Here is a 57,671-nt window from a genome sequence, read left to right as displayed (position 1 = left end):
AGTCATGATCTCTGAAATTTTACGCTCAGACCAGCTGTCGTTGTTGCTCTTATAATGCGATGACAGTAATCGATTTGCATGTGCACGGACAAAGTATTGCTCAAAGGCTTTATATTCTCGGCGTAAATAATCAAAATGCGTTTGGTCGAGCATATACACTATGCCCTCTTTTTGTACTTCTAAACTGTTTTGAATTGCATCTCCCGTTAGTAAAGAGGGGTAACCAAAGTAATCACCTTGAGTTAAACGCGTTACCGTATCGCCTTTGGCATCGACTAAATCGTATAACCCAGAGCGGATTAAAAATAACTTAGGCTGTTCACTGTTAAGCCATTGCGTTTGGTTTTCTCGGGTCAAATAAATACTATCCAGATGGTTTACAAAATAACTGCAGGCGCTGTCTTGTAACATTGAAAATGGCGCTTGCTTGTTAATAAACTGCGCGACTTCCTGTTGCTCATTACTCATAAATCATCCTCAATAAAAAAGCGACTTAACCTGAAATATGGTTATTTAATATAGCGATTATTTAATGTAGTCATTATTTAAACAAATAAAAAGCCCGACTTAAGTCGGGCTTTGATGCGTTATATCATTAGATATATGGATTAGTGAGCATGCGCTTCACTAGACCCTTTAGGATTACGAATGCCTTCCACCATTTCTTGGATTTCAATTGGTGTTGGTTGAGTCATTTTCATTACAACTGCCGCTACTGCAAAGTTAATGATCATACCTACTAAACCAATCCCTTCAGGTGAAATACCTAAGAACCAATTTTCTGGGCTATTAAGCTCAGGGCTCACAAACTTGAAGTAGATGATGTATGCAGCAGTAAAGGTGATACCCGTTACCATGCCTGCAATTGCACCATGTTTATTCATTGATTTAGAGAAAATACCCATAATAATTGCAGGGAAGAAGCTCGCTGCCGCTAAGCCGAAGGCAAAGGCAACAACCGAGGCCACAAATCCTGGCGGATTAATCCCAAAGTAGGCGGATATTACAATAGCAATCATCGCTGCTAACCTCGCTGCAAGTAATTCTTGCTTGTCGGTTATATCCGGTTTGAGTGTCCGTTTTAGCAAATCGTGCGATACTGAGGTTGAAATAACCAATAGTAAGCCCGCTGTAGTCGATAGTGCCGCGGCAATACCACCAGCAGCAACGAGTGCAATAACCCATGCTGGTAAGTCGGCAATTTCAGGGTTCGCTAGTACCATAATATCGCGGTCAACGTTTACTTCGTTCGCGCTATTAGGGTCAGTGATTTTACCTGATGTGTAAAACATTTTGCCGTCACCATTTTTATCATTAAAGGTAATTAGGCCTGTACGTTCCCAGTTTTTAATCCAAGCTGGTGCATCTGCATACGCTGTGCCGCTACCGTCTTTACCATTAATGGTGTCAATCATGTTTACACGGGCAAACGAAGCTACTGCGGGTGCTGTTGTGTAAACAATAGCAATAAATACCAGTGTCCACGCCGCTGAAATACGTGTGTCCTTTACGCGAGGTACAGTGAAAAAGCGAACAATTACATGTGGTAAACCAGCAGTACCGACCATAAGAGCACCTGTGATTGCAAATACATCAATCATGCTCTTCGAGCCTTCAGTGTATTGACCAAAGCCCAACTCAGCACTTAAACCATCTAATTTATCCAATACATACATGCCTGAACCATCACTTAGCGTGGCACCAAACCCTGTTTGTGGGAAAAAGTGACCGGTTGCCATCATCGAGATGAAAATAGCCGGTACCAAATAAGCAAATACCAGTACACAGTACTGCGCAACTTGCGTGTAAGTAATGCCTTTCATGCCACCAAGTACAGCATAAAAGAAAACAATAATCATGCCGATGTAAACGCCGGTTTCAATTTCAACTTCTAAGAAACGAGAGAACACCACACCCACACCACGCATTTGACCCGCAATGTAAGTAAAACAAATAAAGATGGCACATAAAATAGCCACTAAACGCGCAGTACGTGAGTAGTAACGATCCCCGATAAAGTCTGGTACAGTAAACTTGCCGAATTTACGTAAGTAAGGCGCTAAACACATGGCCAGTAGTACATAACCACCCGTCCACCCCATTAAGTAAACACTACCGTCATAGCCAGCAAACGAAATAATACCTGCCATTGAAATAAATGACGCAGCACTCATCCAATCCGCAGCAGTTGCCATACCATTGGCTAGTGGAGGTACACCACCACCGGCAACATAGAATTCATTTGTTGACCCTGCACGAGCCCAGATTGCAATGCCGATATAAAGCGCAAAGCTTAAACCGACGATTATAAAAGTGAGTATTTGAACATCCATTGCTTAGCTCCTATTCGTCTACGCCATATTTTTTATCTAACGTATTCATTTTGAAAACGTACACAAAAATCAAAGCTACAAAGGTATAAATCGCGCCTTGCTGGGCGAACCAGAAGCCAAGTTTAAACCCAAAAAAACGTACTTCATTTAGTACATCTACAAGTAATATGCCAAAGCCAAAAGAGACCACAAACCATACCGCTAATAACTTAAACAGTAATGAAATGTTTTCTGCCCAATAAGCTTTTGCTTGTTCTTCATTTTTAAAAGCCATTTTTATTTTCCCCTTTAAACATCGCAAGATTACGATGGGTGGTTTTTTATATTCGTTAATCAATTTAGCAACGCTACTCAAATATTGAATTGCGACAATGGTCGTAACAATGTGTTAACGTTTTTGCAAACTGCAGGCGTTTAATTAGTAAACAATAAGTGAACTACTTTAATTTCAGTAAGTTAATTAATTTTTTTGCGAGATGTTTACGCCAATTTTTGAGTAAAGCGTGGGAATAAGACATTAGTCTAACCAAACAACCAATTTAAAATAAAACTTTAAAAATCAAATGGTTATTTTATTTATAGATAATATAAATAAAATGTATCCCCCTAACTTAATCCACTGCCAGGTATTGTAAATAACCAAACGGCCTCAAATGCCAACTGACGCTCGCATCTTGAAATAGTTTGGGTATAGTTATGGCAAATTATAAAAATATTCTACAAGGTTAAATAAACATGACGGCTGTACTACTCATTGTTGCCTTTGGCTACATAGGCGTGCTGTTTTGGCTGGCTAATTGGGGGGATAAAACCACGCCACTTGCCAAGCGTATTAGTCATCACCCGTTTGTGTATTCATTTGCACTAGGTATTTATTGCACTTCATGGACTTACTACGGCTCAGTAGGCACAGCAGCGACCAGTAGCTGGAGTTTTTTACCTATATTGTTAGGCCCCGCTTTATTGTTTTTTTTCGGTCAAGGCTTTTTACGTAAACTGGTACTGGTGAGTAAAAAACAAAATATCACCACTATTGCCGACTTTATTTCAGCCCGCTATGGTAAGCGTCAAACCACCGCCATTATGGTGACAATAATCGCCTTATTGGCCACCATTCCGTACATTGCATTGCAATTAAAAGCACTCAGCTCTAGCTTTTTACTCCTACAAAACAGCAATCAGATATCAGGGGATATTTTGGCGCTATCGGCCACGTTAATGATGGCGTTATTTGCTATATTTTTTGGTACGCGCAAAGTTGATGTAACCGAATACCGTTCAGGTTTAATGCTCGCTGTAGCGTTTGAATCTTTAGTTAAACTGTTTGCCTTAGCCGCCGTTGCTGGGCTTGCGATATACAGCTTATTTAATTTACCTACAGAGAGCTCTAGCCAAGTCGCCGAGTCTATTTGGATGTATTGGACACACTTTGACTTTTTTAGTTTTAATTTTATCGGCCAGTCACTTATGGCAGCAGCGGCTATTATTTGTTTGCCACGCCAATTTCATGTAACCGTGGTCGATAACCAAGATAAGCGCCATTTATTCACTGCGCGTTGGGCCTTTCCGCTGTATTTGCTATTAACAGCAGCAATGATTTTACCTATTGCCACCGCTGCGATTCACCCCGAAATAGGCCGCAGCTTATCACCAGACAGCTTTGTACTGGCACTGCCTATGTTGCACGATAATGCTTTTTTAACTACGTTTGTGTTTATTGGAGGGCTTTCAGCAGCTACAGCCATGATTGTTGTAGCCACATTAACGTTAAGTACCATGATCTCAAATGATGTGGTACTGCCGTTAATGTTACGTCGTAAATTTAAACGTAACTTAATTACCAGCAGCTATAAGTCTCGTATTTTACTGGTGCGTCGATTTACCATTGCTGGGGTGCTTATTTTAGCTTACTTCTATCAGCAATGGTTTGGAAATGGCAGTGCACTGGCTAGTATGGGATTGGTTGCTTTTTCATTGGTATCGCAACTATTGCCTGCCATTGTAGGTGGTTTATATTGGCGAAAAGGCCATGCCTATGGTGTCTATGCCGGGCTACTCGCTGGGGTTATTTGTTGGGTATTGTTTTTAATGTTGCCTATTTTAGATGCCCCCAACCCACTAGACAGTGAGTTACAACAAACCCTAATTACACGCGGTACACTTATCGCGTTGTTCGCCAATATTGGCTGTTACATTAGTTTTTCGCTAGGGGCTGAAGAGCGCTTAATCGATAAAATTCAAGCGGCTGCTTTTGTTAATCCAAAAGATCAGGCTATTTTATCGCGCCGATTAAATAAAAATGTAAAAGCCACGGTATACGACTTCAAAATACTGCTACAGACCTTTTTAGGCATTCAACGTAGCCAGCAAGTATTATCACACTATGCGCTTCATCACGACTTAAACGACAACAATGCTCACCCTCGCGCTGACTTTATTGCTTACTGCGAACGTGCACTTACTGGGGTATTAGGTGCCTCGTCGGCGCAAGCGCTTATTCATACCGTATCGTCGGGCAAACGCATGGCGTTTGAAGAGGTGGTAAACTTTTTTGATGAAACCACACAAGCACTGCAGTTTAATCAAAACTTGCTGTTTACCTCGTTAGAGAACTTAAGCCATGGCCTATCCGTTGTAGATAAAGACCTTAACCTCGTGGCTTGGAATAAGCGCTACAGTGAAATGTTTAACTACCCCGAGGGCTTTTTACAAGTTGGCCAACCTATTGAGGAAATAATCCGGTATAACGCAGAGCGCGGTGAATGTGGCCCAGGTGAAATTGACCGTCATGTTGATAAGCGAGTTCAGCATTTAAAAAATGGTAGTTCACATCACTTTATTCGCCATCGTCGAAACGGCCAAGTGTATGAAATGATTGGTAACCCACTTCCTGATGGCGGATTTGTAACCAGTTTTTCTGATATTACTACTCACATTAGTACTCAAAATGCGCTAGAAGAAATTAATATGGACTTAGAAAACCGTATTGAAGCCCGCACCCAAGAAGTACAAACGATTAATAGTAATCTACAAGCACAAATAGATAGCCGCGTACAAACAGAGCAAGCACTTACTTTAGCCAAGCGCGAGGCAGAACAGGCTAATGATAGTAAAACTCGCTTTTTAGCATTGGCCAGTCACGATATTTTACAGCCATTAAATGCTGCACGTTTATACCTTGCCGCGATTGATGAAACACAACTAGACACCACGAATAAAAATAATTTTAATAAGCTTGGCGACAGTTTAGATTCAACTGTGCATTTAATGTCGGCCTTACTCGAAATTGCAAAATTAGAACAAGGCGCAATGACCCCAAGCCCACGTCACTTTTGTATTGACGATATTTTAGACCCTCTCAAAAGTGAATATGCCATTTTATCAAGCGATAAAGGACTGTCATTTACAGTGCGCTCAAATAAGCAAATAGTGCATAGTGACATTACCTACTTGCGCCGAATACTACAAAACTTGCTGTCTAATGCGATTAAATACACCGAAAATGGCCAAGTGCTAATTGCCTGCAGAAATCGTAAACACAGTTTACGCATAGAAGTATGGGATACAGGCCCAGGCATTAGCGATATTGAACAGGCAAAAATATTTAACGACTTTTACCGAATTGAAGCGGGCGACAATAAAGGCGTAGGCCTTGGTCTAGGGGTAGTTAAACGTATGGCTGATTTACTGAGCCTGCCGATTGATGTGGTTTCTTTACCTAATAAAGGCAGTCGATTTAGTATAGAAGTGCCTTATGGTGATGCGCAATTAGTGCAACAAAAACAAACAAATCAAAATATCGTAGACAACCGCGCTGCGATTAATATTATTGCCGTTGATGACGATCCTGAAAACTTAGCCGCGATGGCCAGCTTATTGAAAAAATGGCGGGCAAATTACACCTTATTCGACAAAGTTGATGCTGTGTTAGCGTATGCTAAAGCGCATGCAGCGCCCGATGTTATTTTAATGGATTATCAATTAGGTAATGATTGGGATGGCATTACTTTAATTAAAACACTGCGAGAGACTTGGCAAAGCGACATTCCGGCAATTTTAATTACCGCGGTGCGTGACACTGAGCTAAAACAAACAACCAAAGCTGAAAATATTCATTACCTAAGTAAACCAGTAAAACCAGGTAAACTTAAGGCCTTGCTTAATCATAGTACTTAACCACCAATAAACGCTTAAGCCCAGTAAAGTACTGGGCTTAAAGCTATGCTTAATTGCTATAATTACGCTTTCTTAGTTTTTGGAACAACCAACTAAGCCCGACTAACGAAAGCCCTAAGCCAATAAACGATAATGCCTTTAAAAGCCCAGTTAAATTAGCCATATCAATTAAAAATACTTTAACAATTACTGCACCAAGAACCCCCAAACCAACATTTTGTAATAATCGCAGCTGTTTTAAATGTCCGGCGATCACCACCAATGCGCCAAGTAATAACCAAATAACCGAATAGCTATATAGCTCGGCGTCACTGGTTGCCTTATCAAGGTAAATAAAGCCGCCTTGCCAATATTGGCGGATCAAGGTGTTGATAGCTAACAGGGCTAATAAACCAGACACACCGAGTGTAATTTGACTCAATTTAGCATTTAACGATTTAACTAAACTCGCTAACCATAACGCCAGCAGGCTCGGGACGAACCAGATTAAAAGCAGCCAGTTAAATATTAGCGTTTCACCAACATAAAGACGCATTAATAACGGATTATCATCCAACGTTGTATTGATTAATAATAAGCCAGCTAACGCTGATAAAATCAAACCTGCAGTGCGGTATAACTTACCCAGCTGCCCTGCACTTTGCGCGCGATATAAATAAACGCAGCCTAAAGCAAGCAAGTTACAGCTGAGCAAAACTTGCTCATAAAAACTTAAAGAAAAAAGCTGTGGGTAGTGCCCTACCAGTTGATAACTGGTTTCGGTTGTCACAAATAACGCTAAACAATGCAGTGCCGCCCCCTCTAACCATATTTTTAGTTGTGAGGTATTAAAACATTTAGCCGCTGCAAAAAATAACCCAATACACAGCGGGTAAACAACTAAGCTCCAATGCAAATCAAAGATAGTTAGATCATCATAACTAGGCGTCCACGGCGATAAGGTAAGGCGTAAAAGTAATGCCGCCACAAGGGCTTTTATTGGCCAGTGTGGCATAGCCACACTGTATTTTTTTATTAATAAGCTCAGCAGTAATACTTGAATAGCCAGTGCAATAGTAAGGCCGCTATCGCTGAGTAACATAGTAATTGCTAAAGTGATATTGGCGTTTGCTCCCACCCAATAACTAAAACGCTGCCATAAGGTTGTATTATTTTGCGTAAATTTAATTAACACCGCACTCATTAAACATAACAATACCGCCCAAAGTGGATAAGCGGTTGCTAAAGCCGTATTTGGGATCATCGCATACAAAGTGCCAACTAATGCAAACACGCTTAATGAAGCAAGCAAATGAAAAGCTAATCGTTTTGGGTATTTATTACCAAAATAGAGTCCATAGCCACTTAACCCCAGAGCAAGTAATAAGCCAAGCCCGTATTCGTTTTTAAAAATAAATAACGCATCATCAAAGGTATAAGTTTGTTTAGCACTGATCACTAATAACAGCGCAATCATTAAAGAGACTCCTTGCCATGCATCCCAACGACTATTTTTTAGCACTAAAAATAGAAGTAAAGCGATGCTTAACAATGCCACTACTTGCCACTGTAAATTAAACACACTCAACAACATGGCAATCATTAAAGGCGCCATAAAGGCCAGTAATAACCCGTGATCTGGAAATAAATTCACTAATCGTTTAAAGCTGTGCGGGCGTGCTTCAAGGGTGTTGAAGGTTAATCCTAAGCGTGCAATAGCGATTAACCCTAAAATACTTAATAACGCAAAAGCACCTATTAACCACACTGTGTCGTAGTTAAATAAAGTGAGTCCAACCAAGTACCAACCAATATGCCCTGCCCATAATAAAAACCACAGCCAAACGCGCTTTACTTTATGTGCCACTACTGTCGCAGCAACACTCACAAGGGCAACATAAATAAGCAAAGAAAATAACTGCCCGCTGCCCGTATTCACCCAAACAGGGACACTGTATGCGCCTATAATGCCAATTACAGCAAGTAAAGGACCTAACTTAATCGCCATTGCACTGGCGCACAAAGCAATCACTGCTAAGCCAATAAATGCCCACTCAGCACTTAGCATGCTAAAGCTGTTATAGGCCAAAAACATTAAGGCAAAGCAAGTCATAAAGCCGCCACTAGCCAGGGCTGCAGGAATGTAATTATTAAAGCCTTCAAAAACGATACGTTTATAATGTAAATAATACGCTGCGGCGATTAAGCCAATGCCAAATAATCCACCGGCACTGAGCCTCATTGCAGGTGAAAGTAGCCCAGCCTCTAAACTGTATTTTGCTAAAAATACGCCACCTAAAGCCAAAGCAATAGCACCAATCCAGGTCATCCAATTTTGCTCAAAGCCTGCACCTAACTGCTTAAAGAGCAGTTCAATACTCGATGGTTTTTTAGTTATAGTTTTACGAGCTGATGTAGCTTTAATGCTGGTTGGCTTATAAATAGCGGCTGGAATATCTGAGCTGTGTAGAGGTTTTACATTATCTATTTGAGGATCAGCGGGAGATTTTTCATTTATTGCTGCATTTGCGTTTAACTCAAACTGAAATAGTTTTAGTTTTAATGCGGCAACCTCTTGTTTAAGGGAGTTCAATTGCACTAAGGCTACTAACCCACATATGGCCCCTGCAACAATAACAATAGATATAATAATTGCTAATCCGATTAACTCATCCATACAATTCCTTTTTATCTCGCAACAAGAGTTCCCAAAAATAGCACAAGCGAAGTCTATTTCATAAAATTACGATGTTTAAGCAAACTCAAGGCGATCACGGCCTGCTTTTTTAGCGCGGTATAATGCTTGATCAGCACGTTTCATTACATTATCAAAGGTCTGGTCGCTTGTACGATGTGCAATACCGATACTGACCGTTAAAGAACGCTGATTCTGTACTGTAATAGTGCGAGCAGTCTCTAGGATAGTCTGCGAGAAGTTAAGTACTTCATCAAGCTCATAACTAGGCAGGTAAGCGGCGAATTCCTCCCCCCCTATGCGAGCAAAAATATTTTCATCTTTAAAAAGACGATTCACTTTATCAGCAAACTGTTTAAGCACCTTATCGCCCACATCGTGGCCATAATCATCATTAATACGTTTAAAGTGGTCGAGATCTATAATTAAAACAGTGTAAGGATTATTAACAACCCCCTTCACATGCTGATAAAAGCAGCGACGGTTATACACTTTGGTTAAATCATCTATGATAAATTCTTGCGCCAAGCGGGTATGCATTCGCTGCATAAAGTGCATGGTTTTAAATAAACCATAAGCGGTAATTAGCATACCTAATGTGCGACATAAGTCTTCTACGTAATTACTTATCCAAAAAGGCTGACGTATCACTTCATCGAGCACATCGGCAGTAGAGCCTACAATCCATAGCATTAAACCGATACTGACATATAAATACGCTTTTTTAGCTAACCGTGAACATTGCACTACAAAAAAAATAGCAAAAATCACCACTAAATTAATAAAATCAGTGGTAAAGCCATAGAGGTTTTGGGTTATGTCTAATGGGGGAAAGTACATCAACGAAAAAATTGAGAAAGCAATAATAAACGCCAGCGTCATCAAAATTAACAGCTTATTTAATCTGGTAATTTTAACAAAATGGCTTAACTTTAAACTCACTTTTTCCGGATTCAGCATAAGCTATATCTACATTAGATTTATAATTATTACTAAAAACTATAACATAAATTATAAAACGGATTAATTTATATTAATGTGCTAATGATCCAGCCAACGGCAACTAAAATAGTTAACCCAATCATAGTTTTAGTTTTATGTTTACTGATAAGTCGCTCAGCTTGATTGCCTGCATAATATACCACTAACGCTAACCCAAAATAGCGTATAGAGCGGGCAATCGCAGATGCCACTAAAAACAGTGCCAGCGAATACTTAGTTGCACCAGCGGCTAGCATCGCAATTTGAAACGGAATAGGCACAATACCTAAGCTTAATACAAACCAAAAACCTTGTGTCTGCATTTTTTGCTTAACGTTTTCAAACTGTTCAGGACTAGAAAAGGTATTAATGATCCAATCGCCCACTACATCAAATAAATAATAACCCAACGCATAACCAAACAACGCCCCAATAACACAGCCGATTGTGGCCATAAGGGCAATTTGCCAAAGCTTTTCCCGCCTTGCTTGCATTAGCGGTACCAGCACCGCCTCGAGTGGAATGGGCACTATGGTGGATTCTAAAAATGAGGCGATAGTAATACCACCCAGCATGTTTTTAGACTCAATAAACTGACGTGTTTTTTTCTTGAGCTTTTTTTGTATAGCCATAAACGTCCTGTTAGCAATTATGTAAGTGATTAAATCATCTCATAATAAGGTTAATGCTGCCTGAAGAAATACAGTCAACATAGTAATCAGTAAAAGACTGCTTTATTATCTTTACATATCATTATACTTTTAAAATTTTCACCATATGCAAACTGCTCGCTACATTCCCTTTAGAAAACACGACATCATTACAATGTGCGTCAAAGAGCTTGCTAAAGACCAACAAACTTCTTTTAAGCAGCTTTGTGAACTTTTAGCTAGCTTAATTCACTTTCAGTACCATGGCACACTTGAGTCATTAAAAAATAATTACGCGCCTTTTGATCCAAATAGCGATACTCGTTTGATAAACAGCGTGACTGATGAACAAAAAGCCCAGTGCCAACGCGATTTTGCTAAAGATTTCGCCAACGTATTAAACGCGGCTAATTTTGAAGTGATCACCCATCAAGACCTACAAGATGCACTCAACGAAGAATCGCTTTTTAAAGTTCGCCTTGAGGTAGAGTTTGAGGATTTTGAAGAAGTGGTTTTTTATCGCAGAGGCGAATCGCAACTCACCGAAACCATAACCAGTTTTTGGGGGTTACGTAAAAAGCCACTGCATTTTACCAACTACGATCGCGTAGCAGTATTTATCCGTTTTAAAGATAAAGCCTATTTTGAATCAAAAAATAAACTACCTATGGGGTTTGAGCCCAGCTCAACCATAGTAAAACTATTTCAAAATGTGCCAAAAGCTGACTTAGAAATGCTGTTTCCGAATAGCGAAGTGCGCATGCGCCCTATTGATAAAGTGATTATTGGCTCATCTGCACTTATTGGCGGTGCGGTAGTATTAGTTACCAAACTGGGCGCCTCATTACTTTTACTGTTTGCTTTGTTTGCATTTTGGGGAGGGTTTAGAGATGAAGCCGTTACCATGACTCAGCAGCACTTTATTACGTTAGCCATTGGTATGGGAGTATTTGGCAGTTTTGTGTTTAAAGAGTGGAGTAAATTTAAAAACCGTAAAATTAAATTTATGAAAGCACTGAGCGATAATCTTTACTTTAAAAACCTTGATAACAACGCCGGTGTTTTTCATACACTAATAGACGCCGCCGAAGAAGAAGACATTAAAGAAGCTCTGCTTGCTTATACGTTTTTACTAAAATCAGAAAAAGGTCTAAGCGCACAAATGCTTGATGAGCAAATAGAGACGTGGTTTAAAACAAAGTATAAATGCGAACTCGACTTTGAAATTAGCGATGCGCTTGAAAAGCTCACTCGGATGCGTTTAGTAACCCGCACTAACTATGTGTATAGTGCAATAAATTTAGATCATGCAAAAACTATTTTGGATGAGCGCTGGGATAACCTATTTCAATATAATTAATGTGCAAAGTTTACTCAACAACAAAAAAGCAGCTGTCATTACAGCTGCTTTTTACGTTACTTAACAAGATGCAATTAGCTAAGCAGCTTGATGCCTAGTAAACTTTGCATGCACTAACTTATAAAGTGCCGGCAAAATTAATAGCGTTAGTAAGGTAGATGACATAATTCCGCCAACCACAACCGTTGCCAGCGGCCTTTGTAGCTCAGCGCCGGTACCGGTATTTAGCGCCATAGGAATAAACCCTAAACTCGCCACTAAAGCAGTCATTAGTACTGGGCGCAGGCGCGAAAGCGCACCTGTTTGTATTGCATCTATTAAACTAAGTCCATCAGCTCTTAATTGTTTAATAAACGACAGCATAACCACACCATTTAATACCGCTACACCACTCAACGCGATAAACCCCACACCCGCTGAAATAGAAAGCGGCATATCTCGCAGCAATAATGCTAATACCCCACCGGTTAGTGCCAGTGGTACACCACTGAATATAATCAGTGAATCACGCAGCGAGCCAAAGGCACTATAAAGTAAGCCAAAAATAAGCAATAAAGTCACAGGCACAACCAGCGATAGCCGTTTACTTGCCGATTCTAGCTGCTCAAACGTACCGCCGTATTCAAGCCAATAACCGCTAGGTAAGTTAAGTTTTGCATTCATACTCGCTTGGGCATCGCTTACAAAGCTGGCTAAATCACGCCCTGTCACATTGGCCGTTACTACCACATTACGCTTGCCGCTTTCGCGATTTATTTGATTCGGGCCCTTTTCAATGCTAATTGTAGCCACTTCTCCAAGCGGTACAAATGCAAGCTCAGGGTTACTACTTTGAGGTAATGCGACAGGTAAACGCGCAAGCGCAGAGACATCAGCAGACCAACGCTTATCTAAGCGTACTAATAACGAAAAGCGCTTATCACCCTCATAAATGAGGCCTGTTTGCACCCCGCCAACGGCAGCGGCAAGCGTTTGTTGAATGTCGTTTACAGTTAATCCTAGTAGCGCCATATGATCTCGCATTGGAGTAACAGAAAGTGTAGGCAAGCCCTCCATTTGCTCTAAACGAACATCGGTAGCACCGGTAATATTTCGTATTAAGCCGGTGGCTTTTTCGCCAAATTGCTTAAGTATGGCTAAATCGTCACCGTAAATACGCAGCGCTACATCGGCACGCACACCAGCAATTAACTCGTTAAAGCGCATTTCTATAGGCTGAGTAAATTCATAGTTATTACCCGGTACCTCATTCACACGATGACGAATTTTTGCACTAACGCGTCTTTACTTAGTGATGGATCAGGCCATTGCTTTTGTGGTTTGAGCATTAAAAAGGTGTCGGCAACATTAGGCGGCATAGGATCGCTGGCTACATCCGCAGTACCAATCTTCGAAAATACGTTCGCAATTTCGGGTTGCGCTAATAAAGCCTGCTCCAACTGCTTTTGCATTTGCACCGATTGTTCAATACCGGTGCCAGTAATACGCAGCGCATGCATTGCAATGTCACCTTCATCAAGCTGAGGTAAAAATTCGGCGCCCATATTTTTCACTTTAAAGCCAAGTGTAATTACAAGCACAGCAGCAATGCTCACCATCAGCCACGGTAATTTAAGCGATAAGCCAAGTAGCGGTTTATAACCTTTTTTAATACCGCGCATAACCGCATTTTCGCTCTCACTCACTTTACCGTGTACAAATACCGCAATAGCGGCAGGCACAAAGGTAACGGCAAAAATAAGTGCGCCAACTAATGCAGCAACCACTGTAAACGCCATGGGCTGAAACATTTTCCCTTCAACCCCGCTTAGTGCAAACAGCGGTAAATACACCAGCATAATAATTAAAATACCAAATACGGCGGGGCTAAACACTTCTTTGGTGGCTGAAGTTACAACCTCTAAACGCTCACTGAGTGTAAGTAAGCGCCCATGTTTATGTTGAGCCATCCCTAATTGACGAAGGCAGTTTTCAACCACAATCACCGCGCCATCTACAATTAATCCAAAGTCGATTGCACCTAAGCTCATTAAGTTACCCGAGACTCGATTACCCACCATGCCTGTAATAGCAAATAGCATGCTCAACGGAATAACCATGGCGGTAATAAGCGCACCTGTGATGTTCCCGAGCAATAACAGTAAAATGACGATAACTAATACCGCACCTTCGAACAGGTTAGTTTTTACGGTTTCTATGGTTTTATCAACAAGGGTCGTTCTGTCGTACACTGCCTCAACTACTACACCTTCAGGTAAGCTTTTTTGTACCTCTATCAACTTGTCAGCCATGGCTTTGGCAACCACACGGCTGTTTTCACCTATTAGCATCATTGCCGTGCCTAGTACGGTTTCTTCGCCATTATAGGTAGCCGCGCCGGTTCTAAGTTCTTTTCCTAAATACACATTGGCCACGTCTTTAATTCGCACAGGAGCATCATCACGCTTGGCGATAACGGTGTTTGCTATATCGGCTAAGGTTTTTAATTGCCCAGGCGAGCGCACTAAATATTGGCCGTCAAAGCGCTCTATGAACCCTGCGCCACGGTTGCTGTTATTAAGCTCAAGTGCACTAATAACATCCTTGATTGTCAGCTTATAAGCAATGAGCTTTTCTGGCATGGGCGCAACCTGGTATTGGCGCTCAAAGCCACCTTGGCTGTTTATTTCGGTTACGCCTTTTACTTTTAAAAGCTGCGGACGAATAACCCAGTCTTGCAAAGTACGCAAGTCTTCGGCGTTATACGCCGTACCATCACTTTTTAACGCATTGGGCTTTACATGCACGCTATAGGTAAATATTTCACCTAAACCACTGGCAATAGGTCCAAGGTTTGGCTCAATATTATTAGGTAAATCGGCGCGAATACTTTGAATGCGCTCTGATATTTGCTGGCGCGCCCAGTAAATATCGGTACCTTCGTTAAAAATAACGGTAACTTGCGAAAGCCCATAACGCGAAATTGAGCGGGTGTAATCAAGCTTAGGAATACCCGCCATCGCCGTTTCGACTAAGTAAGTGATACGCTGCTCAACTTCAAGCGGTGTAAAACCAGGCGCTTTAGTATTTATTTGTACTTGCACGTTGGTAATATCGGGGACAGCATCTACCGCTAAGTTTTGGATGTTATACACACCAAACCCAGCAAATAAAAATGTTAGCGCAAGCACCATCATGCGGCGTTTAACCGCAAAAGAAACAATCCAGTTAATCATGGTACCTCCTAGTGAGCGTGACTTGCGCCGCTTTTTAAAATATCGGCTTTGATCACATAGCTATTGGCAGTGACGTACTCACTACCGGGGCTTAAACCTGCGATGACTTCAACCCACTCGCTACTTTTTGCGCCTAAAGTAACCGGGCGTACTTCAAACACATTATTTTTACGCACAAACACACTCGCCATGCCGTTAAACTCTTGAATAGCCTCAGGCTTTACACGCACGCGAGCATTAACCTTATCGATACTGACATCAGTATTAACATGCATACCCGGACGCCAATGACCATCAGGGTTATTAAGCTCAATACGGGCACGTGCAATATGCCCGCCAGTCATCATAGGTGCTATAAAAAACACCTTACCTTGGGCATTTAAATGATGATGTAAATCGTACACGATGGCGCTTTGACCAATGGCTAGATTTTCGATGTTTTCAGGAAAGGCTGAGAGCTCAACCCATACTTTATCAAGGTTCACGACCTGCATTAACGCACGAGTACTTGCCAGTTCGCCACGCTTTAAATATTGCTCGGTTACCACACCGCTAATGGGGCTTTTAATACTGTAGTTTTGCAATGTTTCACGGTTGGTGACACTGGCCAGTACCTCACCTTTTTGAACCGTTTGACCAATGCTGACAAAAATATCGCTGATCAATCCGGTATATGGCGCCATCACTTCTACTGTGCCGTGCTGTGTCGGTGCAATAACACCAAACAGCGTGTCAGAAATATCAACTTCGCCACTTTGTGCTATCTGCGTTTTAATACCCGCACCTTTAATCGCTCGCTCACTAAGCATAGTGCGACCTTCGTATTGGGTGTACTCAAAACTAACGTGTTCACCTTTATAATTGGCAGTAATGAAAAGCGCAAACGAATGTGGCTCATTTATGGGTTGCGTGCTAACAAGGTACTCATTCTCAAGCGTAAATTGTATTTTTTGAGGCGCTTCTACTAATCGTTTTAAGTTCATTTCGATGCTTAAATCGTTTATATCTACTGGCTGATTTTGCTCATAACCATATACGCGCAGCTCAACTTTACCTGCCAATTCTCGCAGCTTTAACTCAAGAGTGAGCTTTGCGTTGGTTAATAAAAAGCCGCCATGGGCACCTTGTTTTTGGGTTTGCTCTGTTTGCCCATGCTCTGATGAGGCAAATACATGTGTGCTTGTTAAGCTAGCTACAAACGAGAGAAATACTAATAATGCGATAAAAGTGTTGTTCATGATTGAAAAGTCTCAGTTAAAGATTGGCCAGTTAAACGCTCAAGAGTAAGGTGCGTTTGATATAGCGCTGCATAGGTATTGATAAGTGCGCGTTTAGAGTCAAATAGAGCTTGTTGGGCATCGAGCAATTGCAACACCGAAATTTGTCCGCGTTGATAGCTTTTTAAACTTTGCTCAATAAGTGTTTGGGCTTGTGGAATAACCTGCTCAGATAACAACTGCGCCTGTAACGTTTTGCCTTGGTAATAGGTGTACAAGGTACGAACTTGTTGGCGTAACTGAACCCGTAATTGCCCTTGCTGCTCACGTAACAATGCCAACTGACTGTTAGCCGCTTCAATATTACCGCTATTTGGGTTACTCAATTGCAATGGCATAGAAAACGAAAACAGCAACGAACTGGTATCGCTTTGCTGATTGTAGCGCAGGCCCGCACCTACATTAATGTCGCTTTGCCCGTTGGCTTTTTGCAGCGTTAAGTTGGCCGCTTGCTGTAAGTATTGTTGCTGCAACATGGCAAACTCAGGCGCTTGGTTAACTGCATTGAGTAACGCTTGCTCAGATTTAAGCGGTATTAAGGTAGCCATATTCCCTGCGAAATTCGTGTAGTTATGTTGCTCATTCCACAGCTCATTGAGCGATAAACGCGCTCGCTCAAATTCGCTATTTAGCTTAGCTGTCTCAAGCTCAACTTGGCTTAGTGCATAACGCATACGGGTTACATCGGCTTGCGATACAGCGCCGGCGTTAGCCCGTTGCTTTATTGCTTTGAGAGCTTGGCTCACCACGTGATGTCGTTCGCTGTTAAGCGTAAGTAAGGTTTGAAATTTAAGCGCCTCGTAATATCGCTCACCAGTGGTTGCTAATAAAGCTAACCGAGTATTTTGATATTGTATTGCTTGGGCTTTAATGTTCGCCGTTGCGTAATTTATGCGGCTTTGGCGTTTATCTCCAAGCTCTATAAGCTGGCTAAATGCCAAGGTTATTTCAGCGTCTTGCACACCACGCGCACCGTTTGTCCCTAATAAGTTTTCAGCTTCTATATTTAAAATAGGGTTAGGCGAAAGTGCCGCTTGAGATTTAAGTGCGCTGAGTATTTTTTGATGATAAGGGTAGCGTTTTAATAGCGGATTTTGTTGCTCGGTATTTATCAACGCTTGTTTTAGAGTTAGTGTTTTAACATTTGCAAACGCACTAAAAACAGGCAGCGCACAGCATCACCACCAACATAATTGATTTTTTATTCATATAGCTTGTCCGTTTTTTAATAAACAGAGTTCACTTGCAAACCATTCTCAACCTTCGCAAAAAAATAGCGACAGTGTAAAATAGTAGCAATTTAAACATGCCATAACAGCCCATAAAACGCTTACGCGCAGGCAGCTAAAAGCACAATAATTAATTGAAATTAAATTAAAAACTAGCTAAATGAATTCGGTGGGGGTACATCAGGTGGATAATTTAAACTATGGTAATACACAAGTACTGAGGGTTTACTTTGTTGAGGAATAATAGCGTGACTAAGTGTGCTGTAATAGCCACAGTGACAATGTTGGTGTGCATGAATCTCAACCGGTGACTGATTATCGCTTTGTCCATGGTCATTATCAGCGATTATAGTGTTTTGTGATAATGCGTTACTTACATGCTCAACGTCTTCTTGTAAATGGTATGCAGCGCCATCACAACTTATAAAGCTGTGCACAAGCACGAGTAACATGACCATTAACAAACGATTTGAGCGCATAATTTAGCTATCTTCTCAGCCTAAAATTGACTTAAATAAACCTAACCAATTAAAGCCACATAGTATATTAGCGGCAAACGACAATAAAGGGCTTTTTATCAATTAATAGCGCCAATTGCGTTTACTGAGGTTAACTATAAAACAAAAAACCACCGGCTTTAATAGCCAGTGGTTTTTTAAAATTAACGCTTAAGCAACCGCATGTTCTAAAATTTCACGGCTTTCTTTTAGCGTAATCGCTTGGTTTTCACCAAGGGCAACCATGCCATGTGCTTCTAGTTTGCCAATAATATTATCAATAGCAGCCGCTTTATCATCACCATGTTCAGTTAGCTGTGTTGCAACCTCAAGGCTGTGGTAAAACGCTTCAATCGCTTGAATTGTTTGCTCTGCTAAATCATCTGTTTGCTCAAGGCCAAATACGTTTTTACCCATTTGCTCTAGTTTCGCTTTTTTAACTGCAAATTGATTGCGCAATAAAGAAGGCTGAACAATAGCAAGCGAACGCGCATGGTCAACACCATAGGCAGCAGTAAGCTCATGACCAATCATGTGGGTTGCCCAATCTTGCGATACGCCTGAACCAATTAAGCCATTAAGTGCTTGGTTAGCTGCCCACATAAGGTTTGCACGCCATGCATCGTCTTGGTTTTCAAAGTTATCGCCCAGTGTTTTGAGCGTTTTTAATAGTGCCTCTGCGTATCCTTCTTGTACCAATGCGCCTTCAGGGAACGTAAGGTACTGCTCACACGTATGCACCCACGCATCAACTAAGCCATTTACAAGCTGGCGCTGTGGTAATGTTTTCATTACATCAGGATCCATAATCGCAAATTTAGGCAGTACTTCTGGTGAAGCAAACGGCAATTTTTGCTTAGTCGCTTCTTTGCTTACTACTGAGTTTTGGTTAGATTCAGAACCTGTAGCTGGTAGCGTTAATACGGCACCAATTGGTAATGCGCTAGTAATTGTATGCTTACCAGTAGGAATGTCCCAACCTTCGCCGTCGTATACTGCAGAAGCGGCAATGTATTTAACGCCGTCTATTACAGAGCCGCCGCCGACACCTAATACAAAGTCGATATCTTGTTCTTTACAAATTTTAACCGCTTGGTCAAGTACTTCAATTGTTGGGTTAGCACCCACACCCGAGAATTCGACCCAATCAAAACCTTCAAGTGCAGCAGCAACTTGGTCATACACGCCGTTCTTTTTAATTGAGCCGCCGCCATAAACAACCAATACTTTTTGATCTTTTGCGATCAAGTCGCTAAGTGCGGCAATTTGCTGTTGGCCAAATTGGATGAGAGTGGGATTTACGTAGCTAAATTTCATTATTTTGCTCCTAGGTGACGGTTAATTTTATAATGCTTTACTTAGTTACATATCAAGTAAAGCTTTGATGGATGCATATTAGTGGCAAAGTTAATATATAAAAAGCCCAATAACTGCCAGAAGCTTGCCTAAAACTACCAGCACTGTTATTTTACGCAAAATATTTTAATTACAGATACTTTTATGCCCATCATAGCCAAAATGTTGCAACAATACGCCGAGCACAATAATTTACTAAGCTTTGAGGGCACCATGGAAACAATTATTCCTGGGGTGTATTTTCATCGCGCTACCAAAAGCTCACCACGCCAACCGCTTATTTATAATTCAGGCATAATCGTGGTTGGCCAAGGCCATAAAATAATTCATTTCCCAGAACATCAAATAAAATACGGCGAAGGTGATTACTTGGTACTAGGTGTACCTGTCCCATTAGAGTGTGAAGCGTTTACTGATAATGACTTACCGGTTATGGGCATTGCTATAGATATAAATCCTGCCATGTTGCACAAGCTGGTTAATCAGATGATGCAGCACCAGCCTTTATCAGTCTCCAGCGCGCACATTGGTGCAGTACAATCCGCCAAGCTAGACTGCGCAATGGAGCAAGTGACGTATAGGTTATTAACAGTTTTAAATAATCCACTTGAAGCTGAGATATTCGGCGAAGATATAGTAAAAGAGCTTGTGTATCGTGTTCTTTGCGGCCCCCAAGGGAATACTTTAATAGGCCTAGCTATGCATGATGGCCATTATGCGCGTATAGCTCGCACACTAGCAACGATGCATCAGGACTATGCAAACCCTATTACTGTTGAAGGTTTAGCAGAAGAGGTCAATATGAGCGTATCCTCTTTTCATCGTGCATTTAGACAGGTAACGTTTGAATCTCCCTTACAATACTTAAAAAAAGTACGTTTAGCTAAAGCAAAAGAGCTAATTACCACAGCGGGAAGCAAAGCAAATGAAGCTGCTTTTAAGGTAGGTTACACCAGTGCATCACAGTTTAGCCGTGAGTTTAAACGCCACTTTAATAAAACTCCGAGTGAAATACAGTTATAAAATAAGATTTACCCATTCATGCGCTATATCAAACTTTATCATTAACTTTTACTAGCAAAGATAACACGCTTTGTTAATATAGAGTAACAGCCATTTTTTTAACCCTACTATGCTCAATAACACCGTAACAATAAGGAAGCACTTACATATAACCACCTCCTTATGTATTAAATTTTGCGGTGCTTTATTTGTCATTTTTATTTTTCTTATCTGCAATACAGCTATTGCAAAAGATAGCTGCAATTTAAAATCTATCGCAAACAGTGTATCCACTCCCTTATCGCAAGGTATTGCTGCAGACATAAAACTAGAAAAAGGCATTAACCAATTTGAGTTGGTATGTACGCTAAACCAAAGCGGTGTTTTTACGTTTACTCGCCCTGCACTTGAACGTTTTTCGTGGCAACAAAATAACCAATTAAAAGCCCCTTTAAAAACAAATCAAATGGCTATTTTAATGGAACAAGGCAGCTTTAATGCAAAGCTAACTTTAACCACTACTGCCAGCTATACCCCCCGGTTTACTTGGCTAGACTCACAGCAATTTATTGAAAAGGTGCAGTTGTACAATTTAATATTTGGGGTGTTTTATGGATTATGCGCAACGCTTATTTTTTATGCTTTAATAATAGGTTATGGCATTAAAGACGCTATTTTTAAACTGTATGGCATCTATCTTTTTTGTATCGCTAGCTTTATTTTTTTACAAGAAGGGCAACCCTATTTATTTACCAATGGCTACTTTTCTGCATATATCAGCCACCTTTATACATTAAGCATTGGTTTAACTATAGTCAGTGCTACTTGGTTTATGAGCGCACTATTAGAGCTACCTGAGTATTGGCGCAAATTAAGTTATGCATTAAAAATTACCGCGTTATGTGTATTGACTTTGTGCTTACAAAAAATAGCTTTAGATTTGCCCGCTATTACTAATATCACCACAATCGTTACTGGCTATTTGTCACTACTAATTGTGATGACCATTTTTATACTCTCAGCCGTGCAAGCTAAACAAGGCGTTAACGAAGCCAGCTTAGTATTTATTGCCTTAAGCTGTGTGTTTATCAGCATGATATTTAGAGTGTTACTAACCGAATACAGTCCTTTTATACAGCGTTATGGGTTTGTGATTGCTTTTGCGATTGAATCTCTGCTTCTTGCTATTGCAGTTGGTAGGCGAATTCAACGACTCAGTTATGCTAAAAAACAGGCTGAACGGCACGCTAATTACGATCATCTTTGTCATATTTATAACCGCCGAGGCTGGAGTTTAAAAGCCAATGAGTTATTAAAAAAACACGCTCAACGTGGTGGCGTGTTGTGTTTTTTATATATCGATTTAGACCGATTCAAAGCAATAAATGATACCTACGGCCATGATGTTGGCGATAAAGTACTCTGCATAGTGGCTGAGTCAATTAGTCAGCATATGCGCAGTGAAGACGCAGTTGGCCGCTTAGGCGGAGATGAGTTTGTGGCTATGGCATTATTTACCAGCAAAGATAAAATTAACCGGCGAGTTGCGACCCTTGAACAAAAATTAAATGCGCTTAGCTTAGAGCACCAAGGTAACACCATCGCTATTTACGCAAGCGTAGGGCAAATAAACTATAGCGAAGCGCCTAAAAATTTAGATGAGGTTTTAAAAGCCGGTGATAAAGCAATGTATCAAAAAAAGTCATTACGAAAAGCGCAGGCTAAGCAAACCTTCACAAGAGAAAACGCCTAAAGTCATCGTTTAGGCGCATAATCATTACTCGTCTTTTTTGAATAAGACTTCTGGGTTTACCATAGTTTTCATTTCTAAAACGTTACCATTTGGATCTTCAATAAAAAACGTTTCTTGCTCAAATTCATCACCTACAAAACGGCGGTAAGGCTTATCTAAATATTCAAGGCCCGCGTGTGCAATACGTTTTTTTAATGCCTGAAATTCATCTTCAGATAAATGAATGCCAAAATGCGGTACAGCTACTGCGCCCATATCAACATCATGACGCACTGTTGGTAAGCGCTCTGTGCTTTGATGAAGCGTTAACTCGTTACCCCAAAAATCAATGTCTACCCATCGCCCAGCTTCACTATTACCCGTTTTACAACCAAGCACGTCACAATAAAACGCTTTCGCTTTTTCAAGATCACCAGCTGGAATAGCCAAATGCAAACAGTTAGACATAAATTACCTTAGGTTATAACTTTTAATATATGAAATATGCTGCATTATACATAATTTGTAATTTATAGAACATTAACGGCATTATTTTTAGTCATTCATTGCGTACATTTAATTTAAAGCCACGGTTATTTGCTCTTTTGGGAGCCATATATCGCTTTTAGTCTTAAATTGTCGATTTTAACTATTTAAGCTAAAACTGAACCTTTATGATGTGCGCCTTATGACTAAATTCATACTTTTAAAATTCATCACCTTTTTTATCGGCTGCTTGTCGTGCTTTATATTGCATACCACATTGGCATTACCTATTGTTGTGTCTGCTGCTTTAACAGGCCTCATCGGCTCATTTATTCCGTTTCCTGCACGTTATCAAAACCACCCTTATGCCTCCATTTATGCAGGTAGTTTTGCCGGTATGTGTTCCACCAACTTAATTAGCAACTATTGGGAAATCGCTATTATTTCTGCCATTGGCGCTGTTTTATATACACTAACACTTAATGTATTTGCAGGATTTGGCGGACGATTAGGCAGTATTGCATTTGCCAGTGTAGCCCTGTTTGTTTTAGCTAAAGGATTGCTGATATGACTATTACATACCCAGTATTAGCCTTGGCTGGTGCTTTTTTTACCTTTTATTTAGCAAAGCATAACCGCTTTGATGCTATAAGAGCCTCAGCTGCACTTTCAATTATTGCCTATTTGATTTTTGCACAGCTGAGCCTCAACGCAGAACTCTATAGTATCGTTTTTTTTGGCGGCACCTTTATTGGCATGAGCGCCCCTCACCGCTTTGGTGTTTATACGCTTGCCAGTTCAGCAATTATATTTTCATTGTTTTTTGCCTATTTGGTTCCCATTCTTGATGGCTTTGGTGGCGCTTTGGGAATTAGTGCATTTTTATCAGTGTGTATTTGCCACCTTTTTATTTTACTGGGTGCGCCAAGAAGTAAAAAGCAAAGTTCTTAAAGCTAGCTAAAACCAGTAAGTAACGTGTTTATTTTATTAATTAAAGTAAGCGCAACATGAAAAAATTCATAGCTTGTTATGTTCCTTTTTTCTACAACTCTGTTAAAATCCTCCGCGCTCTTTGTTTACCCTAAATAAAGACTAATCAAATATGGATTTATGGATATGAAAAAAATAATCGCAGTAGCAGCACTTTCTTTACTTCCTTTCTCTAATGCTATGGCTGACCAAGATATTGGTTGTGGCCTAGGCTCTATGTTATTTGCTGGTCAGCAAGGTAAAGGCGTTAAAATTTTAGGCGCTACAACTAATGGTACTTCTGGTAACCAAACTTTCGGTATTACTTTTGGTACTTTAGGTTGTGACGGTACTGGTACTGTTACTTCTTCTGAAAAAATCGCATTATTCATCGATGGCAACATGGAGCAACTTGCTCGTGATATGTCTCAAGGTGAAGGCGAAACTTTAGCAACACTTGCTGAGGTTTGGGGCGTTGCAGACCAAGATAAAGCAGCATTCAACAAACTTGCTCAAGCACAATTTTCTTCAGTATTTACTTCTGAGAACGTAACTTCACAAACAGTGTTAGAAAACCTAAACGCTGTTGTAGCAAGCGACGCACAACTAGCTTCTTATACGCTGTCTTAATCAGCTAAATTAGCCGGTTTTATATTTATAAATAAAGCCGCTAGAGTATCCTCTAGCGGCTTTTTTATGATTTAGCGATTATGAAAAAAATATTATTTACCTTGCTAGCCATACTTTTTAGTATGCAATCAAATGCTAAAAGTATTGAAAAAAGTACCTTAGCCACACACCCTTACTGGCTTAAACTGGGCCACTACCGCAATACAACCTTCAGAAGCTGGAAAAGCGAGGTGGATAGCGCCGAGTTTTTTTTATCCCCTACAGGTAAAACCAGCCCAGTAGATGAGTTAAATGCCACCATTAGAGCATTTAATGCCAGTAAAAGCAGTCAACAAAAATACAGCTGTCAATTTCCAGCTCGCTACACATGGCTAAAATCAAAAATTAAAAACAATTGGCCTGCTCTTGATTGCGCTGAGCTTAAAACCTGGCAACAAGTCATTAATCCTAAAGGGGTTACGCTTGTATTCCCTACCGCATTTATGAACAGCCCTTCATCAATGTTTGGGCACACTTTACTGCGCATCGACGCTAAAGATCAAACCCGTAGTAAAGAACTGATTGCCTTTGCTGTAAACTTTGCGGCAGAACCTGATGACTCAGATAACGCTGCCATGTATGCACTGAAAGGCCTTGTTGGTAGCTATCCGGGTAAGTTTTCGTTGATGCCGTATTACAAAAAAGTACGTGAATATAACGACTTAGAATCACGCGACATTTGGGAATACAAACTCAATTTAACTGAGCAACAAGTTGAGCGGGTATTACTGCATTTATGGGAGTTACAACGCGCCACTTTTGATTACTTTTTTATAGACGAAAACTGCTCATATCAGTTACTGGGGCTATTACAATTAGCTAAAGACGACCTTAATTTAACCTCGCAATTTAACATGCAGGCTATTCCTTCAGACACAGTTGCCGCACTTAGAGACAACAACTTACTGCAAACTCCTAATTACCGCCCTGCTTTTGGTACTAAGCTACATCACTATTCAACACAGTTAAGTGATCAACAACTTAGTGATGCGAGGGAGCTTATGCAAGGCAAGCCATTAAATACCCGTAATTACTCACAAAAAGAGCTAGTAGCCATACTAGAGATGGCGTACGAATGGCTAAATTTTGAATTTTACGATAAAGCCCTTAACCGTGAAGAAATAGCCCCTCGTCTTACTAAGTTATTATTAATGCGCAGTAAGTATGCTGTCCCTTCTCCTTTAGCTAAGCCCTATAAACCTAAAGCTTCGCCAGAGCAAGGCCATGGTTCTTCAAGGCTAACAGCTAAAAGAGTGCAAAATAATAACCAGCAAAACACCACCAATTTAGCTTATCGCCTTGCTTATCATGATTTACTAGACAGACCTGCAGGCTTTATACCCGGTGCTCAAATTAGCTTTTTTGACTTAGCAGCTAACCTATCAGATAGCGGTAATAGCCAGATTGAGCATTTTTACTTACTTGATGCTATGTCGCTTGCCCCCGATAATCGTGTATTTGATAGCTGGTCGTGGAATATAAAAATGGGCTTTGATAGGCAACCAAGCCCAAACAAACGCTCTGGCCGATTTTTTACTAAAGGTGGATATGGTAAGTCTTATGGCAACCCGAACAGTGTGCATGGCTATATTTTGGGACAGTTTGAGCTAAATACTGGTGATATTTCTAACCAGCTAAGTATAGGGCTAGGTAGTGAGGCTGGCATTATTTGGCAAGTAAATAACAATCACAAACTTGCGCTAACGGGTAATATGTTTTGGCTAAACGATAATACCGCTAATAACCACAGTGAAGCTGCGCTAACCTGGAGCTATGCGCTGTCACTTAACATAGCGCTTCGCAGCCAAATAAAGCACGAAACATGGCACAACCATAATACTGCGGCTAGTTTAGCCCTACAGTTTTACTTTTAAGTCTATTATTTAATTTTAATGCTACTGGTTGGGTAGCCAAATAGCACTTCGCATTTCGCTTTTAACCCTTTCGCCGTATAGGTACTTTTTAATAAATGAGCCCACTGATGAAACGTTATTATTAGTGGGTTATTGCTATTTAGCTGGCCTACGATGCCATATTTACAGGGCTGATTTTTGTCCTCCTCTATAAAAGTACCAAACAGCTTATCCCAAATAATAAGGACGCCGGCAAAGTTTTTATCGAGGTAGCTTTTATTAATTGCATGATGAACCCTGTGGTGCGATGGCGTATTAAATACCCTTTCCAACCAACCTAACTTGCCTACGATTTGCGTATGCACAAAAAATTGGTACGCTAAATTAAGTGCCACCACACTAAATACTGTAAGCGGGTCAAAACCTATGAGAATCATGGGCAGCCAAAATACCCACATGCCGGCTACTGGGTACATTATGCTTTGCCTAAACGCAGTGGTAAAATTCATTTTAGTAGAACTATGATGCACTACATGAGCGGCCCATAACCAATGAATATGGTGTGATGCACGATGAAACCAATAGTATAAAAAGTCTTGCAGTAAAAAAGCGCCTAAAACAGTAAATACTGTCAATTCAATATCAAATAGTCGAAACTGATACAACCAATAAAAAAACGGCATTAATAATAATAACGCAATGGCATCAGCGCCTTGATGTAATAAAGCAAGTAACGCGTTGGCTAAGCTGTCTTTTATATCGTAGTAACGTCTAAATTTTATAAACTCAACCCCTACAAACAGCAAAAAAATAGGGCTCAGTGCCAATAAAATAATTTCAATGCTCATGACGTTTCTCCTGAAAATAGCTGGCTATTTTTTTAAGTGCTTGGCTAACATCTTTTTTTATAAAAAAAGCCAGTATAAAGTCGGGTAACCACAAAGGCGCAATACAACGAATATGGTAGCTGATCTCGGTGAGTGATGGCTGAGTATTATTGGCTTTTAAGTAAATATCACCACGGTGCTGTGCAACGGGTTTATCCCCTAAAATGCGGTAACAAATGTGGCTATTATCGGCCGTTATTATTTGCTCCTTAAATGTTGTACCTTGCATTTTTATTTGTCTAATGGTGCCTTTTCCACCACTTATTTCACCCGAGTCTTGCGGTGTTAACACTTCAAACTGCGCATTAAAAAAGCGCCCCAAATCAGCATGCGCTAATAATAAGGTGCATAATTGTTCAGGCGTTGCTGCCACACTATGTTTAACGTTTATCTCAATCATTGTGTGCCCCATATTATTTTTATAGATCTCTAGCATATAAAAATATTGCATGGCAAACTTGCGATTAGATGACTATTTTTTAGCTTTAGGCGACAAATGAAAACCTTAGCCGATCATTACTTTTCTAGCTGTTTGGATTATCTTCAAAGCACAGGATTAGATAGCCAAGAGATACTAACTGCCATTGAATTTGATGAATATACAAATAAGCAAACACAACAATTAGCGCCTCGTATTAGCTTAAAAAGCTATAATGCGCTGCTTAGTTATGCACAGCAAACGCTAAATGACTCCTTATTCGGGTTTGAATTAGGAAAACAAATACGTACCGCTGATTTTGGTGTACTTGGGTATTTAATTGAATCAAGTACTAATCTAGCCAGTGCCATTACTGCATTACTGAGCTACGACAGTTTAGTGGCTAACATAGGGCGTGCTGAGTTTGAACAGCAACAAACACTTTGCAAGGTAACCTGGTTAGCAGACCCACAGTGCAGTCCACAGGCCGTATTACGAAATATGACCGCGTGGGTAAGTGTTATACGCCAACTGCTTAATCCTCAGCTTTCGCCTAGTTGCGTTTATTTTACAGCACATTTTTCAGACAGTGAGTTACAACAATTAGCGCAATGGTTTAATTGCCCAGTAAAAGCTGGCGCTAACTTCAATCAAGTAGAGTTTCCAAGTAGTTACTTAACCCTTCCTTTTAAAACCGATAACTCCCAGATTAACGCTGTGCTAAAGCAAATGTCAGAGCAACAGCTATCTCAGTTTAAAAGTCAGCAATTATTAACAGAAAAAATTAATCATATTTTAATGGCTAAATACGATTTGCAGGACTGTTCACTGATCAGAACGGCTAGTGCTTTAAATATGACCCCGCGCACAGTGCAACGTCATCTAAAGCAAGAAAACACCAATTTTGCTGCTCTTCTTGAGCAAGAGCAAAAACGCCGTTTGTTAACTTATATTCCTCATTATCCGCTAAGCAGTATTGCAACTATGTTGGGGTTTAATGATCAAAGCTCTTTTAATCGCGCCTTTAAGCGCTGGTATCAATGCTCACCTCGTCAATTTATAAAAAACAATAATTAAACAATTTGATTACCTAAAAAACACATTACCGTGTACCTTTTTATTAATTTTATTTACACTAGCCTCATGTATTGCTTTAAAGACAATTATTTATGCGTTTGCGTATGATGTTAACTGTTTTTGTAGTGGTTTTTTATAGTGCGGTCTGTCACGCAAACCCGGTCACCTTCATCGCTGAAGATTTGCCCCCTTATCATTTTAAAAACCCTCAAGGTGAAGCGCAGGGTGCCTTAGTTGATATCGCTAAAGCAGTATTAAAAGGCACGGCTTTAACAGCAACGTTTGAAATAATGCCGATGGCGCGTATGTTTCAACAACAAGTCAATCCTAATGCCATCATGCTGTCACTGTTAAAAACACCAAACAGAAACAGCCAGTTTAAGTGGCTGGGAAAAGTGTATTTTGCAGATGCATACCTAGTAAGTTTACGCAGTCATAACGATGAAGTGATTCACTTAAACTTTGCCAAAGAATACAAAGTAGCCACTATTCGCGGTTATTCTGCACAAGCTTATTTAGAAGCTCAAGGCTTTACTGAAAGTGAGAATCTAGTCTTAGTGAGTTACTACCAGCAGCTATGGAGAATGCTGTATAAAAATCGTATCGATTTTGTGGTAACTAACACCCTCACACTTGAAAACGAGCTAAAGCGTACAGGGCTCGACCCAAGCTTAATTACTAAGCGTATACATTTAGATGAGCTACCTTCCTCTCTTCACTTTGCAGCAAGTAAGCAGCTTAACCCGCAAACAGCGAAAATTATTACTGCTAGATTAAACGCGATAAAAGAAAGCGGTGAATACCAACAAATTTTAAATAAATGGCAACTCCCTATTCCAACGCGCCTTTAGTCTTGAGTGGGTAAAACGCCTTGTGTTAAGTAATTTTTTAATGAAGTAAATAAAGGTGAAGGTAAGTTATTAATATCGCACCAACGCCACTGTAAACATTTGTTAGGCTCTTTATTTACAGGCTCGCCACCTTCATACTTTGCCTGCACATATAAAGTAATATAATGCTTGTTCTCGGCGCTAAAAATATCGTTGGTAAAATCGAGTTTACGAATATTAGTAACAGTAAGCCCTGTCTCTTCTGCTACTTCGCGCACTGCACATTGCTCAACCGTTTCACCAAATTCTAAATGCCCCCCAGGGGTTGCCCAGGTATTTGCACCATGTGCGCCTATTCGATCACCGAGTAAAATTTTATTATCATGCATTACTATCACTGCAACGCCTACTCTGACAACTTGACTCATTATTACCACATTAAATAGTTCATCATTTTTATATGTTACCTCATTTAAATCATCAAACTAGTTGTTAGTTCGTTATAAACCATAGCGTTAGCTAAAAACCACACAACCCGTTCATTATTCAACCGACCATAGTCGAATATCACTCCTGATAAAAAGCGCTTAGTTTTAAATAAAGTTATATTAAATTTTGCTCAGGAGCCTTTATGTCAGGTGAATACAAACAACATTACAACGAGTTTAAACAAAACCCGGCAGCGTTTTGGTTATCGCAAAGTAAACGCCTCCCTTGGTACCAGGCTCCCGAAACAGCTTACACACAAGATGAAAACGGTTTATATCACTGGTATGCCGATGGCCAACTTAATAGCTGCTTTTTAGCCGTAGATCAGCATGTTATTGCCGGCCATGGTGATGAAACAGCGTTAATTTATGACTCACCCGTAACCAATACCGCGCGCAGCTACAGTTACTTTGAACTACAACAAGAAGTCGCTAAATTCGCAGGAGTAATGCAGTCTTTAGGCGTAACAAAAGGCGACCGCGTGGTTATTTATATGCCCATGATCCCCGAGGCTGTAATTGGCATGTTAGCCTGCGCCCGCATCGGCGCTATTCATTCGGTCGTTTTTGGCGGGTTTGCAGCACATGAGCTTGCCGTAAGAATTGATGACGCCAAGCCTAAGTTAGTACTCAGTGCTTCTTGCGGTGTAGAAGTGAATACCGTAATTGAATACAAAGAGTTACTTGATAACGCCCTCGAATCAGCCTCGTATAAAGTAGAACATTGTATTATTTATCAGCGTGAACAAGTAACTGCACCACTTATGCCTGAGCGTGATATTGACTGGGCTGTTGCAATGCAAACAGCTACTGGCGTTGATCCTGTTCCGGTAAGTGGCGATCACCCGCTTTATATTTTATACACGTCAGGCACAACGGGTACTCCCAAGGGGGTTGTTCGTGAAAATGGCGGCCATGCCGTGGCCATGCATTACAGCATGGAAACCGTATACGGAATGAAACCTGGTGACGTGTTTTGGGCCGCTTCAGATATTGGTTGGGTTGTAGGCCATTCGTACATAGTGTATGCCCCACTTATATACCGCTGCGCCACTATTTTATTTGAAGGTAAACCGGTTAGAACCCCAGATGCCAGTGCATTTTGGCGAGTGGTTGAACAGTATAAAGTAACGGCTTTATTTAGCGCACCGACAGCCTTTAGAGCGATAAAAAAAGAAGATCCCAATGCCGATGGGTTTAAACAATACGATACTTCAAGTCTGAAACGCTTGTTTTTAGCAGGCGAGCGCTTAGATCCTCCCACCTACGATTGGCTCAAAGAAAAAACAGGCCTACCTGTGCTTGATCATTGGTGGCAAACAGAAACTGGTTGGGCGATAGCCTGTAATCCTGTCGGCATTGAGCATCTACCTACAAAAGCAGGTAGTTCAACGGTTGCGACTCCTGGGTTTGACGTACGTATTTTAGATATGAATGGTGACGAATGCGCCCCCAATGAACAAGGTGCAGTCGTTATTAAACTGCCTTTACCGCCAGGATGTTTACCCACTATTTGGCAAAATACCGAACGCTTTAAAGCCGGTTATTTAAGTGAATATGAAGGCTATTATCTCTCTGGCGACGGCGGTTATATTGATGATGATGGCTACCTATTTATTATGGGCCGCATCGATGATGTGATTAATGTTGCGGGACATCGTTTATCAACCGGTGAAATGGAAGAAATTGTAGCCGCTCATCCCGCGGTTGCTGAATGTGCCGTATTTGGTGTTAATGATGCGCTCAAGGGTCAAAACCCCATGGCCATGGTAGTGTTAAAAAATGATTTTCATGGATCGCATAAAGAAGTAGAGCAGCAATTGGTGCAAACCGTGCGTAATCAAATCGGCGCTATTGCGTGTCTTAAAAATATTATGTGTGTAGAGCGCTTACCAAAAACACGCTCAGGTAAAATTTTACGCAAAAACTTACGTCAACTTATTGATGGTGAAGAACTGCAAATTCCATCAACCATTGACGATCCGAGTATTTTTGAGGAGTTAACTCTGCAACTTGCTGAAAATAAAATATAAATATTATTTTTAAAACGTCTATTTAAGCGCGGCTTAAATAGACTTTTCTCGCCCCATCTGCTTAACTAGATCTCATTAAATAGATGAAACTCACGCAAATAAATCTCTTGGGAATATAAATGACTGAAATACGATCGCAGCTGCGAGAATTTTTACTGCAATGGTTTAGTCTTTATTTTCCTGGGAGTGCGCATTTATGGTACAACATATTAGTACTGTGCTGGGTTGGCTTATTTGCGCTCATATTGCACCTCATCTTAAGGTCAGTTTCAAAACGACTACTTAAAGGCCGCTTTAGTGATAAAGTTGTTCAAACCGATACCCACACGCCTGCCGACTTAGCGCTTAAATTAACACGTAATATTTCCTTTGTTTTACAAGGTGCTGTGGTTGTTATACAAGCTAGGCTCTGGGTTCCAGAAGGAACGGCTTTTTTACATATCATTGAGATGTTTACTGATCAGTGGATCATTTTATTTGCACTGCTCTCGCTGTTCTCTTTGCTCAATATTTTTCAAGCAATATCTGACAGGCAACCCATTGCAGCTCACTTTCCATTACGTGGTTTTTTACAAACAATTAAACTGATCGCCAGCGTATTAGCCGGTATTTTAGCGATTTCATTATTAATGAATAAATCCCCGTTAATATTACTCAGTGGTTTAGGTGCGCTATCGGCTGTACTGCTACTGGTGTTTAAAGACGCTATTTTAGGGCTGGTGGCCGGTATTCAGCTTTCAGCAAACAATATGCTTGCGGTTGGTGATTGGTTAGAAATGCCCAAATACGGCGCAGATGGCGATGTGATTGATATAGCCTTGACCACAGTTAAAGTAAGAAATTGGGATAAAACCATTACCACTATCCCAACCTATGCGCTAATTTCTGACTCATTTAAAAATTGGCGCGGTATGTCAGAATCCGGTGGACGGCGCATAAAACGGAGTATCCATATAGAAATGAGCAGTGTGCGCTTTTTAGATGAGCAAGAGATCACCGCGCTGAAAAAAGCAGATTTATTAAGTCACTACCTCGAAATTACCCTACCGGCTATTAACGAGCAAAATACCACGAAAAAAATAGATATGAGCTGTACGTTAAATGGTCGTCGGCTCACTAATGTTGGCACATTTCGTCATTATTTAGTCGCGTTATTAAAACATCACCCACATATTCATCAGGGAATGACACTGATGGTAAGGCAGCTAGAGCCAACTAAAAATGGCTTACCCATTGAAATTTATGCATTTACCAATACAACTAATTGGGGTGAGTATGAAAATATTCAGTCAGATATATTTGACCATATATTAGCGATATTACCCGCCTTTTCGTTGCGTGCCCATGAGGCACCAACAGGGAACGATATTCGTCAACTAATTAAATAGTCACTAAATCCGTTTTAATTGCGCTATTAACCACTGGTGAATATCGCTGTTATTTGAACGTGGATGCCACGCTGCAATCACCTTAAATGGCGGTGGTAATAATTCAACTTCAAGCTGTTTCACTTTGGCGTTTGGCAGTAAACGCGATGGGTAAAAAGCAATTAGGTCAGTACTGCAAAGCAAATCGGGGACAAATGAAAAGCCAGGCACTGACATAACTATATTGCGCGCATAGCCCTTATCAGCAAACCACTGGTCGTGAGAGCCTCTTAAGTTAGCACGTGACGCTGAAATCACTAATTGAGGGTGTGCCGCCACTTCAGCAAGGCTCAACGTCGATGAAGAAAACACTGTGTCTTTGCCCGCAATACAAATATGTTGTTCTTCAAATAATGTGTCATAGATTAAGTTTGTTGGGATAAATTCAGGAAAACTAATTAATAAATCCAGCTCTCCTGCACTTATTAATTGATTAACATTATCAGAGGCAAAGTCACGAATAATCAGCTTTAATCCTGGCGCTTCTCGTCTTGTTATTTCTAATAATTGTGGCAAAAGAGCTGCTATAGCGTAATCAGTCGCACTTATTGTAAATACGCCCTTGTAACTACTTGGGGTAAATTGTTTAGGTATTAATAACGCTTCTACCTGAGTTAATATTTGATTAATGGGCTTCTCTAGTGCGATAGCCTTAGGTGTTGCAACCATTGTATTGCCTTGGCGAATAAAAAGCCGATCGTCAAATAAGTCACGCAATTTTCGCAGCTGCTCGCTAATAGCCTGCTGGGTTAAGCCCATTTTTCGCGCCACATCCGACACATTTTTTAGTTTAAGTAATGCACTCAATATTCGTAATTGTTTTATATCAAGCCGAGATATACCATTCATAATTGTATCTTAAACAAAAAAGCATTGTTTCAAATTGTACCCTTTAATCCCTATGATCACCAGCATTGTAATTGGCGCTAAACAGCATTATTAATTTAAAAGGTATTAAAATGAGTCAACCAAGTAAAAATATCGACAGTCTATTTTCATCAATCAATTTAGGCCCATACACGCTTAAAAACCGTATTGTAATGCCGCCACTTACACGCTCACGCAGCACAGTTCCTGGCAATATCCCCAACGAGGTGATGGCCACATATTATGCACAGCGTGCTAGTGCTGGTTTTATGGTTACCGAAGGCACTCAAATTGAACCAAGAGGACAAGGGTATGCCTGGACACCGGGCATTCATTCTAATCAACAAATAGCTGGTTGGAAAAAAGTAACTGATGCAGTACATGCAGAAGGTGGAATTATTTTTGCCCAGCTTTGGCACGTTGGCCGCGTTTCACATACTAGCTTACAGCCTAATGAAGCCAAACCTATTGCCCCCTCAGCTCTAACAGCTGATAGCGTTAAAGTCTTTATTGAAACAGGACCGGCTCAAGGCGCTTTAGCCAACCCAAGTGAACCACAAGCTTTAACAACCGATGAAGTAAAAGAGCTTGTTGGCATGTATGCACAAGCTGCCCGTAATGCGCTAGAAGCGGGGTTTGATGGCGTAGAACTGCATTGTGCTAATGGGTATTTAGTAAATCAGTTTATTTCTGAGCACACCAATAAACGAGATGATGAATACGGCGGCTCTCTTACTAATCGCCTGCGCTTTTTAAAAGAAATTGTCGCGGCAGTAAGTGACGTAGTAGGCCCTGAGCGCTTAGGGGTTAGATTTGCGCCCTTATTTAGCAGTACTGATGAAACCCGTGTTTATTTAGGATTAGTAGAATCAAACCCGCATCATACCTACATTGAAGCAATTAAAGTACTTGAGCAAGCTGGTATTGCCTACCTTTCAATTGCAGAAGCTGATTGGGACAATGCCCCTGATTTACCAGAGCAATTTTATCAAGCAGCCAGAGCTGAATTTTCTGGGCGTATTATTTACGCCGGTAAATACACTGTTGAAAAAGCGGTGGCGATGTTAGCTAAAGGCTACGGTGATTTATTTGCTTTTGGTCGTCCTTTTATCGCAAACCCTGATTTACCAGCGCGCATAAAAAATCAATGGCCATTAAATGAAGCCGATACAGCCACTATGTATGGCGGGACTGAGCAAGGTTACAGTGACTACCCTTACTACAAAAACGATTAATTAATAGGCCATGGATGGCCTTATTCAATGTTTAAACGCTTTTTACATCGTCTCCCAGCTTGTTAAATTTAATCAGCTCACTATTTTTACATTTACTAAAATGTCATACATTTGGTAAAAAAATGTCGATAAAAACCATTAAAATTAGTTTTAAAGTATTGTTTTTAAATAATTAACAAGCATCAAAGTAGTGATATTTTTATATATCAATACAATAAGCTTTTATTTTTTTAGGCATCGGTCTTTGGAGCATGGGTTGTTAAAGTTAGCAGAAGTTAAATCAACTTCTTTAAGTCTTTTAGCCGTGTGTGGATTATTTTTATTATTTGTAGTTAAGATCTTACTTTCGTCTAGTAAACGCCATAAATTAAAGAAAATACAATCATATGGGTTAATTTTTTCAACAATGTGCTCATTCGTTATACTTTAATATTATTACTATATTCATTTTAATTCTATACCATAGCGAAAGCGTATTTTGTTAACGTCTTACAAAGCGTTAAAGTGCCGCGCTAATTCACAGCTATAAAAGAGGGTACTATGTCGCTTGCTGTATTATTAATGTTGGCATTATTTGTCGGTTTGCTGTTCGCGATTTATCTTTTTTCGCAAAAAAGCAGCTCTTTATCTCGTACCGTTTTATTTGGCTTAGTGCTTGGTAGCACCTTTGGCTTAGCCCTACAGTTTTTATTTGCCCACTCTCCAGAAACCATTAAAGAAATACTCAGCTGGGTAAGCGTGGTGGGTAAAGGCTATGTCGGTTTATTAAAAATGATCATTATGCCATTGGTATTAATTTTTATGATTGCTGCTGTGGTAAAGCTCGAAAACCAAGGCTCACTGGGGAAAATCTCCTTTATTAGTATCTCTGTTTTACTCTTTACCACAGCAATTGCAGCGTTAATTGGTATTGCGGTAACGTATGGATTTGACCTCAGTATTGAAGGGCTTGTTTCGGGTACTCGTGAAGCCGCTAGAATGGACACACTACAAAGCAAAGCTGCGAATGTAGCCGACTTAAGTGTGCCGCAAATGTTATTGAGCTTTATTCCTGAAAATCCCTTTGCGGATTTAAGTAATCAACGTTCAACCTCTATCATTGCCACGGTTATATTTGGTGTCCTTGTTGGTATAGCTGCACGTAAAGTAATGCTGGAAAAAACAGAACTTGCTAGCCCAATTCGTAACGGTGTAAACGCCCTACAAGCGACAGTGATGAGCTTAGTTCGCATGGTAATTGCACTCACTCCTTATGGTGTTGCGGGCTTAATGGCAAGTGTTGTGGCAAACTCTAGTAGTAACGATATTTTAAATTTACTCGCCTTTATTGTGGCTTCTTACGTGGCTATTATATTGATGTTTGTTGTGCATGGCTTATTGCTTAGCTTTGTGGGTGTAAATCCAAAGCATTATTTTGAAAAAATCTGGCCAGTACTGACCTTTGCATTTAGCTCACGTAGCTCAGCGGCATCGATTCCTATGAATGTTGACGTGCAAATTAACCAGTTAAAAGTACCACCAGCAATTGCAAACTTATCGGCTTCTTTTGGTGCCACTATTGGTCAAAACGGCTGTGCTGGTATTTATCCTGCGATGCTCGCAATGATGGTTGCGCCAAGTGTGGGGATTGACCCACTTACATTTGAGTTTATTTTACCGCTAATTGGTATTGTCGTTATTAGTTCGTTTGGTATTGCAGGTGTTGGCGGTGGTGCTACCTTCGCAGCGCTGGTTGTATTACCGACCATGGGGTTACCTATAGAGGTAGTGGCTTTACTTATTTCTATTGAACCATTAATAGATATGGCGCGCACTGCACTCAACGTGTCGGGCTCCATGACCTCAGGTGTGATCACCAGTAAATTAATGAAAACTCAATAGCACTCACTTTAATCTAATAGCCCAGCCTACGCTGGGCTTTTTTATGTCTGCCCCTCTTTCAAAGCTCTTTAGTGATTTATTTATTTAATCATTTAACTTTAATGAATCATTTTTATAGATTGTATCAATCGCTTTATTTCACACACGGTTTTTAGCCTCCTTACTATACTATTCGCACTGCTTAGTGCATTCAGGTTCGTTTAAAAACAACTTGAATGAAGTTTTAGCCTACTGTTTTTAAATGAGTAGACCCTATTTTTAATACGCTTTGTATATAACGAAATTCGTTAACTTTAAGGAAGCTGACAATGAAAAACCGATCATTTACAAAAAAAGCGCTTGTTGGATTTATAAGTATGGCACTTATGTCTGGCTCTGCTTTTAGTCAAGAAAAACCACAAATGTCTAAGCCACAAGGTGCTGTAGGCATGGGTGAGGCAAAAATGGGGGCAACCAGAACCAACCAATTTTGGTGGCCAGATCAACTAAACCTATCTCCTCTTCGTGATCATGATCTACGCTCAAACCCTTATGGTGCAGACTTTAATTATGCAGAGGCATTTAACAGCCTAGATTTAGACATAGTAAAAAGTGATATTGACGCCCTACTTACGCAATCTCAAGACTGGTGGCCAGCGGATTTTGGTAACTATGGCCCATTTTTTATTCGTATGACCTGGCACAGTGCAGGCACCTACCGTACGCTTGATGGCCGTGGTGGCGCAGGTGGTGGTCAACAACGTTTTGAACCGCTTAACAGCTGGCCAGACAACGTAAGCCTAGATAAAGCACGCCGCTTACTTTGGCCAATTAAACAAAAGTACGGAGAAGCACTTTCATGGTCAGACTTAATCGTATTAGCAGGTAACGTTGCTCTAGAAAACATGGGATTTGAAACCTATGGTTTTGCTGGTGGTCGTACTGACGACTGGGAACCAGACATGGTTTACTGGGGTCCAGAAGTAGAAATGCTTGCCAGCGACCGTGAAGATGCTAGCGGCAAATTAGAACGCCCATTAGGTGCAACTCACATGGGTTTAATTTATGTAAACCCAGAAGGGCCTAAAGGAGTACCTGATCCTATTGGTTCAGCTAAAAATATTCGTGTTGCGTTTTCTCGCATGGCCATGAACGATGAAGAAACCCTAGCACTTATCGCCGGTGGTCATACCTTTGGTAAAATGCATGGTGCGCACAAACCTAAAGACTGTGTAGGTGCAGAGCCTGCTGCAGCAGGTATTGAAGAGCAAGGGTTAGGCTGGAAAAACAAATGTGGTAAAGGCCACTCTGAAGATACCGTATCAAGTGGTTTAGAAGGCGCATGGACACAAGCACCTACTCGCTGGTCATCACTGTACTTGAGCAACCTGCTTAACTTTGAGTGGAAACAAACTCGCAGCCCTGCAGGCGCTATTCAGTGGATCCCAACAGATGAATCATTACATAAGTCAGTACCTGATGCGCACATCAAAGGTAAATTTAACCCACCGGTAATGACCACTGCCGACTTAGCGTTAAAATTTGATCCTGAATACCGCAAAATTGCTGAGCGCTTTTTAAACGACCCTAAAGAGTATCAACTGGCCTTTGCTAAAGCATGGTACAAATTGACTCACCGAGATATGGGGCCACCACGTAACTTTTTAGGTAAAGAAGTACCAAAAGAAGACTTAATTTGGCAAGATCCTATTTCAGCAGAGACTCAATCAAACATTGATGCTGGTGCAGTAAAAGAGCTTAAAACCGCTATTTTAGACTCGAACCTAAGTGTACCTGAGTTAGTACGTGTTGCATGGGCATCGGCTGCCAGTTACCGTGATTCAGATATGCGCGGCGGAGCCAATGGCGCACGCATTGCGCTTGCTCCACAAAAAGATTGGGCAGTAAATAACCCAGCAGAAACCGCAAAAGTACTCAAAGTATTAAAAGCAATTCAAGCTGACTTTAACGACAGCTTATTTAGCAAAAGCCATGTATCGCTTGCTGATTTAATTGTGCTTGGTGGTAATGCAGCGATTGAAAAAGCAGCCAAAGATGCAGGCTACTCAGTAAACGTGCCGTTTAATGCTGGCCGTGGCGATGCTACGCAAGCGCAAACTGACGTTAATGCATTTAACTTATTAGAGCTGCCAGCCGATGGTTTTAGAAACTACTTTGATGCAGAGAAAAGCTATAAATCGCCAACTGAAATGCTAATAGATAAAGCCGATCAGCTTGACCTAACCGTGCCAGAAATGACTGTATTAATCGGTGGCTTACGTTCGCTTGATGCAAACTACAAAGGCACTGATTACGGCGTATTTACTGACAAGCCAGGTACACTAAATAACGACTTCTTTGTTAATTTATTAGACATGTCGACGGTATGGAAAAAATCGTCTGATGCTGGCATTTACCAAGGCTTTGACCGTCAATCAGGTGAGCAAAAGTACACTGCTACTTCGGTTGATCTGATTTTTGGTTCAAATTCAGAACTACGTGCAGTTGCTGAGGTGTATGCTTTTGATACATCAAAACAAAAGTTTGTAGAAGACTTTGTTGCGGCATGGACTAAAGTAATGAACTTAGACCGTTAATTACCATTAAGTAATACAACCATAGCGCTGCAATTAATTGCAGCGCTTTTTTATTATTAAGCTATTTTAAAGCAACCACTCGCTCGCGCAAATCATCGGCATTAACCTTCTGTGCAGCCACCATTTCACCAATAGTCACACTGACCAACGACCACTTTGGTCTAGGCAATCGCCACTTCGTTTTTCGACTAAACATACTGCCCCATAGTCCATCTAAATGGACAGGAATAACAGGCACCGGTGTGCGCTGAATTATTTTTTCAATGCCACGGCGAAATACATCAACCTCGCCATCTCCACTGAGCTTGCCTTCAGGAAAAATTCCCACCAGCTCTCCACGCTCTAGTGCCTGAGCGATATCGTCAAAGGCTTTATTAAACGCCTTAGGATTTGCTTTTTCACTATCAATTGGAATGGCTTTGGCCATTTTAAACAACCAATTAAGTGCTGGTGAATAATAAATAGGGGCAAACACGACAAACCGAATTGGCCTAGGTGACGCGGCTAAAATAAACATCCAATCAACAAAGCTAACATGGTTACTCACCACCACGGCAGCCCCATCATCGGGCATATTAAGCGTTCCCTTAGTGCGTACTCGATACATGCAAATCGCTAAAATATAAATAATAAAACGTAAGAAAAACTCAGGCACTTTGCTATATATGTACAGCGATATCAGTAAATTAAGCCCTGCTAATAACAACAGTAATTGTGAAATCTCCCAGTGTAAAAGCGTTAGGGTAACAATACTTAAAACAGCGCTGCCAACCATAAACAACGCATTTAGCACATTATTAGCTGCAATTACTCGAGAACGGCTATCGGGGTGAGTACGCTGCTGAATGAGTGCATACAAAGGCACCGTATAAAACCCCGAGGCAATACCAATACCTGCCATCCAAACAAAATGCCAGAGCATATCGCCGGTATTAATTACTTGCTCAAGAGCAAGCTGCAACTCATTAACTAAACGATAAGATTCAATGCCAGGTTCTTGACTTAATAAATATAAAAATAAGGTAATTAACAGTGCACCAAAGGGCACTATACCCAACTCAATACGTGAGCGCGATAGCTTCTCACACAATAAAGATCCTAATGCAATACTCAACGAAAACACCACTAAAGCAGCCGTCACAACCAACTCATCGCCTCCCATTACATGTTTTACGTAATTAGGGAGCGCCGTTAATATCACCGCACCAATAAGCCAAAACCAGCTGATCCCTAATACTGACTTACCCACTGACTCGGTTTGTGCGTTAAGCGCATTAAATACACTTTTGGTCGAGGAAATAGGGTTAAGCGATACCTTTAAATTAGCATCATTCGCAGCACTTTTTGGTATAAAACGACTACTCAAATAACCAATAACCGCCAGGCTCACTATCGCGATACTGATATAAACAGGGCCTGCAGCTTGGGTTATATAATAAGTGCCAAATACCGTGCCCAATAAAATAGCCACAAAGGTGCCAGATTCAACTAACCCATTAGCTTTGGTTAATTCATGAGGAGCGACATGCTGCGGTAAAATTGAGTATTTTAATGGCCCAAAAAAAGTGCTTTGTAAACCCATTAAAAACACAGTACCTAACATTAACCAAACCTGCTCGGTTAAAATAGATACCACGCCCACCAGCATTATTGGAATTTCGCAAAACTTTACGATGCTGATTAGTTTTGATTTTTCCAACTTTTCTGCAATTTGCCCAGCCATGCCTGAAAATAGAAAAAACGGTAAAATAAATAATCCTGCCGCCAGATTAGAATAAAAGGCACCATCAGCTACCGTAGCAGCTTGAAAAATTAAAATAAGTAGGATTGATTGCTTATAAACATTGTCATTTAAAGCTGAGAAAAACTGCGTCACAAACAGAGGTAAAAACCGTTTACTACCCAGTAAAGCTCCTTGAAATTGTTGTTTATTTTCCTTCATTACGGTCTCTTAAAATTAGCTTCAGAACTTAGATTAGCACTGTGGAAAAGAAATACGAACCCACTTTTTAAGTACGTGCTCAAACATATATTTAAATAAACAAAATAGCTAACCCAACAAAAATGACTAACTAATGAACAATGCGACTAAATCAATCGTATAAGTTGTTTATGAGTTGTAAATAAAACATCTATGTTCTAAACCTAAAAGGTGACTAAAAAAGGAGCATCTTTATGCCAACTACAAACACAATAGACAAAGACACTAAATTCGCACGTTGTTTAGAGTGCAACAAAGTAAATACATTTGCCGCTTTTCATTGGCTTTCGTTAGCGTTTAAAGATATGGCGCGCGCGCCCATGTTGAGTTTAATTTACGGTTTAATCTTCACGCTTATTCCGGTAGCGATTGTTTACTCTATTGTACTTACCGACAGCCACTTAGCTATTTTACCTGCAACCGTTGCTTTTGCTTTGATCGGTCCGGTATTCGCCGTTGGCTTATACGATGTAGCCTGGGAACTAGAGAAAGGCCATAAACCTACATTAAGCCATTCATTAAAATCAATGTTTCGTAACCCTGTAGGTGAATGGGGTTTTGCGGTATTACTTATGGTAATTATGATTATTTGGATGCGCCTAGCTGCAATTGTACATGCATTGTACCCAAGCCATGTAAACCCCACCTTTGAAGAACTTTCTGCGTTTTTAACTATAGGCAGCATTATCGGTGGGATTTTGCTGGTCAGTGTGTTTTCAATTTCTGCATTTACGCCGCAAATTATGATGGAAAGACGCGTTGATATTATGACCGCAGTCGTTTCTTCAATCCACGCAGTTAAAGAAAACTTTGCAGCCATGGTAGTGTGGTCAATTTGTATATTTGTACTGGTAGCGCTTGGCTTTGCTGCAGGTGCCGCTGGATTTATTATTATTATGCCACTACTTAGTTACGCTAGTTGGCATGGATACATTGCTGTTATTAAAACAAAAACACCACGTGGTTATGAATAACATTTACCTGTAGTTTTATCACTTAATTAAATGCTTTTTGGCATTTAATTAAGTGTTGCCTCTTCTCCCTCAGTTTATAAAATCCGTAAAAACCTTGATCTCAATAAGGTGCAAAGCTTAAAAATAGCGCTAATATAAGCTGATACACTACAGATAATATAAAGGAATAAACATGAGTCAAAACGTTAAAGACTTAATGACACCGAACCCATTTTCAGTGAACGTAAAAAGCACTTTGCATGACGCACATAATTTAATGAAAGAAAAAAACGTTCGCCATATTCCTGTTATTGACGAAGACGGCGCATTTGTCGGTATGCTCACACAAAAAATAATGGTCGCCAAAGTCATGGGTATCATGGCAACATTTGGTGCTAATGCATTACAACGCAAAGAAAAACTCACAAAAGTAGAAGATATTATGGTGAGTGATTTTATAAGTGTAACCCCAGAGCAGCCGCTATCAGATGTGGTTAAGTTTTTTGTAGATAATCGCCACGGTTGCATGCCCGTTGTTAGCGAGCAAGGCCAGCTAGTAGGTATTTTAACGTCTTCTGATTTTGTACGTTTAGCTGCAGCACTGCTCTCGTAAATACTCTTCTTTAATGAAACTGTATTTAGCTTTGCCAAATACAGTTTTTACTCACTTAACAGATATAAAAATTAACAGCATAGATAGCTAAGTCACTAACAGCCTGTTATGGTAAACACCCTGCTTTTAATGGTTATTACAAGGTAAGTTTTCATATGGCTAATCAGTTAAATGTACTAGGAACTCGCTTACAACTTTGCTGTGGCAACGGTGGCTATACCCGTGAGGGATTTTGCTATGTACCAGATTCAGACTTTGGCAATCACAGTGTATGCGCCATTATGACCGACGAATTTTTGCAGTTTTCTAAGGCGCAAGGTAACGATTTAATTAGCCCTAATCCTTTGTATAATTTTGCGGGCTTAAAAGCTGGCGATAAGTGGTGCTTATGTGCGATTCGTTGGTATCATGCCATTGCTGCAAATGTTGCTCCTCTTGTTGTACTTGAAGCAACAAACCAAAAAGCGCTAGATATTATTCCCCTTGAAGTATTAAAAGCACATCAATATACCGGGTAATGATTTGAGCGCTCAGCTTGCAATATTAAAGTATTATAACCACCCTTTATGTTTAAAAAATAAATAAGGGGCAAAGCCCGACAGCAACATAATGCCAATTGCAAATGGATAACCCCATTCCCATTGTAGCTCAGGCATTATATTAAAATTCATACCATACACACTAGCCACTACTGTAGGCGGTAAGAAAACCACTGAGGCAATAGAAAAGGTTTTAATAATTTGATTTTGTTCAATATTAATAAAGCCTTGTGTTGAATCCATCAAAAAGTTCACCTTATCGAACAAAAAGGTACAGTGCGACATTAAAGTTTCTATATCGAGTACAATTTCTCGAAGAGATTCGCGCTCGTCATTTTGCGCGCCTATACGGCGTATTAAAAACGAAATATTGCGTCGCGTATCCATTAAACATAAACGCACCTTACCATTAGCATCTTCTAAGCGAGCTATGCGACCAACCGCCTCTTCTAAATCTGAGTTATCTTCTTCAAGTACATAAGCACTGAGCTTCTCTAATTGATGATGCATGTCTTCGAGCATATCCGCGTGGTTTTCAACTTTTTGATCAAATAAAGTGATTAATAATTGTTTTGCTGTATCGCATGCCACCTGACCTTTGCGCGCTCTTAAGCGCAGTAGTCTAAAATCAGCCAATTCCTCATCACGAATAGTAAGTAAGCAATTGTTTTGCAACAAACAAGCTACCGTTACAGTATTAAATCGCCCTTCATTAGGTGACATAAACAATGCATGCACATGTAAACCTTCATTATCGATAAAGCACCTAGACGACGTTTCAATCTCTTCTACATCTACCGAATCTGGAAAGGTTATATTGAGCGTTTTTGCAAGCGCATTTTGCTCCTGCGGTGTTGGATTAATAGTATCAATCCAATGTGCATTCTTTATGGATACTTCAACAGGGGTATCAGGTAAAGGCGCTAACTCTTTGATCACTCCTTGCTCGATGGAAAAAAACCTCAACATACACTTCTCCTTTAATGAATCTTTGGGTTGAGTATATGTAACAGGACATTAATCAACAATGATAATACCTTCATTATAACCACTATAAAGGGCACGCTATTCGCTAACACTTTAAAGTATTGCTGTTTTGCAGAATTTACAAAAAAGTGCATATTTTTCATACCCGTTAAGCTAAACACTCCTTAAAACTTTATTAAATAAAATTAAATCAATATATTTCAATTGGTTAAGTTAAAAGCTCAATCGGCATGCCCATTGCTTCGATAAATACAAGAGGTGTTCGTTATCGCAATTTAAATACTCACTAGAGTAAAGCGAGCACTATTTTTGAAATAGTAGGAGGAATCATGAGTAACAGTAATAATGCAAATAAAGTCGCTGAATTTACCGCTCCCGGTGTAAAAAACGAATCAGCAAATAAAGCAATATCTGTACTAGAAAATCGCATGGTAGCGCTAATTGATTTACAGCTAACTTTAAAACATATTCATTGGAATGTAGTAGGTCCAAACTTTATTGGCGTACATGAAATGCTAGACCCACAAGTAGAAACCGTCCGTGAAATGACTGACACCATAGCAGAACGTATTGCCACTTTAGGCGGCGTCCCAGTTGGCACACCAAAATCGATTGTTGAGCGTCGTACATGGGAAGATTACGCCATAGGTAAAGGCTTAGTAACTGAACACTTAGCCGCGTTAGACAAAGTATATAACGGCGTTAACAGTGATCACCGTAAAGCCATAGAATCACTTGCTGAGCTTGATCCGGTATCTGAAGATATGATCATTGCGCAACTTGCAGAGCTTGAGCAATATCAGTGGTTTGTTCGCGCCCACATAGAATCATCAACTGGTCAATTGAATAGCTAATTTTTAAAGCAGTCATTTTTACTTACAAAGCCCAGTAACTTGCTGGGCTTTTTTGTTTTTAAACTACATTCCTCTTATTAATACACTAGATCCCCCCCTATTTAGCGCATCTAACACGTTTAGTTACTATACTTATTATTAAAGAGAACTTACTATCTACTCCTAATTATTAGCAGGGAATTTGAAGTGTTGTCGCGTCTATATAGCTTTATGCCAGGTTTACACAGCTTATTTAATTATCAACGTCAATGGTTTGCTGATGATGTGAGGGCGGCATTATCGGTTGCAGCTGTTGCTTTACCTGTTGCTATAGCTTATGCGCAACTTACAGGCGTTAATGCTGCAGTTGGCCTGTATTCTTGCGTATTACCTATGATGCTTTATGCACTTTTTGGTACCTCTAAACAGCTTATTATTGGCCCTGATGCCGCAACATGTGCGGTTATTGCTGCAGTTGTTACTCCACTTGCTGCAGGCGATAGCTTTAAACATTGGCAATTAGTGATCACCATGACCGCAATGACCGGTTTTTGGTGCTTTATTGCCAGCCGCTTTAAGCTAGGTGTATTAGCCGACTTTTTATCTAAACCAATTTTAATGGGGTTACTAAACGGTGTGGCTATTACCATTATTGTTGGTCAGTTTTCTAAAGTATTTGGCTTTACCTTTGATGAGCGCTATTTGCTTGAGCGTTTAGGTGGCGTTCCTACGTATTTATCGCAAACTCATATTCCCACCTTATTAATGGCTTTATTTACCCTCGGCGTTTACTTTGTGTTAAAGCGCTTAAAACCTACATGGCCAGCCTCTATGTTTGCCATTGCACTAGGTGCGGTATTCGTTTGGTTTTTTAATTTAGAGCAATTTGAAATAAAAACCATAGGCACAGTAACTGGTGGTTTGCCCGTGTTTAACCCCCCAGTATTTGACGTGGGTATTATTCGAGAACTTGTTGTACCGGCACTCAACTTAGCCATAGTTAGCTTTGTCAGCATGATGCTAACAGCGCGAAGCTTTGCAGCAAAGAATGGCTACGACATCGATGCCGATAAAGAATTTAGAGCCTTGGGCATAGCTAATTTAGCGTCAGCATTATCACAAGGCTTTGCCGTTAGTGGTGCCGACTCACGCACAGCCGTAAACGACGACTCTGGCGGAAAAACCCAATTAGTTTCGATTATAGCTGCCGCTATTATTGGTGTTATCGCTCTTTTTTTAACGGCGCCGCTTGAGTTTATTCCCAGTGCTTCACTCGGGATTGTATTAATAATTGCCTCTGTTCACCTGCTTGATTTAAAGGCAGTCTGGCAATTAAAATTTAAAGATAAGCAGGCATTTTACTTAGCCTCAGCCACACTTTTTGCTGTGCTGTTTATTGGTGTTATACCAGGAATTACCCTTGCTGTATTACTAGGGTTATTTCAATTTATTCGAACTGTTATGCGCCCATCAGACACCATTTTAGGTGTGGATATAAAAGGCGTAGTAAGAAGCTTAGACGAAACAGATAAAGCCAAAGCAGTACAAGGGGTTTTTATATATCGTTTTAATTCTCCTTTAACCTATTTTAATGCCAGTTATTTTAAACGCCGCTTGTTAGAGCAATATGCAAGACAAAAAGACGACACGCAATGTGTCATTATTGATGCTGTGCCCTGCTTCACTCATCTTGATTTAAGCGTTATGGCCATGCTCGCAGACCTAGATGTGATATTTAAAAAACGAGGTATTCGATTAGAGCTAGCGGGAAGAAAACGCCAGCTACTTTCTTGGTTTAAAACCGCTGGTATCGCCTCAGGTAAAGACGGTATTTATATTCATTCAGACTTATACATTGCCTTACAAAAAAACAGCGTCAGCCAGCATGTCGACGAGGTTACGATGTTTCAATCGCAAAACTCCGAAGAGATAAATGCAGGTAATAATTAGGGTTATTATTTTTCCTCAACGACACTAGATGAGTCATTTATTGTGAATGACTCTTCATAAAAACAATAAAGTGTTCAAGCATTTTAATAAATCAACACTTAATAATAAGCGTAGCCTTATTACCTTTTCTTGCTACATACTAAACCTTAAAAATACAAACAATAGCCAGATGCAAATATCATACAGCGCAGTAAATACATAGTTTAGTTATAAATAAACATCAACAAAAAAGCCGTTATTAGAAAATAACAACTCTCGTTTAAGAACGAGTGGTGTTTTTTCGTTTATATCTAACCGGATATTTTTGTGTCTTTGCCAGCACCGCTCGCGGATAAGCTTTTCGCTTTCTTTTCTCCCGTAATATTAGCCGTTTACCGTTTTCACGTAGTTCTTTTAGCTTTTTAGGGATTGTCCCTAGGCTTTCGACCTGAACACCATAAAAACTCGTCTTGTATGAGATATAATACGTTAATAAAACTGATGCGTAATGGCTCAACTTTATGGGCTTTAGCCATCTCTGCCATTTCAAGTCTCACGATATTATATGATGTCAGAATACCCCAGAGCTCTTGATAAATACCTTCCTGGTTCAAGCTCCGTAATGCTGGTTTATTTGATAGTTGATATTGCTTGAGCTCACCATAGCCTCGCTCTATTTCCCCTTTAGGTGTCGGAATTTGAATTTCACTTTGGGTAATGGGGCCAAACGCTGCATCGGATATTAAATGCGTTCTTGTCGACATCAAGGTCACAGCAAGTACTGAGGGGAAGTTTGTTGTCGATTGAGCATAGCCAAAATGACGGTTGCTCGGTGTATCTTGAGTTTTAAATTGTGTACCGACAGTGCAGATCACTGACAACCCTTGTAAAAACTTACAAGCTGTAATGTTAATACATAGGGCGGTAAAGTAGTTAGAGCGACAAACCAAGAGGTAAATTACAGCATTGATGACGTATTAGGTACTAATTTTACCAACGTTTTAACTGATAAACTTTGGATTTAGCCAAAACCAAACACCAACCTCACGTTTAACCCCCTCCCCCGTCATCACGCCTTGAAAATAAGCAACTGATGAGTAATATCGCGCATGAATGCGCGATAAGGCGAAACTAGGCCATGGATGGCCTATCTTTGCCGTTTACGTTCACATCAATTAATTATTCGTGATGCTCGGGTGCGCTGGGAGGTGACGAATAACCGAAGCGCAGCTTCGCAATATGAAGAAGTGGAGGCATGGATGCCGACAGTAACCCAGCTTCAGGGATGAATTACTTACAGCAGAATCAATTTGAAAATCGCCCCCTCTTTGGCTGCTGTCGCCTGCGCGACAAAACCTTGAATAAGGTTCTAAATTCTATAAGAACGAAACGCACTAACGCTATCGCGTGGCAAAAATCTAAAACACTAATCGTGTTTACGCCCGCGCGCCAGTAAGCTCTGCGCCTACAATAAATAACACATACCCTTGGCTTTTGAGCAAATAAGCATATTTGTGATTTGTTAGGCTTCGCTTTACTTAACCCATCTTTATACAATTAACGTTAATCACCTCACACAAAAAAGCCGTTGCATTGCTGCAACGGCTTTTATAATTTTGATAAATCCCACTCTACAGTGGAACTTACTACCCATTAAAGTTCAAAAGTTAATCGCGGTATGTCTCAATCGGAGGACATGCACATACTAAATTACGGTCGCCGTATACGTCATCTATACGCGTAACCGTTGGCCAGAACTTATCTTTAGCAACTGCTGGTACTGGGAAGGCAGCGTAAAAACGGTCATACGCGCGGTCCCATTCATTACCTAACACATCAGCTTGAGTGTGCGGTGCAAATACCAATGGGTTGTTTTCGATAGACCATTCACCTGAAATGATTTTATCAATTTCACCTTTAATCGATACCATAGCTTCGATAAAGCGGTCAATCTCGCCCTTAGACTCAGACTCAGTTGGCTCAATCATTAATGTGCCCGCTACTGGGAACGACATCGTTGGTGAGTGGAAACCGTAATCTTGTAAGCGCTTAGCAACGTCCATTTCAGTAATGCCTGAGGCTTCTTTTAATGGACGTAGGTCAATAATACATTCGTGGGCAACACGGTTGTTACGGCCACGGTATAAAATTGGGAAGTGCTTGCTAAGCTCATTACTTAGGTAGTTAGCATTTACAATCGCCATTTCTGTCGCTTGTTTTAAGCCCTCAGAGCCCATCATGGCAATGTAAGCCCATGAAATAGGTAAAATAGAGGCAGAGCCATAAGGCGCTGCCGATACTGCGCCGTTACCAGCATTAGTACCTGGTACGTTAATTACGCTGTGGTTTGGCATAAATGGCGCAAGGTGCGATTTAACACCAATTGGACCAACACCTGGGCCACCGCCACCGTGTGGAATACAGAAGGTTTTATGTAAGTTTAAGTGCGATACATCTGAGCCAATAAAGCCTGGGCTAGTAACACCTACTTGCGCGTTCATGTTTGCGCCATCCATGTAAACTTGGCCACCGTGCTGGTGAACAATTTCACATAGCTCACGAATCGTTTCTTCGTATACACCGTGTGTAGATGGGTACGTTACCATGGCACATGATAGGTTTTCGGACACCTCAGCAGCTTTGGTTTTTAAGTCTTCCATGTCGATGTTGCCGTGTTTATCACAGTTAACAACTACAATTTTCATGCTGGCCATTTGTGCCGACGCTGGATTAGTACCGTGCGCAGAACTTGGGATTAAACATACGTTACGATGCGCATCCCCTCGTGACTCGTGGTATTTACGAATGGCGATTAGGCCTGCGTATTCACCTTGTGCACCTGAGTTTGGTTGCAATGAAACCGCATCGTAACCGGTAATGTTAACTAGCCAATCGTGTAGCTCGTTAATCATTATTTGGTAACCTTCTGCTTGGTCTAGCGGGCAGAATGGGTGAAGGTTTGCAAATTCAGGCCAGGTAATTGGGATCATTTCAGCGGTCGCGTTGAGTTTCATAGTACATGAACCTAACGAGATCATAGAGTGATTAAGCGCTAAATCTTTGTTTTCAAGACGCTTAATATAACGAAGCATGTCTGTTTCGCTGTGGTAGCTGTTAAAGTTTGGATGCGTTAGGATTTCATCATCACGCACTAGGCTTGCAGGAATAGAGTCACTGCCATTTGCTTCAACATCCGCAGCAATTGCATCTACGCTTAGGCCGTGGCCTTCGCCTAAAATAATATCAAATAACTCGGCAATGTCTGCACGTGTTGTGGTTTCTGATACTGAAATTGAGTACTCACCCGCATGGTTAGCAGCAAAGTTAACACCTTTAGCTACAGCACGCGCAATCACGTCGGCTTTGTTTTCATCAACAACAGTTAATGTATCAAACCAGGTAGTGTGCTTAAGTGCGACGCCTTTTGCTTTTAAGCCAGTTGCTAAAATATCAGCAAAACGATGAATGCGTTGTGCAATGGTTTTTAAGCCTTGAGGGCCATGGTATACCGCGTAAAACGCCGCCATGTTCGCTAGTAATACTTGCGCAGTACAAATATTTGAGTTTGCTTTGTCGCGACGAATGTGTTGCTCACGGGTTTGCATTGCCATACGCAGTGCATCGTTACCTAAACGGTCTTTTGATACACCAATAATACGCCCTGGTAATGAACGTTTGTATGCATCACGTGTTGCAAAAAATGCAGCATGTGGACCACCGTAGCCCATTGGCACACCAAAACGCTGTGCTGAACCAAGTACGACATCTGCGCCTAATTTACCTGGTGCTTTTAATAGTAGTAAGCTCATGATATCGGCTGCCACACAGGCAATCGCTTTTTTGCTTTGTACGCCAGCAATTAGGTCTGTTATATCAACAATTTCGCCTGATGTTGACGGGTATTGAAATAACGCACCAAAAATGTCGTGGTTCACGGCATCAGCGGCTTTACCTACAATAATTTCAAAACCAAATTGCTCTGCACGGGTGCTCACTACGTCAATGGTTTGCGTGTGTACGTCGTCGGCAATAAAGAACGCATTGGCTTTTTTAGCTTTTGATACACGTTTTGCAAGGCCCATTGCCTCGGCGGCAGCAGTTGATTCGTCAAGCAGTGAAGCACTTGCTAAATCTAGGCCGGTAATGTCTAAGGTCATAGTCTGGAAATTTAATAGTGACTCTAAACGCCCTTGTGCAATCTCTGGCTGATACGGTGTGTACGCTGTGTACCAACCCGGGTTTTCAAGTACGTTACGTAAAATTACGTGCGGTACGTGAGTTGGGTGGTAGCCTTGGCCAATATACGATTTGAAAACTTTATTTTTGCTTGCTATTGATTTTAAGTAGCTTAGTGTTTCAACTTCGGTACGGCTTTCGCCGATATTAAGACCTTGCTCAAGACGAATACCAGCAGGTACAGTTTGACCGATCAGCTCTTCAACGCTCGATACTTCAAGAGCGCTAAGCATGTCGTTTACTTGCGCTGGGCTTGGCCCAATATGGCGGCGAATAAAATCTTGCTTTTGCTCTAATTGTTCAAGAGATTTGGCGTTTGACATGTGTCCAGATTCCTATGATCCTAAATACTAATGGGTAACTAGTATTGATTAAAATATGTGGTGATTTGGCAACTTACTGAGTATGGTAATAAGCTGTAAAATCATAAAAGCCCCAATGTTTTAAATAGAGGGGCTTTTAACTAATTAACGATTACTCTTCGTCAATAGTGTGTGCGTAGCCTTCTGCGTCGAGCAAGTTATCAACTTCAGATTCGTCAGATGCTTTAATGCGGAATAACCAACCGTCGCCGTAAGCGTCGTTGTTTACTGTTTCAGGCGCATCTTCTAGCTCTTCGTTAATAGCAACAACTTCACCGCTAATTGGTGCGTAAATGTCTGACGCCGCTTTTACTGACTCTGCTACTGCACAGTCTTCGCCTGCATCGACTACGTCGCCTACTTCTGGTAATTCAACAAATACCATGTCGCCAAGCAGCTCTTGGGCGTGCTCAGAAATACCAACAGTGTAAGTGCCGTCACCTTCATTACGAACCCACTCGTGTGAAGGTGCGTATTTTAACTCGCTAGGGATATTGCTCATTTTGTTTCATCCTTTGGTTTAGATTGGGTGAATACCAATAAATGAGGGTGACCTATTTACTGGTATAACCAAATTATTTAGATTATTGATTTACCGTTACGTACAAAGCCCGGTTTAACTACTTTTACGTTAACTAATTTTTTACGCATTTCTACTTGAGCTATGTCGCCGGTTGAACGTGGCACACGTGCTAATGCAACACTATAGCCCAATGTTGGTGAGAATGTGCCAGATGTAATAACACCTTCGCCACCATCAACAATTACTTTAGAGCCACTGCGTAGTACGCCTTTTTCTTCAAGAATAAGACCTACTTGCTTGTGAGTACTTTTTTCTGCACGTTGTTTTACCAATACATCACGACCAATAAAGTCACGATCTTCTGGCTCCCATGCAATAGTCCATGCCATGTTAGCTGCCAGTGGTGATACGCTTTCGTCCATATCTAGGCCGTAAAGGTTCATACCTGCTTCTAAACGTAGTGTGTCTCGCGCGCCTAAGCCCGCAGGCGCTACACCGGCATCAAGCAGTTGCTGCCATAAATCGGCTGCTTGCTCGTTTGGTACTACAATTTCGTAACCGTCTTCGCCAGTATAACCTGTTGTAGCAATAAATAAATCACCGGCTTGAACACCAAAAAATGGCTTCATGCCTTCTACTGCAGCTTGCTGGTCTGCGTTTAATACCTGGGCTGTTTTAGCACGTGCATTAGGGCCTTGAACCGCAATCATGGCGTATTCTGGGCGCTCAGTAACCGTTACAGCAAAATCGCTCGATACCTTAGCTAAATGTGCTAAATCTTTTTCACGGGTCGCTGAGTTAACCACTAAGCGATAAAATGTTTCGCTAAAGTAGTAAATAATTAAGTCGTCGATTACGCCGCCCTGCGCGTTAAGCATGCCAGTGTAAAGCGCTTTACCTGGTACGGTTAACTTAGCAACATCGTTAGCTACTAGCTTGCGTAAAAACGCTTGTGCTTGCTCACCTTGTATATCAACAATGGTCATGTGTGATACGTCGAACATGCCCGCATCGTTACGTACGGCGTTATGTTCTTCTATTTGTGAACCGTAGTTAATTGGCATTTCCCAGCCATGAAAATCAACCATTTTTGCGCCGGCTTCAAGGTGCTTTGCATGTAATACTGTTTTAGAAGTCATAATATTCCTTCACTTTTAAATTAACCCATGTGTGTGGGCGTGGCCTCAATTAAATGAGGGGGAATAACATGGTAGCCATTATTAAGCCTACCAAATTGTAATCTTTAACTTTTTACCCGTTAGGCTGCTTGAGTGTTGGTAACACTAAAGCCCTGTTGCTGCATATACTGTTGCCACTTATCAAGCGTGGCAGTTTTAGCAATAACAATAAACTGCTGTTCGTTGTTTTGATCTACTGCAGTAACAAACACGTCTCCACTTTGCGCGCCATAACAAAGCTGCGCGTCAGCAAGGCGTAAGCCAGGTGTTAATTTAAACGCATCAACTAAGGTATCAAAGGCGTTACTACCGGTTAAGGTCAAGGTTGCTAAGTCGGTGCGTACCACAAAGTCGATATCGTATCTAAGCTGTTGCTCGTTAATGAGCGCTTGTAATTGCAGGCTAGCATTAACAGGAAGTACAAATCGAAAGGCGGTTTCGCTAAAGTAGTAAACGGCGTAGCTAAAATCAGAATTTAAATCGCCATCCAGTGTGCCTTTAAAACCAAAGCCACTGGCGGTTAGTTTTGTGAGGTCATGACCTAAAATCGCACTTAAAAATACCGATGCTTCACTGCCGCTAAAATCAATAACAACGTGGCTGTTATTAGCTTGTAAGGCATTAATAACCGCGCTGTTAGCGTTGCTATGGCGGGCAAACATTATCGGGTTAAAAGTCATAACAAATACCTATCTATCTTTAATAGCAAAAGTATATTGCGCAAGGCTTACAACAACAAATTGTAATTACTTATCAATTGATAAATAATACTTATATATATAGCCATATAAATAGTAATTTTAAATATGAAAAATATTTCAACCGACAGTTTACGAACTTTTGTTATGGTGGTTGAGGTTGGTGGATTTGCCAAAGCAGGCGATTTACTTGGCCTTTCGCAACCTGCGGTGAGCTTACAAGTAAAACGCTTAGAAGACTTACTCGGCTATAAATTATTTAAAAAGCAGGGGCAACGCCAAGTACTTAATCAATATGGTGAACTGTTACTGCCTATGGCAAAACAAATGGTGCAACATAACGATGCCATTTTACAGTTATTCACTTCCGAAAGTGTGACTGGTAAAGTGCGCCTAGGGATCCCTAGCGAATTTGCAGCACGCATTTTACCTTCTATTATTGGCGACTTTGTGGCGCTCTACCCTGATGTATCGTTAGAAGTGAAGTCACGTTTGAGTAAACACTTACTTTCGGATGAGCGCCAAGATCAATTTGATTTAGTATTGGCGCTAAATGAGCAGCTTGACTCAGAAAAGTTCCCTATTTTTATTCAAGATCAATTAGTGTGGGTTGGCGACCTCTCACTGGCGCAAAATGAAACCGTTACCTTAGTAACAGCGCCTGAGGGCTGTATTTACCGACGCAGAGCAACCCAAGCACTTGAAAAAGCAGGCATTAAATATCGTATTGTTTACAGTAATGCCGATTTAACCGGTTTAATTGCCGCATTAAAAGAAGGCTTAGGCATAACAGTGCTCGCAAAAAGTACCGTACCTAACGATTTAGCCTATCACTTACACACTAAACATTTACCTGCGCTTGGTAGCATAGGTATTAGTTTAGTAAAAACCGCCAGCGAACCTGAAAACGCAGTGTTTAAACTCGCTGAGTTTATTAAGCTGCGCTTAGGTTACCCCACTTCTTAAATAACCTGAACTCTGGATAATAAATCTATCTCAAGCAGCGTTCAGGTTAAATTAACCGCCACCAGCCAATACATTATCCTAGTTTTATAAGATTAGAATAAACACCTAGTGAAAAATGTCATAAAAACAGCCTGTTTTTACGATAAATGTAAATAATAGTAAAACTTAATAATATTGATTCTCATTTGTTAACATGTTTAAATTACGCCAATTTCAGTAGTTGAACTATTTTTAGGGTAATCAATGTCACATAAATTTTTAGTTTCCTCGTTAACTGCAGCCGTAGCGCTGTCTTTAAGTGCTACAGCAATGGCAAAAGATGCCGGCGGCGTTGAACGCAACTTTGAACAAATTACCGTTATTGGCTCACAAGCAGCAATTAACGATATTCCAGGATCGGCTACATTTATCTCTGATGAAGAATTGCAAAAATTCGAATTTACCGATATTTCTCGCGTATTAGCATCTGTACCGGGTGTATACGTTCAAGAAGAAGATGGCTACGGCCTGCGCCCTAATATTGGTATGCGCGGTACAGGTACTGGTCGTAACGACAAAATTTCTGTGATGGAAGACGGTGTACTTGTTGCTCCGGCTCCTTACTCTGCACCATCGGCTTACTACTTCCCTACTATGGGGCGTATGGAGTCAATTGAAGTACTAAAAGGTGCAGCCTCTGTTAAATACGGGCCGCGTACAACCGGTGGTGTATTAAATTTACTTTCTCGCAGCCTGCCAACTGAGCCAAATAGCTCAACAGGCATGCTAGATGCAGCCCTTGGTAGCGATGGTTACTACAAAGGTCACGCTTACTTCGCAAAAGAAAAAAACAACACTGCAGGCTTAATTGAAGTGTTTTCTTACGGCGCTGATGGTTTTAAAGAATTACCAGTAGGCGATGACAACACTGGTTTTGAAAAAAACGACGTACTGGTAAAGTTTGGCCATACCTTTGGTGAAAACGATGCGCATAACATTGAGTTCAAAGTAAAGTACTCTGAAGAAACATCAGACGAAACCTACATGGGTTTAACCGATGCTGATTACCAACAAAACCCTAACCGTCGTTATGCGGCATCACAAAATGATGAAATGAACACTCGCCATAATGCATACCAAGTAAACTATGCATACCGCTTTGGTGAAGGTTACGAATTTTTAGCAACCGCTTATCTAAACGACTTTCACCGTAACTGGTACAAAGCAAGTAGTGTTGGCTCAAGCACACTTGAGCAATACAGTGAATTTGAAGCAAACCCAACCGCTGAAGGCATCGAAAACATAGGTGTTAAAGCTAATAACCGTGACTACCAAGCCAAAGGTGTGCAGTCTGAATTACACATTCCTGCGGGCGATCACTACATTACGGTTGGCGTACGTTACCACGAAGACGAAATGGATCGTTTCCAGTGGGAAGACAAATACACGCTTAATCAAGATTTAAGCATGACTCTTACCTCACAAGGCGCTCCAGGCTCTAACAGCAACCGTTTAGACAGTGCAAAAGCAAGCACGCTATTTATTCAAGACGAATGGACAATGGATGCATTAGTAGTGAGTGCTGGCCTTCGTTATGAAGACATAACTATTACCCGTGAAGAGTGGGCTAAGTCAGATCCAACCCGTAGCCTAGGCTTAACAAAAGATATCTCTAACGATACTGAAATTTTAGTACCGTCTTTAGGTGCTACTTAC

The 57,671-nt window shown here is 40.7% G+C and carries 43 protein-coding genes and 2 pseudogenes (2 of these 45 cut by a window edge); 22 read left to right on the top strand and 23 right to left on the bottom strand.

The window, feature by feature from the left end; all coding sequences use genetic code 11:
- The 3 genes from MTN96_RS18575 to MTN96_RS18565 all read right to left on the bottom strand — a co-directional run.
- Positions 1–468, bottom strand: partial view of a DUF294 nucleotidyltransferase-like domain-containing protein gene (locus MTN96_RS18575; protein ID WP_069440145.1) — the 5' portion only. Its footprint begins 1,371 nt before the window's first position; 468 of the gene's 1,839 nt are visible here — the first part of the coding sequence; its start codon is at positions 466–468; its stop codon lies beyond the left edge, outside the window.
- 140 nt (positions 469–608) lie between these two features.
- Entirely contained in the window at positions 609–2,333 is a 1,725-nt protein-coding gene (locus MTN96_RS18570; protein WP_036981444.1) for a sodium:solute symporter family protein, read from the bottom strand.
- A 10-nt stretch (positions 2,334–2,343) separates the two neighbouring features.
- Complete coding sequence (locus MTN96_RS18565; RefSeq protein WP_008464847.1) at positions 2,344–2,607, bottom strand: DUF4212 domain-containing protein; 264 nt, start codon at positions 2,605–2,607, stop codon at positions 2,344–2,346.
- 461 nt (positions 2,608–3,068) lie between these two features.
- On the opposite strand from MTN96_RS18565, the gene MTN96_RS18560 reads away from it, so the two are divergent.
- Entirely contained in the window at positions 3,069–6,509 is a 3,441-nt protein-coding gene (locus tag MTN96_RS18560) for a PAS-domain containing protein (RefSeq protein ID WP_214552698.1), read from the top strand.
- Positions 6,510–6,558: 49 nt separating this feature from the next.
- Here the strand turns inward: MTN96_RS18560 and MTN96_RS18555 are convergent, their stop codons facing one another.
- From MTN96_RS18555 to MTN96_RS18545, 3 genes are all read right to left on the bottom strand, one after another.
- A complete protein-coding gene (locus MTN96_RS18555; protein WP_248532472.1) occupies positions 6,559–9,165 on the bottom strand; it encodes a DUF2339 domain-containing protein in 2,607 nt (868 codons plus the stop codon).
- 75 nt (positions 9,166–9,240) lie between these two features.
- Positions 9,241–10,140, bottom strand: a complete 900-nt coding sequence (locus tag MTN96_RS18550; RefSeq protein ID WP_248532492.1) for a GGDEF domain-containing protein — start codon at positions 10,138–10,140, stop codon at positions 9,241–9,243.
- A gap of 71 nt (positions 10,141–10,211) precedes the next feature.
- Positions 10,212–10,796 carry a YqaA family protein gene (locus tag MTN96_RS18545; protein ID WP_248532471.1) on the bottom strand — a complete coding sequence of 195 codons (585 nt, stop codon included), beginning with the start codon at positions 10,794–10,796 and terminating at the stop codon, positions 10,212–10,214.
- 145 nt (positions 10,797–10,941) lie between these two features.
- On the opposite strand from MTN96_RS18545, the gene MTN96_RS18540 reads away from it, so the two are divergent.
- Entirely contained in the window at positions 10,942–12,174 is a 1,233-nt protein-coding gene (locus tag MTN96_RS18540) for a TMEM143 family protein (RefSeq protein ID WP_248532470.1), read from the top strand.
- A 78-nt stretch (positions 12,175–12,252) separates the two neighbouring features.
- Here MTN96_RS18540 and MTN96_RS18535 read toward each other — a convergent pair.
- The 5 genes and pseudogenes from MTN96_RS18535 to MTN96_RS18515 form a co-directional block, all read right to left on the bottom strand.
- Positions 12,253–15,389 (bottom strand): annotated as a pseudogene (locus MTN96_RS18535) (efflux RND transporter permease subunit).
- Positions 15,390–15,397: 8 nt separating this feature from the next.
- Positions 15,398–16,627: an efflux RND transporter periplasmic adaptor subunit gene (locus tag MTN96_RS18530; RefSeq protein WP_248532469.1), complete on the bottom strand. Its 1,230-nt coding sequence runs from the start codon at positions 16,625–16,627 to the stop codon at positions 15,398–15,400.
- Positions 16,624–17,875: pseudogene (locus MTN96_RS18525) on the bottom strand (TolC family protein). The gene MTN96_RS18530 and the pseudogene MTN96_RS18525 overlap by 4 nt, the downstream one beginning before the upstream one ends.
- A gap of 172 nt (positions 17,876–18,047) precedes the next feature.
- A complete protein-coding gene (locus tag MTN96_RS18520; protein WP_248532467.1) occupies positions 18,048–18,374 on the bottom strand; it encodes a hypothetical protein in 327 nt (108 codons plus the stop codon).
- Between the two features lie 189 nt (positions 18,375–18,563).
- Positions 18,564–19,709, bottom strand: coding sequence for an iron-containing alcohol dehydrogenase (locus MTN96_RS18515; RefSeq protein ID WP_013465765.1), 1,146 nt, complete (start codon positions 19,707–19,709; stop codon positions 18,564–18,566).
- A gap of 183 nt (positions 19,710–19,892) precedes the next feature.
- Here MTN96_RS18515 and MTN96_RS18510 point away from each other — a divergent pair, with 183 nt between their 5' ends.
- Complete coding sequence (locus MTN96_RS18510) at positions 19,893–20,771, top strand: AraC family transcriptional regulator (protein ID WP_036956599.1); 879 nt, start codon at positions 19,893–19,895, stop codon at positions 20,769–20,771.
- A 109-nt stretch (positions 20,772–20,880) separates the two neighbouring features.
- A complete protein-coding gene (locus tag MTN96_RS18505) occupies positions 20,881–22,503 on the top strand; it encodes a diguanylate cyclase (RefSeq protein ID WP_248532466.1) in 1,623 nt (540 codons plus the stop codon).
- Between the two features lie 24 nt (positions 22,504–22,527).
- Here the strand turns inward: MTN96_RS18505 and MTN96_RS18500 are convergent, their stop codons facing one another.
- Complete coding sequence (locus tag MTN96_RS18500) at positions 22,528–22,950, bottom strand: VOC family protein (RefSeq protein ID WP_036981430.1); 423 nt, start codon at positions 22,948–22,950, stop codon at positions 22,528–22,530.
- Between the two features lie 220 nt (positions 22,951–23,170).
- On the opposite strand from MTN96_RS18500, the gene MTN96_RS18495 reads away from it, so the two are divergent.
- The 4 genes from MTN96_RS18495 (at position 23,171) to MTN96_RS18480 (ending at position 26,480) form a co-directional block, all read left to right on the top strand.
- A complete protein-coding gene (locus MTN96_RS18495) occupies positions 23,171–23,539 on the top strand; it encodes a hypothetical protein (protein WP_171034667.1) in 369 nt (122 codons plus the stop codon).
- Positions 23,536–23,919 (top strand): hypothetical protein, encoded by a 384-nt coding sequence (locus MTN96_RS18490; protein ID WP_036981428.1) that lies wholly within the window; start codon positions 23,536–23,538, stop codon positions 23,917–23,919. Before MTN96_RS18495 ends, MTN96_RS18490 begins: the two co-directional genes overlap by 4 nt.
- A 165-nt stretch (positions 23,920–24,084) precedes the next feature.
- Entirely contained in the window at positions 24,085–24,567 is a 483-nt protein-coding gene (locus MTN96_RS18485; protein ID WP_036956603.1) for a DUF3015 domain-containing protein, read from the top strand.
- 80 nt (positions 24,568–24,647) lie between these two features.
- A complete protein-coding gene (locus tag MTN96_RS18480; protein ID WP_248532465.1) occupies positions 24,648–26,480 on the top strand; it encodes a DUF4105 domain-containing protein in 1,833 nt (610 codons plus the stop codon).
- 5 nt (positions 26,481–26,485) lie between these two features.
- Here the strand turns inward: MTN96_RS18480 and MTN96_RS18475 are convergent, their stop codons facing one another.
- Together MTN96_RS18475 and MTN96_RS18470 are read right to left on the bottom strand one after the other, a co-directional pair.
- Positions 26,486–27,307 (bottom strand): sterol desaturase family protein, encoded by an 822-nt coding sequence (locus MTN96_RS18475; protein WP_248532464.1) that lies wholly within the window; start codon positions 27,305–27,307, stop codon positions 26,486–26,488.
- On the bottom strand, positions 27,297–27,746 hold the full coding sequence (locus MTN96_RS18470; protein ID WP_069440170.1) for an SRPBCC family protein: 450 nt from the start codon (positions 27,744–27,746) through the stop codon (positions 27,297–27,299). The genes MTN96_RS18475 and MTN96_RS18470 overlap by 11 nt, the downstream gene beginning before the upstream one ends.
- A gap of 96 nt (positions 27,747–27,842) precedes the next feature.
- On the opposite strand from MTN96_RS18470, the gene MTN96_RS18465 reads away from it, so the two are divergent.
- Both MTN96_RS18465 and MTN96_RS18460 read left to right on the top strand, forming a co-directional pair.
- Positions 27,843–28,841 (top strand): AraC family transcriptional regulator, encoded by a 999-nt coding sequence (locus MTN96_RS18465; protein ID WP_248532463.1) that lies wholly within the window; start codon positions 27,843–27,845, stop codon positions 28,839–28,841.
- A gap of 92 nt (positions 28,842–28,933) precedes the next feature.
- Positions 28,934–29,692: an ABC transporter substrate-binding protein gene (locus MTN96_RS18460; protein ID WP_248532462.1), complete on the top strand. Its 759-nt coding sequence runs from the start codon at positions 28,934–28,936 to the stop codon at positions 29,690–29,692.
- Here the strand turns inward: MTN96_RS18460 and MTN96_RS18455 are convergent.
- Positions 29,689–30,099, bottom strand: a complete 411-nt coding sequence (locus tag MTN96_RS18455; protein ID WP_138626212.1) for an NUDIX hydrolase — start codon at positions 30,097–30,099, stop codon at positions 29,689–29,691. The two genes, MTN96_RS18460 and MTN96_RS18455, sit on opposite strands and share 4 nt — an antisense overlap.
- Positions 30,100–30,302: 203 nt before the next feature.
- Here MTN96_RS18455 and MTN96_RS18450 point away from each other — a divergent pair, with 203 nt between their 5' ends.
- Both MTN96_RS18450 and MTN96_RS18445 read left to right on the top strand, forming a co-directional pair.
- Entirely contained in the window at positions 30,303–32,192 is a 1,890-nt protein-coding gene (locus MTN96_RS18450; RefSeq protein ID WP_248474425.1) for a propionyl-CoA synthetase, read from the top strand.
- A gap of 119 nt (positions 32,193–32,311) precedes the next feature.
- Complete coding sequence (locus MTN96_RS18445) at positions 32,312–33,580, top strand: mechanosensitive ion channel family protein (protein ID WP_138563828.1); 1,269 nt, start codon at positions 32,312–32,314, stop codon at positions 33,578–33,580.
- Positions 33,581–33,583: 3 nt separating this feature from the next.
- Here MTN96_RS18445 and MTN96_RS18440 read toward each other — a convergent pair whose 3' ends face one another.
- Positions 33,584–34,468, bottom strand: coding sequence for a LysR family transcriptional regulator (locus MTN96_RS18440; protein WP_069440129.1), 885 nt, complete (start codon positions 34,466–34,468; stop codon positions 33,584–33,586).
- 110 nt (positions 34,469–34,578) lie between these two features.
- Between MTN96_RS18440 and MTN96_RS18435 the strand changes: the two genes are divergently transcribed.
- From MTN96_RS18435 to katG, 3 genes are all read left to right on the top strand, one after another.
- The gene (locus MTN96_RS18435) at positions 34,579–35,721 is read left to right on the top strand and encodes an alkene reductase (RefSeq protein ID WP_248532461.1); all 1,143 of its coding nucleotides are present in this window, start codon (positions 34,579–34,581) and stop codon (positions 35,719–35,721) included.
- A gap of 540 nt (positions 35,722–36,261) precedes the next feature.
- Positions 36,262–37,602 carry an L-cystine transporter gene (locus tag MTN96_RS18430; RefSeq protein ID WP_248532460.1) on the top strand — a complete coding sequence of 447 codons (1,341 nt, stop codon included), beginning with the start codon at positions 36,262–36,264 and terminating at the stop codon, positions 37,600–37,602.
- A gap of 308 nt (positions 37,603–37,910) precedes the next feature.
- Positions 37,911–40,178, top strand: coding sequence for a catalase/peroxidase HPI (gene katG / locus MTN96_RS18425; protein WP_069440126.1), 2,268 nt, complete (start codon positions 37,911–37,913; stop codon positions 40,176–40,178).
- 61 nt (positions 40,179–40,239) lie between these two features.
- Here katG and MTN96_RS18420 read toward each other — a convergent pair whose 3' ends face one another.
- Positions 40,240–42,120 (bottom strand): MFS transporter, encoded by a 1,881-nt coding sequence (locus tag MTN96_RS18420; RefSeq protein WP_069440125.1) that lies wholly within the window; start codon positions 42,118–42,120, stop codon positions 40,240–40,242.
- Positions 42,121–42,353: 233 nt separating this feature from the next.
- Here MTN96_RS18420 and MTN96_RS18415 point away from each other — a divergent pair, with 233 nt between their 5' ends.
- From MTN96_RS18415 to MTN96_RS18405, 3 genes are all read left to right on the top strand, one after another.
- Positions 42,354–43,133, top strand: a complete 780-nt coding sequence (locus MTN96_RS18415; RefSeq protein ID WP_069440124.1) for a DUF2189 domain-containing protein — start codon at positions 42,354–42,356, stop codon at positions 43,131–43,133.
- 172 nt (positions 43,134–43,305) lie between these two features.
- Positions 43,306–43,725, top strand: coding sequence for an HPP family protein (locus MTN96_RS18410; protein WP_036981396.1), 420 nt, complete (start codon positions 43,306–43,308; stop codon positions 43,723–43,725).
- A 155-nt stretch (positions 43,726–43,880) separates the two neighbouring features.
- Positions 43,881–44,243, top strand: a complete 363-nt coding sequence (locus MTN96_RS18405) for a DUF2237 family protein (RefSeq protein WP_069440123.1) — start codon at positions 43,881–43,883, stop codon at positions 44,241–44,243.
- A gap of 33 nt (positions 44,244–44,276) precedes the next feature.
- On the opposite strand, the gene corA is transcribed toward MTN96_RS18405, so the two are convergent.
- Positions 44,277–45,233 carry a magnesium/cobalt transporter CorA gene (corA, locus tag MTN96_RS18400; protein WP_016900502.1) on the bottom strand — a complete coding sequence of 319 codons (957 nt, stop codon included), beginning with the start codon at positions 45,231–45,233 and terminating at the stop codon, positions 44,277–44,279.
- Between the two features lie 347 nt (positions 45,234–45,580).
- On the opposite strand from corA, the gene dps reads away from it, so the two are divergent.
- Both dps and MTN96_RS18390 read left to right on the top strand, forming a co-directional pair.
- Positions 45,581–46,105 (top strand): DNA starvation/stationary phase protection protein Dps, encoded by a 525-nt coding sequence (dps, locus tag MTN96_RS18395; RefSeq protein WP_036981392.1) that lies wholly within the window; start codon positions 45,581–45,583, stop codon positions 46,103–46,105.
- A gap of 186 nt (positions 46,106–46,291) precedes the next feature.
- Positions 46,292–48,034: a SulP family inorganic anion transporter gene (locus MTN96_RS18390; RefSeq protein ID WP_069440122.1), complete on the top strand. Its 1,743-nt coding sequence runs from the start codon at positions 46,292–46,294 to the stop codon at positions 48,032–48,034.
- A 401-nt stretch (positions 48,035–48,435) separates the two neighbouring features.
- Here the strand turns inward: MTN96_RS18390 and MTN96_RS18385 are convergent, their stop codons facing one another.
- The 5 genes from MTN96_RS18385 to MTN96_RS18365 all read right to left on the bottom strand — a co-directional run bounded on the left by MTN96_RS18385 (position 48,436) and on the right by MTN96_RS18365 (position 54,992).
- Positions 48,436–48,888 carry a hypothetical protein gene (locus MTN96_RS18385; protein ID WP_248532459.1) on the bottom strand — a complete coding sequence of 151 codons (453 nt, stop codon included), beginning with the start codon at positions 48,886–48,888 and terminating at the stop codon, positions 48,436–48,438.
- Positions 48,889–49,680: 792 nt separating this feature from the next.
- The gene (gene gcvP / locus MTN96_RS18380) at positions 49,681–52,572 is read right to left on the bottom strand and encodes an aminomethyl-transferring glycine dehydrogenase (RefSeq protein WP_069440121.1); all 2,892 of its coding nucleotides are present in this window, start codon (positions 52,570–52,572) and stop codon (positions 49,681–49,683) included.
- Between the two features lie 151 nt (positions 52,573–52,723).
- Positions 52,724–53,113, bottom strand: coding sequence for a glycine cleavage system protein GcvH (gene gcvH / locus MTN96_RS18375; protein WP_069440120.1), 390 nt, complete (start codon positions 53,111–53,113; stop codon positions 52,724–52,726).
- Between the two features lie 77 nt (positions 53,114–53,190).
- Entirely contained in the window at positions 53,191–54,273 is a 1,083-nt protein-coding gene (gene gcvT / locus MTN96_RS18370) for a glycine cleavage system aminomethyltransferase GcvT (RefSeq protein ID WP_069440119.1), read from the bottom strand.
- A 119-nt stretch (positions 54,274–54,392) separates the two neighbouring features.
- Positions 54,393–54,992, bottom strand: coding sequence for a hypothetical protein (locus tag MTN96_RS18365; RefSeq protein WP_248532458.1), 600 nt, complete (start codon positions 54,990–54,992; stop codon positions 54,393–54,395).
- A 126-nt stretch (positions 54,993–55,118) separates the two neighbouring features.
- Here MTN96_RS18365 and MTN96_RS18360 point away from each other — a divergent pair, with 126 nt between their 5' ends.
- Both MTN96_RS18360 and MTN96_RS18355 read left to right on the top strand, forming a co-directional pair.
- Complete coding sequence (locus tag MTN96_RS18360) at positions 55,119–55,976, top strand: LysR family transcriptional regulator (protein WP_248532457.1); 858 nt, start codon at positions 55,119–55,121, stop codon at positions 55,974–55,976.
- A gap of 243 nt (positions 55,977–56,219) precedes the next feature.
- Positions 56,220–57,671: the 5' portion of a TonB-dependent receptor domain-containing protein gene (locus MTN96_RS18355; protein ID WP_248532456.1), read on the top strand. The gene runs 705 nt beyond the window's last position; 1,452 of the gene's 2,157 nt are visible here — the first part of the coding sequence; it begins with the start codon at positions 56,220–56,222; its stop codon lies beyond the right edge, outside the window.

Source organism: Pseudoalteromonas sp. 2CM28B (assembly GCF_023161935.1).
The sequence above is the reverse complement of the archived record's forward strand: the minus strand, read 5'-3'. Positions and strand labels throughout refer to the sequence as shown.

Bases quoted from the DNA above. Each gene is read 5' to 3' on its own strand.
- MTN96_RS18570 (WP_036981444.1), bottom strand. From the start codon at position 2,333: ATGGATGTTCAAATACTCACTTTTATAATCGTCGGTTTAAGCTTTGCG.
- MTN96_RS18565 (WP_008464847.1), bottom strand. From the start codon at position 2,607: ATGGCTTTTAAAAATGAAGAACAAGCAAAAGCTTATTGGGCAGAAAAC.
- MTN96_RS18560 (WP_214552698.1), top strand. From the start codon at position 3,069: ATGACGGCTGTACTACTCATTGTTGCCTTTGGCTACATAGGCGTGCTG.
- MTN96_RS18555 (WP_248532472.1), bottom strand. From the start codon at position 9,165: ATGGATGAGTTAATCGGATTAGCAATTATTATATCTATTGTTATTGTT.
- MTN96_RS18545 (WP_248532471.1), bottom strand. From the start codon at position 10,796: ATGGCTATACAAAAAAAGCTCAAGAAAAAAACACGTCAGTTTATTGAG.
- MTN96_RS18540 (WP_248532470.1), top strand. From the start codon at position 10,942: ATGCAAACTGCTCGCTACATTCCCTTTAGAAAACACGACATCATTACA.
- MTN96_RS18530 (WP_248532469.1), bottom strand. From the start codon at position 16,627: ATGAACAACACTTTTATCGCATTATTAGTATTTCTCTCGTTTGTAGCT.
- MTN96_RS18520 (WP_248532467.1), bottom strand. From the start codon at position 18,374: ATGCGCTCAAATCGTTTGTTAATGGTCATGTTACTCGTGCTTGTGCAC.
- MTN96_RS18515 (WP_013465765.1), bottom strand. From the start codon at position 19,709: ATGAAATTTAGCTACGTAAATCCCACTCTCATCCAATTTGGCCAACAG.
- MTN96_RS18510 (WP_036956599.1), top strand. From the start codon at position 19,893: ATGCCCATCATAGCCAAAATGTTGCAACAATACGCCGAGCACAATAAT.
- MTN96_RS18505 (WP_248532466.1), top strand. From the start codon at position 20,881: ATGCTCAATAACACCGTAACAATAAGGAAGCACTTACATATAACCACC.
- MTN96_RS18500 (WP_036981430.1), bottom strand. From the start codon at position 22,950: ATGTCTAACTGTTTGCATTTGGCTATTCCAGCTGGTGATCTTGAAAAA.
- MTN96_RS18495 (WP_171034667.1), top strand. From the start codon at position 23,171: ATGACTAAATTCATACTTTTAAAATTCATCACCTTTTTTATCGGCTGC.
- MTN96_RS18490 (WP_036981428.1), top strand. From the start codon at position 23,536: ATGACTATTACATACCCAGTATTAGCCTTGGCTGGTGCTTTTTTTACC.
- MTN96_RS18485 (WP_036956603.1), top strand. From the start codon at position 24,085: ATGAAAAAAATAATCGCAGTAGCAGCACTTTCTTTACTTCCTTTCTCT.
- MTN96_RS18480 (WP_248532465.1), top strand. From the start codon at position 24,648: ATGAAAAAAATATTATTTACCTTGCTAGCCATACTTTTTAGTATGCAA.
- MTN96_RS18475 (WP_248532464.1), bottom strand. From the start codon at position 27,307: ATGAGCATTGAAATTATTTTATTGGCACTGAGCCCTATTTTTTTGCTG.
- MTN96_RS18470 (WP_069440170.1), bottom strand. From the start codon at position 27,746: ATGATTGAGATAAACGTTAAACATAGTGTGGCAGCAACGCCTGAACAA.
- MTN96_RS18465 (WP_248532463.1), top strand. From the start codon at position 27,843: ATGAAAACCTTAGCCGATCATTACTTTTCTAGCTGTTTGGATTATCTT.
- MTN96_RS18460 (WP_248532462.1), top strand. From the start codon at position 28,934: ATGCGTTTGCGTATGATGTTAACTGTTTTTGTAGTGGTTTTTTATAGT.
- MTN96_RS18455 (WP_138626212.1), bottom strand. From the start codon at position 30,099: ATGAGTCAAGTTGTCAGAGTAGGCGTTGCAGTGATAGTAATGCATGAT.
- MTN96_RS18450 (WP_248474425.1), top strand. From the start codon at position 30,303: ATGTCAGGTGAATACAAACAACATTACAACGAGTTTAAACAAAACCCG.
- MTN96_RS18445 (WP_138563828.1), top strand. From the start codon at position 32,312: ATGACTGAAATACGATCGCAGCTGCGAGAATTTTTACTGCAATGGTTT.
- MTN96_RS18440 (WP_069440129.1), bottom strand. From the start codon at position 34,468: ATGAATGGTATATCTCGGCTTGATATAAAACAATTACGAATATTGAGT.
- MTN96_RS18435 (WP_248532461.1), top strand. From the start codon at position 34,579: ATGAGTCAACCAAGTAAAAATATCGACAGTCTATTTTCATCAATCAAT.
- MTN96_RS18430 (WP_248532460.1), top strand. From the start codon at position 36,262: ATGTCGCTTGCTGTATTATTAATGTTGGCATTATTTGTCGGTTTGCTG.
- katG (WP_069440126.1), top strand. From the start codon at position 37,911: ATGAAAAACCGATCATTTACAAAAAAAGCGCTTGTTGGATTTATAAGT.
- MTN96_RS18420 (WP_069440125.1), bottom strand. From the start codon at position 42,120: ATGAAGGAAAATAAACAACAATTTCAAGGAGCTTTACTGGGTAGTAAA.
- MTN96_RS18415 (WP_069440124.1), top strand. From the start codon at position 42,354: ATGCCAACTACAAACACAATAGACAAAGACACTAAATTCGCACGTTGT.
- MTN96_RS18410 (WP_036981396.1), top strand. From the start codon at position 43,306: ATGAGTCAAAACGTTAAAGACTTAATGACACCGAACCCATTTTCAGTG.
- MTN96_RS18405 (WP_069440123.1), top strand. From the start codon at position 43,881: ATGGCTAATCAGTTAAATGTACTAGGAACTCGCTTACAACTTTGCTGT.
- corA (WP_016900502.1), bottom strand. From the start codon at position 45,233: ATGTTGAGGTTTTTTTCCATCGAGCAAGGAGTGATCAAAGAGTTAGCG.
- dps (WP_036981392.1), top strand. From the start codon at position 45,581: ATGAGTAACAGTAATAATGCAAATAAAGTCGCTGAATTTACCGCTCCC.
- gcvP (WP_069440121.1), bottom strand. From the start codon at position 52,572: ATGTCAAACGCCAAATCTCTTGAACAATTAGAGCAAAAGCAAGATTTT.
- gcvH (WP_069440120.1), bottom strand. From the start codon at position 53,113: ATGAGCAATATCCCTAGCGAGTTAAAATACGCACCTTCACACGAGTGG.
- gcvT (WP_069440119.1), bottom strand. From the start codon at position 54,273: ATGACTTCTAAAACAGTATTACATGCAAAGCACCTTGAAGCCGGCGCA.
- MTN96_RS18365 (WP_248532458.1), bottom strand. From the start codon at position 54,992: ATGACTTTTAACCCGATAATGTTTGCCCGCCATAGCAACGCTAACAGC.
- MTN96_RS18360 (WP_248532457.1), top strand. From the start codon at position 55,119: ATGAAAAATATTTCAACCGACAGTTTACGAACTTTTGTTATGGTGGTT.